We start from the raw sequence: 57,671 nt of genomic DNA on the forward strand, positions 1-57,671 counted from the left end.
ACTGCCGGCAGACCGTTAGGCAGGAAGTAATGCATGGCAGTGACCCCCTTGTGACCGATAGAATGCCCGGACGTAAGACAAGGCTGCCTTAGAATCGTCAACCGCGATTCCCACCTACCGCCCGACTCTATTGGAATGACATGCATCAGCGAGGCTAACGGCTCCTGCCAATAGACGTAGACGCAGCCGACACTCAATAGCGCACACACCCCGAATAAGAGGCTCCTCTTCTTCAAGTAGGCGGTACCATGCGACGTCATTGGACTTGGAGCCGCTTGGTCTTCTGCGCCTGAAATTCTGCGTCACTGATGACCCCAGCGTCCTTAAGTGCCTTCAACTTTATTAGATCTGTGTAAAGATCGGGAGCTTGCTGTCGTGAGACCGCAGCGCGTGGAGACTCAGTAATTTCGACACGCTGACTCGTCAACTTCGTACTATCGAAGTCGCCCTTCTTGCCGAAACTGACAACTCGTCCATTCCTAACCGCGACGAAATAGTCCTCGGGAAAATTTCCGTCTGCCGCAATGACCGTTTTGACCCACCGATACTGAAGATATTCAAGATCTGCCATAGAGGAAATTGATTTGGGCTCCCCCAATGTTTGAATAACTTCCTGCCGCGTCATACCGACAGAGATTTTGTTCATTTGATCTGCGGTACCGAAGACCATTGCCATGCAGCCGGTGAGCGACAACGCAGCAACACATAATAGCAGTTTTACATATGCTTTTCTCATAGCAACCCACTCTTTGTTTCTGATTAGATGGCGGCAGCAGACACCGTGTGTTTCATGCTGGATTCAAAAGAGGCTTTATGCCGAATATCAATCCAGATCGCACTTTCATCTCGAATTCATACGCTTCTCTGCTAGAACTAACAACGGCAAATTGATAATCGAAATTGCGGCGGATGTATGCTTTGGTCAATCGGTCTAGAGTGTTCTCCCCCGACGCAAACTTCCGCAACTCATCCAGCCCCAAGCTGGGCAAGACCAGCCGATTGGCGACATACACACAAAATTGGTCGCCGCTTAGTCGCCCGGACGCGTGGCTTTCCAGTCGAGTTACGAGTCCATATCGCGCTCTTCCCGCAACCTTCGCTTTTTCGATTTCCCTGCCGGACATTCCCGCGTAAATGAAGGCATCGTTATGCCAAATTACGTACACACCTGCACCCACTGCCGGAATACTGGTATTGGGCCAGTCTGAAAAACGGTACCTAGGAGAAAAGGCTCCAGTGTCGAGGCTCTCAATCATCGCGTGTTGCGTAGGTTGGCAATTGGAAAGCTTCACGCTGGAGAAGCCCCCGAGCAAAGCAGGTTTCTCCCTTCTGTGTCTTTAGCAGGTTTTAACTCGGCAAACACCTGAACTGGACCTCTGCCGATGCGTAAGTACCGATACCAGAATCTTTGCCGGTGCTTCCGACCGGTGACATAACGCGACCCTGATTAGCACAAAACGTCGAAGCGTCTCGGAACATGCGAGCTTTCACGCCGCTTCCAGAGAAATCGGTGAAGTTTCCCAATCCACCAATCATATAGAGATCGGGACCAATCTGCTGAACGCCGTCGGTACCCATCGTGGAGGCACACCCGGCCAAAGCAGTCACGAAGGCGCATGCAACAAGTCTTTTCATTGAATCAGTCCGAATGGTGTAAGAAAGGCACATAACAAGCGGGAAGGGTCGCCAGTGCGTTTACGGACAAATAGTCTGGGACTTTAATAAGCCACTGCGCGATTCCCTTAAGTTTCTTCTCATCGTGTCGTTAACCGATGAAGCGCATTGCCGAAAACGTCTATTGAGGACCAAAATGAAAGCTCTTTTAGCCAGTCTTATCGCTGCCGTTGCCCTCGCAGGGTGTGCGGCACCTGACGTCGATTGGACTCATGCCGAGCAGTCTTGCTCTACCCGGTGCACCGATGGATACAACCAGTGCATTTCGAAGTTCACCATGACACCCTTCCTGACCCAGCATGGTTGTAATGAGTCCCTGAAGGTCTGCGCTTCCTCCTGCGGAGCCAAAGTAGCAGTCCAGTAATCTAAGACCATGAAGCCCTTGTTGAAGCTGTGCAAGGATCCAAGCCCTACCCATATGCCCTCTTTCGGCAAACATAGCCCCCGTTTCTGCTGTTCCCTGCCAGCCTGACACCCCGCCACTTTGGCCAAAGCCGATCAAATTTCAGGAAAGGTCCTCACTCGTCAGCGATTCAACAACAACAACTCGGCTCTAGAGGCGACTTTTTTGAAGTCATTCCTTGGAGCGATAGGGGGTACTTCCGCCAGCCAGCTTCGAATGAAAACCACGGTTTCCGCCCGTGGCGGTGGAGCACGCCGCCAGCCGCCTACAATTAGGGCTGCACCACCACAACCGAGATCAAACCCAATGAAAAAAACCCTGTCCTGTTTCGCGCTGTCGCTCCTTTCCTTTGCTACACATGCTGCTCCCCTTCAGTGGAATCCCGTACCAGTGCCAAGCGGTAACAACTACGGCAACTACTATGGCCAAGGCCAAAGCACGTCTACGACGCAGATGATCGGCGATATGGCGTACACCCAGCAGAACTACACCGACGATCAGGGATATCAAAGGACGCGTAACTGCTATTCACAGCAGGTCGGCAATCAAATCCTGACACGCTGCGATTGAGACTCGCGGAGCGCTAAGGCGTACACAAAAGGCCATCGGGAAGCGGCTTGGCCCTGATGCTGCTGACACCTGAGGCTACTACTCTCAAAAGGTGTGCCTTCGATCAAAAACAAAATAACCTTAAAACCACCGCACGGACCGCAATGCATGACCTCGTCGTCTTGGCCATCCTCTTATACATCTGCTACTGCGTTATCCAAGAAAAGAAAGTTGACCGCGCAGCCGAGCGCCATCGTGCGGACCCTCGTGCCGATTATCGCGGTCACCGCAATTACCACCGCCCTAGTCACAACCACCGTAATGAACCCCGCTAGGGCGGCTTTTAGGGGCCCGGTTCGCAAGGTGTTAGGCGCTCCCGCCCCCGGTCCCCGTGTTCGCCAGGTCGGTGGAATTTCCCAGCCGCGTCTTGCACTCGCAAGCTCGAACTACAACCAACAACACGGCCCAATAACCGGCTTTTTCGAAAGCATTCCTGTGAGCGATAGGGGGGTCTATTCCTAGCCAGATTTCGAAGGAAAAGCCAGAGCTTCAGCCCTTGGCGCGTGGCAACACGCCGCCATTCGTCTACCGGTTACAGACGCAGGTAATCCGTGATGGTGGTTGTGCCGTCCACGGTATGGGATGGAAATCTCTCATTAGCCCGCTTTGCACCAGCGGCCTTTTCTTTGGCCCCAGAGCTTCAGCCCTTGGGCATCACCGCGCCGCCAGTCCTCTGCTTCCTCCGTCTGGCAACAAGGTTGTTAGATGGGCGCGGTGGGTGTCCAAGGTATTCGCTCTTTCTGCGCTAGCCATTGACGTTGCTTCGGATGTGCTAAAACGGTCACCCGCGAATAGCGTAGCCGAAGCTTAGGACGCGCGGACTACGGCCGGACGTGGAGTCACGCTAACCCACCCGTTCGAAGATGCGGATATTTCGCAGTTGAACGCTGCTCGGAGCGGATCGCACTTCCTCATCGTCTATGCGAATTTGAACATCTTGAGTAGGGTCGGATATTAAGTAAGCGTCAATCTGCACCCACGCGTCCGAATTGACGGTTTTCTTGGTGTCGGAGAATCGACGCCCCGTCTCGGGATTTCTGGTAACAAATCGCAATGTATGTTGACCGTGAGGTACCTTCGCTTCACATTGCACGTGTATTTTGCGTCTGCCCGCCATTGCGACATTCTTTGGGATGAAGGAACTTGTTGACCCCGGGACCGAATACTGTACGAACAGAAGCTCGAAACGCCCTTCCGTATTTGTACGCTCGATGCTCAACACCCCTCCCGGCTCGAAGCGAAGCTCGCCTCTTCCTAACGCACTGACTGGTCGCGCCTCTGGCCCATATCCCTCCCAAAAGCGGCCTTCTTGCCCCCTTACTGCGAAGCCGTCCATATCGGCGCTCCCGTCGAACAGAACGCGTTCGGACATTTCAGCAAGGCCGTTTACCGTGGTCGCAAGCTCGGTCACCTCGCGCTTTGTACTCTCAGCGTCTACTTTCAGCGCATCTGTTTCCGCGACGAGCTTCTCGGTCTCAGCCTTCAATTTGGCCGTCTCCGCGTTTAGCTTGTCGGATTCCCCCGATAACTTAGCGGTCTCGGCTGTGAGCTTGTCCACTTCGACTTTCAGCCTTTTTCGGCTCACAAAGTACGTAAATACGGCAGCACTAAAACTGCCTCCCAAGAACGCAAGAACCGCAGTGACAAACGCATTGCTGTGGTCGACATCAAGCGGCATAGGGCCTCCGCATCGAGTATGTGGAAGGGCAGGGCAATATGGGTTTGGGGCGACATTAGCGCAGATTACCCCAATCGTCCCAGTAACGGCCGCTACTCTCGGAAGGTGTCGGTTTTGGGAGTAGATCCAAAGGCCCCTGTAGATACTATCAAAACTCCACTTGCAGACATTCTGATGGTACCGTTAGAATTCACCCATCTTATGAGAGGATCTAACGGGGGGCAGCGATGGCAGCAGGCAAGTTTGCGTATTACCGGGTGAGCAGCAAGGAACAGAGCATTGAATCCCAGCGAGCAGCGATGCAGCCTGATGCCGGTGAAGCCTTCGAAGGAGAATGGAGCGATGAGGGTGTTAGCGGTACAGTGCCAGCCCTTCAGCGGCCCGGATTCGCGGCCTGTGCTGCCCATCTGCGCAAGGGCGATACGCTCTACGTGTTTGCGATTGATCGTCTTGGCCGGGATGCCATTGATGTGCAGTCCACGGTACGTGATCTTCAGGCCAAGGGCGTCAAGATTCACGTCCATAACCTTGGGCTGATCGAAGGCGAAACCGGTAAGCTGATCGTTGCTTTGTTCGCTCAGTTTGCGGAGATGGAGAAGGCCCGCATTGCAGCACGTACCGAAGCTGGCCGGGCGATAGCGCGTGAGTCCCTGAAGGCCACCGGGAGAACCCATCGGGGGAAGGCAAGCCTTGGCCGTCCCGCTACCCATGATCTTCAGGCAATCGCCCGCTGGAGCCGTGAGCCGGGGAATTCGATCATGAAGGCTGTGGCCCATTTCGGGGTGTCGGAAGCCACGGTCAATCGAGCTCGGAAGCAGCACGCCTAAGTCATTGATTTGGCTGTGTAAAATATATAAAGCTGGTCCGGTGATAGCTCTTTTCGATAGGCGAAGGGACTTTCCCCGGCCCTCAGAAGCAGATTTGGCCCGATAGCCAATACGACCGCCCCAAGCAACAAGAGACACTTTCCGAGCGCGCTGGCTTCCCCGCACCTCAAGGCTAACCCCCAGAAGAACAAGGCAGGGAGGACAGTTGTGAGCGTGCAGCATCGGCAAGTTCTTATTGTTTGGTAGAACGATCAACCTACCAGTCCCCTGAGGCGGTTTCGGTGGTCTTCGAAACCTCGCGGTCAATTCCATGGACGGAAAGACCGTAACCTCGTCGTGGTTAGTTAACAACGTTGCAAAAAAACAACCATCTTCAAAGAGGCCCCACAGCCCCTACCGGCAAGGCTTCCAGAATAACTATTCTCGCTTACCTGACGAGGATTCTAGGCTCATCCTAGAAGACTCCGCCACGCGGCTGCTCGCAATTGGCTCCGCAAAGTTAGGCCTGCTAGACTGCGCTGCATCGCTGATCCGAAAAGAATGCCTTGACGAGGCGGAGATCGCATGATGTGCGGTAGCTGGGCCCGAGCAGGCTGAGCCACCTTGATAACCGCGGAGCCGATCGAAAGGGCTCGAAACGTACCTCGAACGTACCGGGAAGTGGAAATGAACCGCCAAATATCGATAGTGAATATTAGTACTCCTTACTCGCTGCGAGCAACCGAACCGGCTATATGGTCCGCGCTGGAGACCGGCAGATGAAGCCGGAACTGAGCAAGAACGAGAAGGCCAGAAGAGCCCGCACGAGGGGCGCTAAGAGGTTTCGCGCCTACTGTGAGAGATGCGGTACCAACCGGGAGCACCACGCCAGCAGTGCCCGATGCGCGACCTGTCAGAGCCAGAATCGCAAAAAGCGCCGGAAAGATGCTGAGACCGGAAGGAAACTCATTGCGAGTTCACGAGGTTGGCATGAAGCGAACCCCGGAGCGGGCAGAGAGGCAGCAGCGGCTTCGGACTGGCGAAAGGCTACGACAGCGAAGCGGATGCACGCTTGGTATGGAAGTGAGCAGAAGGCCTTGCAAGCGATTTATGCGGGTCTGTTTGGCAGTGAGAAGTTCAAGCAGGATGGTGATCACTTGATAGCGAAGATAGCCAAGGATGCGAGCGATAAGCACATTGCGTCTGGTCTCCATACCTTCGCTAACCTAGGACCCTTACCCCAGACATTGAACCGGGAGAAGGGCAGCTACTTCAATCCAGATCATGAGCGAAGCCACAGACCCGCTAATCGTCACCCCGGCGGAGCTTGGGACCCTGAGCCAACGCCTTATGAGATGGCGTATATGGAGCTGATGGAGAGGGATTACGGGCAGACCATCGAAGAGAGCCTGAGAAACCTTATACGCTACCTGGACCGTCAAGCACGAGCCTATGAGAAACACGCTAGAGATACGCATGATGTAGAGATATTGGTTGATCGTACTTGGTTTGAATGTCGTGTACCGCCTGAGTGGAAAGCTCGGAAAGGCCCTAGATACAAGGGTGACGAAGGCGAACCCGACGAGAAGAACGTACAAATCTTTATGACCATGCTGCAGAAGCAATCCGGGGAATAGACCGACCAAAGACATTGCTTACGGCTTATTCTACGTTCCCGCCCGCGTGCGACCTAATCACACTCTTAACGCTGACCAAGATAACACTTTCACCCCGACCATATTAACCTGATACAGCTTCCTATCAGCCGTAGCCTATCGTTGGTATATCCGTCAATGGTCTTCACCTTATAGACACCGCTCAACGGGAATGCTGTATTTCATAATGCAACAATGCCCTCACCTAATAGATTCACCTATAGATCCATCGTTTTCATTAACCGGTAATAGTTTTCCTATAGTAGCGCTCTTACTGAGCCCATGAAAACCGTGGATACCTAGTGTCTCCAAATACGTGGAATCCACGGGAAAATTGGGGCGAACGCATTTGGGCATCCGCGATGCCACCAAAGTACCTTCAACGTCATGTCAAACAACAAATTCAAAGCGGCCCAGTCAGTCACCAATAGAGCGATAGAGGCAGTTGAACACCTCACGGAAGCAGCAGCAAAGGACGGCATCGATCTAGTTGCAAAGGTGTCCGTCGTCCCTGCGAGCAACTTTCCAGACTGGCCGACAAAGCTAGCCGAAGCACTATGCGAAAATCCGAAGCTGGCATCACAGCCGAATCGCGCATTGACGTCTGCAATTGAGAACCGTAGCGGCAAGACCGGGTTCAACGCAAAGCTTATATCGAAGGACCTGACCAACGGGCAACTCGCCTTTGTATCGGAAGTTTTTCGTCGGTACGGTTATTCCACGGCGACCCTCAAGAAAGGAACCGATATTAAGCGGATAGTGAGGGAGCAAATCCGCGACATTATTCCAGCAGCGAACGAAGCTACAGTCTTCTTCCCCGATGGAGTCGCAATCGATGGTAAGACGTATAAGTACCGTAAGCGGAACACGGAGCCTAGAGGTCTGCCATGGTATGACCTCTGCATCCGAATCGCAGGGATCGAGGTTCCGCTTGAAATCGTGTTGAAGCTGCGCGGTGTCGGCATCGGCGAGTTCCAATTGAAGGATGAAGCTGCGCAGAAGTTCGCACGGTCAGAACAGACGGTACGCAGGCGGGAACTAGATAGGGAGCCGCAGGTGGCCCGCAGTGTGTCCGAACTTGCCAAGGCCGTAAGAGAGAATCATCGAAAAGCTGTTGTGCCAGGCGAATATACCGGTAGCCAGCTTGGCGAGCTCATTCGCGCATGGTTCTACAACGTCACGGTAGAGCAAGGCCGGTACGTCTGTCTCGGGGACCTGTTGAAATCCATGGAGGACAACGCTGCGATCGTGGAAGCTTTAGAGGCGCTCGTCAGCCAGCCTTATGGCGATGCCGCCAACGATGAAGAGGTCGAAGCAGCCTGACTGCCCACTAGGCGGCAGAAGTTTGCGCGGCACGTCTTTTGTTGAACCGATGCCGGAAGTGCGTGCCCCATCATCCCCAGTTGTCGAGTAAGCGGTTTGTCGGTCCTGATGAGCCTTCAAAGCAGCTTCGAAGGTCAGCAATACTTGCTTCGATAGCTCAAGGTCAATGCCACCAAAAAGGGGATAGGTGCAGATACGGTTCCGCTGCCTCTCAACCCGAAGCTCCCACTTCGCTATCTCGGCTTCTACCTCGGCCAGCTCTCCGCTGGCCATCTCCTGAGGAATCGTTACGCTTCCTCCCCTACCGCTCCCTCAGCAACGACCGACCACCAGATGCAGCCCAGCCTAACGCTGGTCTCCCTTCAAGAACCCTTGTTTGAAGAGGTCGATAGCTTCTTGTATCCGGTCTCTGTGGCCCTGCATGGCTTTCTGAGCTTCACGGATAACGGCCAGTAGGTTGTGAGCTTTGGAAGTGTCGTGACCGTCCCTTTCCAGTTCCTCTATGAGCTTTTCTTGGGTCCTGTATTCGGCGTTCGCCTTGCGCCAGATCATCGTCAGCCTTTCGGAGCGCCTTCTCTTTATCTTCAAGGTTCATGGTCCCCCCCTCCTTCCTCGCTCGCGCAGCCGTCCCTGAGGTCCACGCTCGAAGGTGAAGCGTAGGGCTGTGAACTAGCAACCTGCCGCGATTGAATCCGGGCTTGATCGATACAGTGTAAGCTGAATTGTCGTAAGCGAATCCGCTACGTCTTGGGGACCCAGTTGCACATAGTGCCTATGCAGAGTGTCTCCACGCCTTGGAGCGTGCCCGAGGATTCGCCGGAGAACGGCGTCTCCAGTATTCAGCCGTGCCCCCGCGCTTGCAACCAGCTTTCGCAAGTCATGGAGCATAAACTTCGGCGCACCCGCCCGCTGCGCCATTTCAGTTACGTGGTCCGCAGAAAGGCCAGCGAACAGCCGGACGGAGCCGTCGGTGGTACAACATCGACGCTGCAAAAGCGGTCGCATCTGTTCTGTGATTGGGAGCGAGTGCGGGCTTTTACCCTTGGTCTCGGGGATTAGCAGCACGCCTGCGTCTAGATCAACGTCTTCTCGACGAACCGCACTGCACTCGTTCTTACGCATCCCGGTCAGAAGCAACAGATGCAGGTAGTCTCGCTGCAGTTCGGGCAAACCCGCGACTGCCGTGAACCAATCGGGCATAGCTTCCTCGGATAGGTTTCTGGCTCTCGGCTGTGGACGTTGAGGCATAAGCCCAGCGGCACCCAGCTTGACGAAAGGGCTGGGTATTTCGATGCTGTGGACGGCTCCAAGAAACTTCAGTATCGAACCGACGATTCCCCGCCCTAAGTCCACCAACGCGGCCCCCTTGGTTTGCGCAAACCGGTGGCAATGGTCCCCAAATGCGTGATCGCGTAGAGCGGAGACCGGCCTATCGAACCACTCAGCGAAGTGAGTCTTCAACAACGACTCGTATCTAGCGAGGCTGGATGCCTTCACCTTCTTTGCCTTCGCATATTCCGCCAAGGCTTCGCGCAGGGTCGGCAATCGAAGCTTGGGTTTCGTAGCGAGGTATTCACCCGCCCGGCATCTCCGAAGTATCGGTAACGCCATCTCCCTCGCTTCATCAACCGTGATGAGAGGCCAGCGGCCCAGCGTCACTCTAACCTGCTTCCCAGCGGAGCTGGTAGCAACCACGAAGGTCTGAGTCCGGGCCCCGATTCTGAGGCAAAGACCGCACAGCTTTCTGTCACGCAAGACCGTTCCGCGCTTGTCCGCGCCCTTTCTAATCAGGGCATCCGAAAGGGTTACAATTGCCATTTTCCGAGACAAAACTCGCACAAAATCGTTGAGCCAACGCCCCGATTTGCTGTCTTGTCTTGTCCCGTTGCGGTCTTCCCCTGAGCCCCGAGGAGCGGCTATCGCACCCTAGGCAAACGGCAGGGCAACCCACGCAACCTATTGAATTCCCGAAGGATTCCATGAGCCTCCAATGCGGCATCGTCGGCTTGCCTAACGTCGGCAAGTCCACGCTTTTCAATGCACTGACCAAGGCGGGAATTGCCGCCGAGAATTATCCGTTCTGCACGATCGAGCCGAATGTCGGCGTCGTCGAAGTGCCGGACGCGCGCCTCACCGCGCTGGCTGAAATTGTGAAGCCCGAGCGCATCCTGCCGGCCGTCGTCGAGTTCGTCGACATCGCGGGCCTCGTGGCGGGCGCGAGCAAGGGCGAAGGCCTCGGCAACCAGTTTCTCGCGAACATCCGCGAAACGGACGCCATCACGCACGTCGTGCGCTGCTTCGAAGACGAAAACGTGATTCACGTCGCGGGCAAGGTCGATCCGCTCGCGGACATCGAAGTCATCGACACCGAACTCGCGCTCGCCGACCTCGCCACGGTCGAAAAGGCGCTCACGCGCTATTCGAAAGCGGCGAAGTCGGGCAACGACAAGGAAGCGGCGAAGCTCGTCGCCGTGCTGGACAAGGTCCGCGCCCAGCTGGATCAGGCGAAGCCCGTGCGCGCGCTTTCGCTGACCGATGACGAGCAGGCGCTCATCAAGCCGTTCTGCCTCATCACGTCGAAGCCGACGATGTACGTCGCGAACGTCAAGGAAGACGGCTTCGAGAACAACCCGTACCTCGACGCCGTGCGCAAGCACGCGGAAGCGGAGGGCGCGCCGGTGGTCGCGGTGTGCGCGGCGATCGAAGCCGAAATCGCCGACCTCGACGACGCCGACAAGCAGGATTTTCTCGCCGACATGGGCATGGACGAGCCGGGGCTGAACCGTGTCATTCGCGCCGGTTTCAAGCTGCTCGGCTTGCAGACGTACTTCACGGCGGGCGTGAAGGAAGTGCGCGCGTGGACGATTCATATCGGCGACACCGCGCCGCAGGCGGCCGGCGCGATCCACACCGATTTCGAGCGCGGCTTCATCCGTGCGCAGACCATTTCGTTCGATGACTACGTCGCGTTCAAGGGCGAGCAAGGCGCGAAGGAAGCCGGGAAGATGCGCGCGGAAGGCAAGGAATATGTGGTGCACGACGGGGACGTGATGAACTTCTTGTTCAACGTCTAAAGCGTCAAAAGTCGTCACGGCGACTTGATTCGAGAAGCGGAGTGCCTGAAAAATGGCACTCCGCTTTTTTCATGCGCGGATGGTGGCGAAGACCGTCGAAAACAACAGCGAGAGACCAAAAGAAGATGAAGAGACAGTTACGGATCGGCGCGTTCGTCGCGAGCTGCGCGATCGCGATTGCTTGCACACCCGCCCACGCTTACTACAACTCGCAGCAACCAAACGAAGCCGACCTCGACTCCCACCGCCACTACCGCAACCACGACGGCAACGTCATCCATTCCCCCGCCCGCTCCCGCTCGGGCGCCGTTCCCGAAGGCGCGAGCGCCCAATGCCGCGACGGAACCTACAGCTTCAGCCAGCATCACAGCGGAACGTGCTCGCGGCATGGGGGCGTCGCGCGTTGGGAATAAGCAGAGACATACCATGCGTGAGCCACCCCTAACCGATGTCTGCCGCGGTCGATTTTCGCTGCACGGCACTCGCCCTTCGCGAACCAAGCGTTGCTATCCCGCCGATAACCGCCATCGCGAAGAAAGCGCCCAACGGAACGATTGCGCCGCGCTCCCAACTTAGCGCGTATAAAAGCGCGAAAATTGCGAGCATGGGAAATCCATACGCATTGCACGATGCCACGATCTGGCCTACCCGGTGCGCGGGGTGGATTGCGATCAGTTGCTCGCGCAGACTCACACGCAACAGACCAAACCCGATGCCACAGAGAAAGAACGCGAGCGCCAACACTGGAAGCCAATATGGGAATGCTAGAAGCACGACGAATGGCAAAGGGACGCAGCATACAGCCGCCGTCATAAGGCCTCGTCGCATCCTTGTAGGCCACTGCGCCACCCATTCATAAGCCACACCGATACACGCCATACCGAGCCCGATTGCAGCGTCGAGCACCGCCGCATGCTCCACCGTTCCATGCCCTTTGGAGTTCGCGACCAGTGGCACCACCATGTTGACGAGCGTAAGGCATGGCCACACGAGCGCGAGCGTCGCAATTACGGTCCACGCTGTCCGCGACGTCGAAGCGGCCGCGTCCATCTTCGCCGCAACCTTTGCCCCGGTTCCACGGCGCCGCGTCTCGCCCCAAACGACACGCTGTAGCGCAGGCGAAGCGAAGAGCGACAGCGCCACCACGTAAAGCATCGCTGCTGCAAAGAACGGCGTTGTACCGCCGCCAAGACGAACAAGCAAACCGAGCGGCAGTCCTCCGAGCATCAAGCCTGCTTGCGTGGCTGCGCTTTGTCGCGCGTTCAGCCTGTCGCTCTCGCTTGGTGTCAAACCGCTCGCGATCGTGGCGAGAAGTGCATCCCACGCACCTTCCAGTATGAAGAAGACGGACAGCACCATGAAATTAATCGCCAGCAACATACCCGGATGATGCAGGAACGGCGTGAACGCCAAAGCGCATGCGCACAAACCGACCATGCCCCAAAGCGTCAATCCGCCCGTATCCACGCGTTCGAGCAGACGGCGCGCAAACGGCGCGGCGATGACTGCGGGCAAGAAGCCGCCGATCGCAGAAATCGCAAGCGGCATCGCGCCGCCGTTGGCCGACCGAACGAGATTCCATGCCACTGCGAGAAACAGTAGGCCGTTGGCAAACCGATAGATGAACGTCGCCAGCAGGAACAGATTCATCGGACCTCCGCGGACGCACGCTGCAGCGGCAGCGTGCGCTGCGAAACGGACGCAAACAGACGTTCGATCCAGGCGCGCGTGCAGTCCGCGCTGCCTGTCGCGACGACGCCCGCCAGCGGTGTCTCGTGCGCCTGATAAGTGATATGACGAGGCAACGGTGCACCGACGGCCAATTCGTGCCAGTGAACGACGCAGGGACTTCTGCGAACCGCATCCGCGCCAACTACGCCGCAGTTAGCCGAATGGTTCAAGTGATGTCCCGGATAGACGAACCACCCATGCCACCTCGCGCGCGGTTGCTCGCACGAGCGAAGGCCACTGTGCTCGCCGAGAAGTATGCGTAATTCCTGCGACGGCAGGTGAATGCCTGTTGCCAATTCAAACGTTCTGACGACGTCCGCGCCGCCGACGCGATTGGCGACCTCGAGAAAAACCAATTGGCCGTGGCATCGAATCGCCTCAAGATGAAAACTGCCATCGCGAATTCCAGTCGCGTTGAGTGCGGTCGAGACCCAGGCACGGACGTCATCGTCGAATGGTACGTGAAACGAACCGAGCGGTTCTCCATTGGCAAATCGCAGGCAATCTCCGACATACTCGCTGGCAGTCATCGTGAGCATATGTCCATTCTGCATGAGCCCATCGAAATGCAAGACCGGGCCCTTGACGAACTCTTCAATTTCGTACTGCGCCGGGTCACGCTGCCCGGTATCAAGACCTGGCACGCGCGAACGGTTCGCGGTGATGGCCGCGTACGCCTCCGCGACGCTCGGGAACACAACGACCTCTTCACTTGATGCGCCACTGTGCGGCTTCAGCACGGTGGCGCCCTGCCACGTTGCGCTTCGTGGTGACGAAAGAAAGTCGAGGAGCGAAAGAAAGCGCGGCGCGCTGAGTCCCGCGCGCAAGACCACGGTTTTCATCAGCGTCTTGTCGCGTGCAAGCCGCACCTGTTCGACCGCCGGGCCGGGCACGCGGAGCCACTCGCGCAGACGCGCCGCGTCGAGCAGTTCGTACTCCGATAGCGAAATGATCCGATCAAACCGTTTAGGCTCGCGAGTCAGCCACGAGCGCGCTTCTTCGAACGCGCTCGCAGCACCGGGCCGTTCGGAAGTGGCGCAGCGCAACGACGCTGGAAGAGTATCGAGCGCCTCGCGCTTGCCAAAGTACGTCACTTCGTGCAGGTCATGATCAACTGCGCGGTGATACTCAATCTTCTGATACGGGATGCGGTGCAGGATAAGGATTCTCATGGGCGTCGCATCGTCAGGCTCAGGCTTCTAGCTGCACGCCGACTTCCACCAGCGACGCGAGTTTGCCGTCGGCCGACGAGACGCGCTTCAGCGCATCGGCCCAGCATTCGCGCACGGTCGCCACCACTTCGCGGATATCGGTGGCATCGGTGTGCAGTGAAATACAGACGCACGCGACGAAATCGCCGTTGTCGCGGGGCACTGCCGGCACGAACCTTCTATCTTGCCCAAGCCAGTTAAAATCAATGACACGGAGCGCATCTACGGAGAGGCCGTGACGCTGGCGAGTCCCCGCGATCGCTTGATTCAGCGGGTCGACGCCCGGGCTTATCTCCGTGAGCCCAAACCAGGTATCTGCGCCCACGCCGAGCATCACGCTCGCTGCTGTACACGTCGGCGCCAGCACCGATGCTTCGAAGCCATCGCCGAGCACTGTATCGATCCACAGCTGATAGAAATCGACGTGAAACACTGTCTCTGCGAGCTTCCAGATCTTCATGCCTGCGGGACGGCGGTTGGGCTCAACCACGGCGGCGGACCGACCGTCGTCGCTCAGCTTGACCTCATTGTGGAACGGCCCGTCGCGCTGGCCCACGAGCCAATTCGCCGCCTCTCCGGCGCGACGCAACGTTTCGTGCTCGTGCTGAGTGAGCCGCGCCGGCACGACCTGCGCGACTTCGACTGGATAACGTCCCGACGCGCTCGCTTTTTCAGTGACGAACGACAGCCTTCCCACGCCGTCGTATGAGAATTCTCGATGGTACGGGATTAGTTCTTCGCAAATGACGCCGCTCTCGAGGTAGGGCATCACCTCGTTGAGTGCGCACGACAGATCGTCGCCCGACCGAAGCATAACGACGCCACGATTGTTACCCTCGCAAGCTGGTTTGATGACGAAGCCCTCTGGATGAGCGGCGGCGAACTGCTCCAGATCCTCAAGCGTCGCGACTGCCTGGCAGCCCGGCGGCATGATGCGCTGCGCTGCCAACACGTCGCGAAAGCGCGCCTCTGTGCGTCGGTATTGCAGTTTGCTGAATGCGCCTAGGGCGAGATCGGCGGAGTCGGTGGCCAATCCGAGACGCTCAAGCAGTGCCGCGCCGCCGAATACCGCGTTGTCCGAGAACACGATTCCACCTCGTAGAGTGTGGCGCCACGGCGCAAGCGCGTCGAAAGCCGCGTCGACAAAATCGGCAGAACGTGGATCGAGCGCGATCACGTGGTCGCAGAGGCGCTTGTCGGGCTCGCCCGGATTCGCGCGAATCAGAAGCGTGTCGACCATGTAGCGGCGTCGCGCATAGTCGGACATGTGCGCGACTTCTGCGACACGAGACAGGTTGTAGTCGATAATTAGGAATGTTGATCGATGTGCAGTCATAAACGTCTCTCGATAGCTTAATCTACTTAGCCGGCGCACACGGCGTCGGACACGGCGTAGCGGACTTCGACGGCCTGTTCAGATATGTCCATCAGTGCTGGCAACGACGACTCAAGCTGATGACGGGGGACTCGCCACAACACCTGTCCGAGAAACACTTCTCGTGACGCCTGCGTGATCTCGGTTCCCGCAGTAATGAACAATTGGCTCAAGATCGGCGCCGGTTCGACGGCGCGCACGCCGACGTAATCGAGCTTGCCCACGCGCGCGAAGTAGGCGCGGAAAAACGTCGCGTGCTCGTATGGGGGAGTACCGTCCCCATTGAACGAGAGCATGGCGAGGCTGCCTTCGAACGCGTCAAGCGCACTTTCGCTTCCGGCGCTCGACGCGACCAACAGGTCAAGCCACAACTCAAGTACGCCCGCTTTGCCGTTCAACGCTTTGACGCTGGGTGAGATGAGACAGCCACCGACGCGCGGATTGATTTCAATCAGATCCCAGCGCGCGCCATCGTGCCGCGCCTCGACGTGAAAGCATCCCCACTCCAGACCGAGTTGCCGGAGAGCACTGTTAATCCATTCGATTCCCGCAGCGCAAGCAGCCGCGTCGACCGATATAGGCGGGCTGGCGCACGCGTCTTCGAGCACAGTGCCCGCCGTCTCGGTGACTGCACATTTCTCGTGAATGGCCAACACATAAGCGCGCCCACTGATGACGAGCAGTTCGAAGCTAAACTCGCGCCCGGGCACGTAGTCTTCGGCCATGAACGCTAGACCGGCGCCGAACGCCGATCGATAGATCTCGTCGCTCTGCGCTTCCTTGGCGATGCGTTGAATCGCACTCCACGTCGTGTCCGGACGGAGCGCGAAGGCGCCATATGAGGCGATCCCACACACGGGCTTGATAAAGTAAGCCCGTTCTCCGGACTTGAGCGACTCAAAATTGTCCCGTGTCAACGCCATGGCGCGTGCATGACTCAGGCCCGCTGCGGCGAGGTGGTTCCGTACTGCGAGCTTGTTTCTCAGAAACGTTACTTGTGCCACGCTGCAATCGGCGACGCCGAGTTTCGCGTTGGCGAACGCCATCAGGCCGCGATAGCCCTCCCAAACGGTAACGCAGGCCAGAACCCGTTCACCGCCCTCTCGCAATTCGGTCAATGCTGATTCGACGTCATCCGCCGTCAGCACATCTGAATTGCTACAGATGAGCGAGTGCGCCATGGCCGACAGTTCGCGGAGCCGCTTCGTCCGAACAAGCGCCAACGGCGACGACGACAACACGAAGCTGCGCAAGCCGCGCGCTTCGAGCGCGGCGATCAGATCCTCCATGAAAGAGAATCCACAGTGGCTGAGAAGCAACACGCCAGGTCTCGTCATCGCCGTGGGCCTCCTCAAGCGGCGTTCAGCCGTTCGTTCAAAATCTTGTCGTCATGAAGCTCCTTGAAATACATCGCAAGGACGGCCTGATGCTCAGCCAGATAACGCTTGAGGTTGTGCACATCGGCCTCAGATCGGACCAGATGGCGAATGGTCTGCCACACTTCGCCCGGATGATCGTCGTTGATGTCGGTATGCGAATGAGAAACCTGCCCAGCGATATTGACCTCGCCGACCGATTGTTTGAGCGCCTCGATCTTGTTTGGCTCGAGTTTCACGTTGACATACTCGACTAGGTACGAGTAGGCCACGACGCCAAGCGGCCCTTCGTGGTCCAGCAAATAAGAGAAGAAGCCCGACAGCAGTTTGGTGGACAGATACGGCTCAGTGGCGAGGAACTGCTCGCGCGGTACGCCTGCACGAGCCAGATCCTGTATAAACAGTTCGTCGTGAAGCATTTCCTCGCGCTCATAGTTCGCCCAGACCTGCGCCGCCTCCGGGCTGCGCTTCGCGATCTCGGCAAGGGCTTTCGATTCTGCAACGCGAAGGAGCCGGATTCGCCACGCCGTCTCTATGAGATGGCGCCTGTAATATTCTGAATCGACCGTTTTGCCTTCCAAGTGTGCGGCATACGGGACGGTCTCGTACCACTGCTCGATCTGACGATCAATGATCGTATCGATCTCGCCACGCAGCTTTTCTGACGCCGCCGCGCTCAGGAACGGCGTTCTATGCTCGAGTCCAACGTTTTTTACGCGATTCACTACCTTTGCCTCTCGGAAGGTTTGACGAGATGCCGATCGGACGTCGGGCTTGTCTCGTCTGGGTGGGAACAGGGCGATTCTTTATTGATCGACCTCGACGCTTTCTGCATAGGGACGCGCCGCCGTGCTGATGGTGACGTCACCGACTAGCCGGCACTGGCAAGCCAGCCGGAATTGCTCGCCTTTGTAGCCGAGGTAGTCGAGGAACTCCGCCTCGGAGGCGTGTTTCTCGCCAAGTGCGGCAGGACCATTCAATACCTCTACGACACAGGCGCCACACGCGCCCGAGCGACAGCCGAACGAAATGCCATCCTGACCGTGCAACTCGAACTCGAGTTCTGTCAGCGAGCTATTCGGGGGTAGCAGAACTTCGACATCCTGCGGCACCAACGTCAATTTAAACACTTGGAACTTCTCCCGATGGATCAGACGACCGCAATCGCCCGACGGGCTCAACACCGATCGCCTTGGCTCTGGAGCATGCCACGTTCGAGATCACACCAGAAGCGAGCAGTTATCCTATCTAACATTGACGCCGCCGACCAATCGAACGTTTTCAGTTTACCTATCGAATTCACTCATCCGTCGCGACGTTGCTCACCTGCCTTCGCGGCGTGCCTTATCCAGTCTACGAATCGCTCTGCCGTGGCATTGGTTAAACCTTCGGCTGTGACCAACCAATACCCGATGCTTCCTTCGTAGACCGAACCGGCAACCGCTTCCACGAGCGTGCCCGCCGCGAGCCGCTTTTCGATCAAGCGGTGCCGTCCCATCGCAATTCCATGCCCCGAAGCAGCGGCCTCGAGCACAATGTTGTAATCGTGCAGCATAATGCTTCGAATTCCTGACAGTTCGCATCCGAAACGGACGCCCCATGCCTCCCATTCGAAGTGACGTTGAGCGTACGACATGAGCAACGGTCCTTTCCGAAGTGCCGATGCATCCGGGAACGGCCCGTGCGCCGCCAGGAAAGCCGGACTGCAAACCGGGGACAATCGCTCGGCCATGAGCAGCGAAGCGGTGACGTTCTTCCAGTCGCCTTCGCCGTAGCGAATCGCAACATCGGCACCGCCCGCGCCAACGTTCGCCAGTTCGATCGACGGAAGTAGCTGAAGATGGATCTCCGGATACGCGGCGCTGAAGTCGGCGAGCCTCGGAGCCAGCCAGTGGGTCGCAAACGACGACAGCAGACTGACCCGCAGACGCGCACGCGACTTTTGGTTGCCGCGTAGCTCGCGCGTTCCCTCGGCGATCCATTCGAGCGCCTGACGCACCTTCGCGTAGTACATCGTGCCATCGGGCGTCAACTCGATACGACGAGTCCGGCGCACGAACAGCGATGCGCCCAGGTGTTCCTCAAGCTTGTGAATTTGGTGGCTGACCGCGCTTTGCGTAACGGCAAGCTCGCTGGCGGCGAGAACGAAGCTCAAATGACGGGCTACAGACTCGAAAACGCGCAGAGTGAGAAGCGGCGGAAGATCATGGGACAAGGGTTCGGTGGAAAGTTGCATATCAAGTAGAACGATAAGAGCGTGCGTCGAAGGGCCGAGTCGCGCCCACCGATATCATCGTGCATTGCGTCAGTCGTGAGAACCGCCACCGATCCATGGGCGCCCGGCGACGGGCCGCTCAACGAACGCCCGCGAAGTACAATGACAGATCGTTCCCGCCGGCATCGTCACCTGGCGGCAAGGAAGCACGTCGCGCACGCGCCGTTTGCCCTTGCGCGCCGAATGATCCTCAATCAACGCACACATCGCATTCATCACCATGGCCCAATACGTCTTCACCATGAACCGCGTCGGCAAGATCGTGCCGCCGAAGCGTCAGATTCTGAAAGACATCTCCCTCTCGTTTTTTCCCGGCGCGAAGATCGGTCTGCTCGGGCTGAACGGTTCGGGCAAGTCCACGCTCATCCGGATCATGGCGGGCGTCGATAAGGACATCGAAGGCGAAGCGCAGCCGATGCCGAATCTCAACATCGGCTATCTGCCGCAGGAGCCGCAGCTCGATCCGCAGCAGACCGTGCGGCAGGCCGTCGAGGAAGGTCTCGGCGATGTCTTCCAGGCGCAGAAGAAGCTCGACGAAATCTACGCCGCGTACGCGGAGCCCGACGCCGACTTCGACAAGCTCGCCGCCGAGCAGGCCAAGTACGAAGCCATTCTCGCGACGAGCGACGGCGGCAGCCCCGAGCAGCAGCTCGAAGTCGCCGCCGACGCGCTGCGCCTGCCCGCGTGGGACGCGAAAATCGAACATCTGTCGGGCGGCGAAAAGCGCCGCGTCGCGCTGTGCAAGCTGTTGCTGCAAAAGCCCGACATGCTGCTGCTCGACGAGCCGACCAACCACCTCGACGCCGAATCCGTCGAATGGCTCGAACAGTTCCTGACGCGCTATCCGGGAACCGTCGTCGCGGTGACGCACGATCGTTACTTCCTCGACAACGCCGCCGAATGGATTCTCGAACTCGACCGCGGCCACGGCATTCCGTGGAAGGGCAACTATTCGAGCTGGCTCGACCAGAAGGAAGACCGCCTGAAGCAGGAAGAAGCGAGCGAATCCGCGCGCCAGAAAGCCATCAAGAAAGAACTCGAATGGGTGCGCCAGAACCCGAAGGGACGTCAGGCCAAATCGAAGGCGCGTATCGCGCGGTTCGAGGAACTGAATAGCCAGGAATATCAGAAGCGCAACGAAACGCAGGAAATCTTCATTCCGGTCGGCGACCGGCTGGGCAACGAAGTCATCGAGTTCAAGAACGTCAGCAAGGCGTACGGCGACCGTCTGCTCATCGACAACCTGAGCATGAAGATTCCGGCGGGCGCGATCGTCGGCATCATCGGGCCGAACGGCGCGGGTAAATCGACGCTGTTCCGCATGCTGACAGGCCGCGAGCAGCCGGATTCGGGCGAGATCGTGATGGGGCCAACCGTCAAGCTGGCCTATGTCGATCAAAGCCGCGACGCGCTGGCCGCCGACAAGACCGTCTTCGAGGAAATCTCCGGCGGCGCGGACGTGCTGACGGTCGGCAAGTACGAAACGCCGTCGCGTGCGTATATCGGCCGGTTCAACTTCAAGGGCAGCGATCAGCAGAAGATGGTCGGCAATCTGTCGGGCGGCGAGCGCGGGCGGCTGCATCTGGCAAAGACGCTGATCGCGGGCGGCAACGTGCTGCTGCTCGACGAACCGTCGAACGATCTCGACGTCGAAACGCTGCGCGCGCTCGAAGACGCGCTGCTCGAATTCGCCGGCTCGGTGATGGTCATCTCGCACGACCGCTGGTTCCTCGACCGCATCGCGACGCACATCCTCGCGTTTGAAGGCGAGTCGCACGTCGAATTCTTCGACGGCAACTATCAGGAATACGAGGCCGACAAGCGCAAGCGTCTGGGCGAAGAGGCCGCGAAGCCGAAACGTCTGCGCTACAAGCCGATCACGCGCTGACCGGCAAAACGCGCCCAATGCGGGCGCGCGCACCGACATTGTTTCTGAAAATGGCGACTGTCTAGCGACCGTCGCCATGTTCTTTTTGGCGGCAAAACATTGCCCAAAAAGGAGACGCACCAGATGGCGGGACGGCGCGCGCAGCGGGGAGCGCGATGGGCAGTGGGAATCGTCGTGGCGCTCGTCGTCGTGGTGATCGGCGGCTGGTTGTTCGTCGCGCATCAGATGAAGGAGCGCATCCGCGAGACGCTCGGGCCGAACGGCTCGGTGGACGAAATCGATGTCGGCTTCGGCCAGATCACGCTCTCACGCGTGCGGCTGCGCGGCCCGCAGGACTGGCCCACGACCGACGCGTTGCGCGCCGAGCGCGTCGTGCTGGATGTCGACATGCGCGCGGTGCTGTCGAACCGCGTGCACCTGCGCGACGTGAGCGTCGACAACTATTACCTCTCGATTGCCCGTTCTGCCGACGGCCGCGTGCGCGTGCTGCCCGGCCTGAAGGACACGGCGCGCGAAGCCGACGCAAAGCCGGGCGACAAGGCCGCCGAACACGCGAAGGAAGAAAAGCTGATCGACCGCGTGACGTTCGAGCGCGGCGCGATGGAATTCTTCGACGCTTCCGTGCGGCAGCCGCCGTATCGCGTGCTCATCAGCGATGCGCGCGCGACCATCGATCATCTGCACTTACCGGCGCTGACCGACCGCACCGCGCTGTCGATGAACGGCTCGATCAAAGGACCGTCACATACGGGCGCCATATCGTGGGGCGGCTGGATGGTCATCGCGAACAAGGATTCACAGACGCGGGCGACGCTGCGCGGCGTCGATGTCTCCACGGTCGATCCGTATCTGCTGAAGAAAGCAGGCGCGAAGACGGCCGTGACGGGCGGCACCATCGACATGACTATCGACGCGAACGTCCGCAATTACCGCATTCATGCGCCGGGAACGCTCACGCTCAACCACTTGCAGATCAGCGACGGCGACGGTCCGCTCGACACCTTTCTCTCCATTCCGACGAAAGCCGCCATTGCCGCGCTCAAGGACCGCAAGGAGGAGATTAAGCTCGACTTCGTGCTCGACGGCGATCTGCGCGATCCGAAGTTTTCGCTCTCCGAGAGTCTTTCGAAGAAGCTCGCAGCCGGTTTCGCGAAGGCGCTCGGCGTGAGCGCGGAGGGCGTCGCGAAGGGCGCGGGCGAAACAGTGAAGGGAATTGGCAACGCGCTGAAGAATCTGCTGGGTCAGTAGCGCGTCGCCGTGCGCTTGGCGCGAAGTGGCTAGATGGGCACGTTCAGCGCGCGCAGCTTCGCTTCGGTGTCGAGCGCGCCGGTGTAATGCACGCCGTGCCAGCCGAGATCCGTCGCGGCCTGCGCATTCGCTGCGTTATCGTCGATGAAAACGAGTTCGTGCGGCTCGATGCCCGGCAGATGCTTCTCGATTTCCGCGCGCATCAACGCGAAGATTTGCGGATTCGGTTTGATTAGCCCGACGCGCCCCGAGACCACGATTTCCTTGAAGCGCCGCAGCACGTCGAAGCGTTCCCACGCGTAGGGAAAGGTCTCCGCCGACCAGTTCGTCAGTCCGAAAAGCGGCACGCCCGCGGCGTCGAGCCGATCGACGAGCGCAACGCCCTCTTCCAGAACGCCCGCCACCATTTCATGCCAGCGCGCATAGAACGCGCGAATCAGCGGCTCGTGCTCCGGGTACAACGCGACGAGTTCGGCGGTGCCGTCCTCGACGCTTTGTCCGCCGTCCTGCTGCACGACCCATTCCATCTTGCAGACGTTGTCCAGAAACCAGCGGCGCTCGGCTTCGTCGGGAATCAGCTGCTTGTAGAGATACTCGCGGTTCCAGTCGATCAACACGCCGCCGAAATCGAACACGACTGCCTTGATGGTCATGCGAACTCCTTCTGTGGTGTCAAACCGGCTGCGTCCGCTTGTCGAGCCACGCCTTCGCCGCGCCCTCGACATGCGGCGAGACGCGCCGCCGCACCGTCTCGTGATACGCGTTGAGCCACGCGCGCTCGTCTGCGCGCAAGAGCGACAAGTCGATGCAGCGCGTGTCGATCGGGCACAGCGTCAGCGTTTCAAATTCGAGGAAATCGCCAAATTCCGTCTTGCCCGCGCTCTGATTCAGCACGAGATTTTCGATGCGGATGCCCCACTTGCCCGGCCGATAGATGCCCGGCTCGATCGACGTGATCATGCCCTCTTCCATGGCCGTCCACGGCTCGGCGGGCGCGTAGTGCGAAATCACCTGCGGGCCTTCGTGCACGTTCAGAAAGTAGCCGACGCCGTGCCCGGTGCCGTGGCCATAGTCCGCGCCCGCTTCCCAGATCGGCGCGCGAGCGATCGAATCCAGCATCGGCGAGCGGATGCCGCGCGGAAAACGCGCGCGCGAAAGCGCGATCGTGCCTTTGAGCACCGTCGTGAAATCGCGCTTGTGCTCCGCCGTGATGTCGCCCACGGGCACGACGCGCGTGATGTCGGTCGTGCCGCTCATATATTGACCGCCGGAATCGATCAGCAGCAGTCCATTGCCTTCGATCACCGAATGCGACGCCTCGGTCGCGCGGTAGTGCGGCATCGCGCCGTTCGCGTTGAAGCCCGCAATCGTGCCGAAGCTCAGCGTGACGAAGCCCGGTCGACGCGCGCGCGCCGCCGTGAGCTTTTCGTCGATGGTGAGCTCCGTGATGCGCTCGCGGCCCAGCGCATCTTCGAACCACGCGAAGAATTCGGCGAGCGCGGCGCCGTCCTGCTCCATCGTCGCGCGAATATGCTCGGCTTCCGCCGCCGTCTTGCGCGACTTCGCGAACGTGGACGGATTCACCGCCTCGACGATGTTCACCGCCGACGGCACCTTCTCCAGCAAGCCGTGCGTGATGCGGCGCGGATCGATCAGCAGCGTCGAGCCGGCGGGCAGCGACGCGAGCGCGGGCATCGCGTTCGCGTACGGGGCGACGCGCACGTTGTCGCGGGCGAGCGCCGCCTTCAGCGCGTCCGGCACTTTGCCATCGGCGACGAAGAGCGTCGCGTCGTCCAGACCGACGAGCGCATGCGCGACGAACACCGGGTTGTAGCTCACATCGGCGCCGCGCAGGTTGAAGAGCCACGCGAGATCGTCGAGCGTCGAGACGAAATGCCACTGCGCGCCCTTCCCGCGCATGGCCTCGCGAATGTGCGCGAGTTTCTCGGCGCGGCTGACGCTCGCGTGCGGCGCGGCGTGTTCGTAGACAGGCGCATCAGGCAGGCCGGGACGCGCGGGCCAGACGGCATCGAGCACGTCCACGTCGGTACGCAGCGTGATGCCGCGCGCCGTCAGCGCATCGGCCAGCGCGCGCGCCGCCGCCACGCCGAGCACCGCGCCATCCACCGCGACCACGCCGCCGGACGGCACGTTCTCCGCGAGCCATTCGACGTGCGGCGCGGTCTGCTGGCCGCCCATCATCTTCATCAGCGCGATGCCGGTGCCGGCCAGTTGCGCTTCCGCTTGCGTCCAATAGCGGCTATCGACCCAGACGCCCGCGAAGTCTTTCGTCACGACGAGCGTGCCGACGGAGCCGGTGAAGCCCGACAGCCATTGGCGCCCCTGCCAGCGCGCCGGCAGATATTCGGAAAGATGCGGATCGGCAGACGGGACGAGCACGGCGTCGATGCGGTCCGCGGCCAGCCGGCTGCGCAGCGATTCCACGCGCGCGGCGAATGTCGAGGGATCGGGAACAGCGGAATCTGCAATGCGGTCGTTCATGAATCACCTGCCCAAAGTGGCGGATAAGGGATGCAGAAAGTTCAGCGACGGGCCGCGAGCCCGACAGTCGCCGTCACGGCGACGAGCGCGAAGAGCGTGCAGGCGAACCATTCGAGCGTCTCGCCATCGTGATAAACATCGATGACATTGCCGAACATGCGCGCGACCACGGTGGCGATCACGCCCGCGACGATCGCGGCCCACACGCGCCCGGCTGCACCGTGACCGACGCGGCCCGCTCGCCGTAGCGGATGCAGCCACCAGCCTGCCGCGCCGATGACCGCGCCAAGAAATATCAAGCCGATCCAGTTCACCGAGACGCCGCTCCATTGGCTCAGAACAAGAAAAACGGCGCGCGGCGCCGGACGTAAGCGAACGAGTTTAGGGGGCCGGGTTGGGGAAGGCAAGCGCCCGGAAACGAGGCATTTCATGCGAATTACCGGTTTTGTTTCTGCGAATATGCCTAAAAACGAAACAACGCGCGAGTGGTAAAATCCGAATTACCGTCTAACGCCCGCCTGTGCATCCATTTCCATTGGGTTGAAAGCCGGGCATTTATTTCGGCCAATTCTCGCTGCGTCAAAAGCAAAGCCGGTTGGCCGTCAACCGTATGCAAGCATCATGAGCGAAAACAAGCTGATTTCTCTCGGTGGTCTCGAATTAATCATCACCTACCGCGGTGCGACGCAAGAGCGGCGCGAGAATCTGCGCGGCGTACTGCGCCATCTGCACCGGACTTACTGCGACTACGTGCTGTATCTGATCGAAGCCGACTCCACGCCCACCTTCCACTGGTCCGGTCTCGGCGACGAGAAAATCCGCCATATCTTCATCCACGACGACGGGCCTTTTCCGAAAGCGAAACTGTGCAATCTCGGTGCGCGTTTATGCACGGGAGACATTGTTTGTTTCCACGATGCGGATATGATCGCGAATCCGGAATACATGGTGCTCAGTTTGAATTCACTGCGAAGCGGAACAGCGAGCGATGCGTTATGCCCGTTTCTCCGCGTGATTAATATCACAGGCGATTATCGAAGCGAATTTATCGCGAGCGGTAATTACGATGCCCTCGAGAAGCATCTCGAATCTGATTTACCGGACGGAATGGAAGTGCTGTACGAAAATACGCCCGGCGCAATCGTGCTGATGAAGCGTTCCGAATACATGCGCGTGGGCGGCTACGATCCGCGCTTCACCGGCTGGGGCGGCGAGGACGACGACCTGCTCACGCGCGCGTCGCGCCTTGGCGTTCGCTGGCATTCGCTTCAGGAAGCGCGAGCGGCGCTCTTTCATTTGCATCACGACGCCACCTCGCGGCACGACGCGATCGCCGCCGCGCAGCGCAATCGCGAAGCCGCCGCCGAAACCCACGCAATGCCGCTTGCCGATCTCGAAACGCGCGCCGCCGAACTCGCCAGATATTTCGATTAAGCGTCCAGTGCGGTCGATTGTCGCGCCGATTGGCGCGGGATTTTCGGCGAGCCCCGCGCCGCCGCGCGCAGTCTGTCCCCGAATGCCGCCTATAAATGAACGAATCCGTAAAACGCTATAATATTGGGCTATCTGAAAGGCCAGCGGCTTAGCGCCAACGCATAACTACATGCAGCTCCTCACGATCGGAATCAACCACCACACTGCGCCTGTCGCCTTGCGCGAACGCGTGGCGTTTCCGCTCGAACAGCTCAAGCCGGCGCTTTCCGCGCTGAAGGACGTATGGCTCGGTCCGCTGGCGAAGGCCGCGCCCGAAGCGGCCATTCTGTCCACCTGCAACCGCACCGAACTGTATTGCGCGACGGACGACACCGCCGCCCGCGACGCCACCATTCAGTGGCTTTCGAAGTACCACAATCTCCCTGTTTCGGAACTCGCGCCGCACGTCTATGCGCTGCCGCAGTCCGAAGCCGTGCGCCACGCGTTTCGCGTCGCGTCCGGGCTGGATTCGATGGTGCTCGGCGAAACGCAGATTGTCGGTCAGATGAAGGACGCCGTTCGCACCGCGTCGGAAGCGGGCGCGCTCGGCACGTATCTGAACCAGCTTTTCCAGCGCACGTTCGCGGTCGCGAAGGAAGTCCGCTCGACGACCGAAATCGGCGCGCAGTCCGTGTCGATGGCCGCCGCCGCCGTGCGTCTCGCGGAGCGCATCTTCGAGGACATTTCGAGCCAGCGCGTGCTGTTCATCGGCGCGGGCGAGATGATCGAATTGTGCGCCACGCATTTCGCCGCGCAGAATCCGCGCGAACTCGTCGTCGCGAACCGCACGGCCGAACGCGGCGAAAGGCTCGCGGAACGTTTCAATGGCCGTGCCATTCCGCTCTCCGAACTGCCCGCGCGCATGCACGAGTTCGACATCATCGTGTCGTGCACGGCATCGACGCTGCCGATCATCGGTCTCGGCGCCGTGGAGCGCGCGGTGCGCGCGCGGCGGCATCGGCCGATCTTCATGGTCGATCTCGCCGTGCCGCGCGATATCGAGCCGGAAGTCGGCAACTTGCAGGACGTGTTTCTCTATACCGTCGATGACCTCGGCGCCATCGTTCGCGAAGGCAATGCGTCGCGGCAAGCGGCGGTCGCGCAGGCCGAAGCGATCATCGAGACGCGCGTCGCGAACTTCATGCAGTGGCTCGATGCGCGCAGCATCGTGCCGGTCATCCGTCACATGCACACGCAGGCCGACACACTGCGCCGCGCCGAAGTCGAACGCGCCCGCAAGATGCTCGCGCGCGGCGACGATCCCGCCGCCGTGCTCGAAGCCCTCTCGCAATCGCTCACGAACAAGCTCATTCACGGCCCCACGCACGCGCTCAACCGCGCAAGCCGCGAAGAACGCGACCAGCTCATCGGCCTGATGAGCGGCTTCTACCGCCACGGCGGCCCCGGCAACGATTCGTCGGACCGTTAGCAACCGTCTCTTTGCTATTCTCAAAAGCTCCGCGTCTTCGGCGCGGCGGCTTCCCCGATTGCAGTTATTCCTGACGCCCGAACGCGTCATCTCCGCCCGATGAAATCCAGCATGCAAAGCAAGCTCGACCAGCTTGCAAAACGGCAGGTCGATCTCAACGAACTGTTGAGCCGCGAAGACGTGACGTCCGATATGGACCAGTACCGCAAGCTCACGCGCGAACATGCGGAAATCAGCCCGATCGTCGAGCAATACGCGCTCTGGCGTCAGGCGCTCAACGACGAAGCCACCGCGCAGGAACTGCTCTCCGACGCTTCGATGCGCGATTTCGCTGAAGAGGAAATCGGCGAGGCGCGCGAGCGCATGGTCAAGATCGAAAGCGATCTGCAGACGATGCTGCTGCCGAAGGATCCGAACGACGAGCGCAACATCTTTATCGAAATTCGCGCGGGCACGGGCGGCGATGAATCGGCGCTCTTCGCGGGCGACCTGCTGCGCATGTATCTGCGCTACGCGGAACGCAACCGCTGGACTGCCGAGACGATGTCCGAAAGCGTCTCCGACCTCGGCGGCTACAAGGAAGTGATCGTGCGGATCGCGGGGCAAGGCGCGTATTCGCGGCTCAAGTTCGAGTCGGGCGGACATCGCGTGCAGCGCGTGCCGGCGACCGAAACGCAGGGGCGAATCCATACGTCCGCCTGCACGGTCGCGGTCATGCCGGAAGCCGATGAAATCAGCGAAGTCGTGATCAATCCCGCGGATTTGCGCATCGACACGTTTCGCGCGTCGGGCGCGGGCGGGCAGCACATCAACAAGACGGATTCCGCCGTGCGCGTCACGCATTTGCCGACGGGCATCGTCGTCGAATGCCAGGACGACCGCTCGCAGCACAAGAACAAGGATCGCGCGCTGAAGGTGCTCGCCGCGCGCATCAAGGACAAGCAGTATCACGAGCAGCACGCGAAGGAAGCCGCGACGCGCAAGAGCCTGATCGGTTCGGGCGATCGTTCGGAGCGCATCCGCACGTACAACTTCCCGCAAGGGCGCATGACGGATCACCGTATCAACCTGACGCTGTACAAGCTCGAATACATCATGGACGGCGATCTGGACGAGCTGATCGGCGCGCTGGTGTCCGAGCATCAGGCCGAACTGCTCGCGGCGCTCGGGGACGCGGAGTGACGACGGCGGCGGATTTACTGCGTGCCTCGCCGCTGCCGATGCTGGAGACGCGCGTGCTGCTCACCCACGTGCTCGGCTGGCGGCGCACGGAGCTGATTACGCGCGATGCCGAAACGCTCGATCCCGCCGCCGTCGCGCAGTTCGAGGCGCTCGCGGCGCGGCGCGGCGCGGGCGAGCCGATCGCGCAATTGACCGGCAAGCGCGAGTTTTTCGGCCTCGATTTCGATGTAACGCCCGACGTGCTGATTCCGCGTCCGGAAACCGAATTGCTCGTCGAAACGGCACTCGAGGCCATCGCCGGGACGCCGAATGCCCGCGTGCTGGATCTCGGCACCGGAACGGGCGCGATCGCCATCGCGATCGCCCATGCGCGGCCCGATGCGCGTGTCTTCGCCGTGGATCGCTCGTCCGCCGCGCTCGATGTCGCGCGGCGCAACGCACAGCGGCTGCTCGATTCGGCGCGCGCGGGCGGCGCGCTCGCGTTCATCGAAAGCGACTGGACCGCGAACGTCGATGCATCGCTGCGCTTCGATGCGATCGTCAGCAATCCGCCGTATATCGCGTGCGACGATCCTCATCTCGCGCAAGGCGACCTGCGCTTCGAGCCGCGCGGCGCGCTCACCGACGAGGCCGACGGGCTTTCGGCGATTCGCGTCATCGTCGAGACGGCGCCGCGACTGCTCGCGCACACCGGCGCGCTTTGGATCGAGCACGGCTACGATCAGGCCGACGCCGTGCGCCGGTTGCTGGCGGCGCGCGGCCTTACCGCCGTGCGTTCGATGCGCGATCTCGCGGGCATCGAACGGATCAGCGGCGGCTTCGCTGCGGCCTCGCAAGCGGCCTGACTGACAGCCCGTGCGGGCGAAATCCGCTATCATTTCTACACTCCGCTTCTTCCGAAACATCCGACATTCACGCGCAGGAACGCCATGGAAACGCAAGAACGCATCAAGCAGATCGTCGATCAGAACCCGGTCGTCCTTTTCATGAAAGGCACCGCGCAATTCCCGATGTGCGGCTTCTCAGGCCGCGCCATTCAGGTGCTGAAGGCGTGCGGCGCCGACCAGATCATGACGGTGAACGTCCTCGAAGACGACGAGATCCGCCAGGGCATCAAGGAATTCTCCAACTGGCCGACCATTCCCCAGCTTTACGTGAAGGGGGAATTCATCGGTGGTTCGGACATCATGATGGAGATGTATCAGTCCGGCGAATTGCAGCAGCTTTTCGCCGCCGCCTGACGCCGCATCGCAAGTGAGTGCGCCTGCGGCCGTTCAGCGACGGCTGATCGTCGCGATCACCGGGGCAACGGGCGCCATCTACGGCGTGCGTCTGCTCGAGACGCTGCGCCGGCTGGGCGGCGTCGAGACGCATCTGCTGGTGTCGAGCGCGGGCTGGCTCAACATCCAGCACGAACTCGATCTCGACAAAGCCGCCGTCAACGCGCTCGCGGACGTCGTGCATAACGTGCGCGATGTCGGCGCGAGCATCGCCTCCGGTTCCTTCGCGACGGACGGCATGATCGTCGCGCCGTGTTCGATGCGTACGCTCGCGAGCATTGCACACGGCCTCTCCGACAACCTCGTCACCCGCGCCGCCGATGTCGTGCTCAAGGAGCGCCGCCGGCTCGTGCTGCTCGTGCGCGAAACGCCGTTCAATCTCGCGCATCTGCGCAACATGACGGCCGTCACCGAGATGGGCGGCGTCGTCTTTCCGCCGCTGCCGGCGTTCTATCACAAGCCCGCGACCATCGACGAGATGGTCGATCACACCGTCGCGCGCGTCATCGACATGTTCGACGTGACGCGCCCGATCGCCGCCGCGTGGCCGGGCATGGGCGGCGCGAGCGACTGATTGCCAACGGCGCGGACATAATCCGTTGCCTCGGCCGCCGTTTATCTTCGGTTGGGCGCGTTATACATTCCTGGCATCCCGTTTGAGCCCGTTGGAGCCTGCTGCCATGAACCGACTGCCGACCGTCTTCATTTCCCACGGCGCGCCGACGCTGCCCATCGACCCGGCGATGCCGTCCGCCGAATTCGCCGCGCTCGCCGCGACGCTGCCGCGTCCTCGCGCGATCCTCGTGCTGTCCGCGCACTGGGGCACCGCGCAGCCCGTGGCGAGCATCGCCGCGCGGCCCGATACCATTCACGATTTCTACGGCTTTCCGCCCGCGCTCTACGAAGTGCGCTATCCCGCGCCCGGCGCGCCGGACGTCGCCGAGCGCGCCGCCGCCTTGCTCGGCGCTCACGGCATGGCGAGCGCAACGGCGGTCCACGGACTCGACCACGGCGCATGGGTGCCGCTGCTGCTGATGTTTCCGGACGCCGACGTGCCGGTCGCGCAACTCTCGATTCAGCCGCGCCTCGACGCCGCGCACCATTTTCGCGTCGGCCGGGCGCTGCGCGATCTGCGCGATGACGGCGTGATGATCGTCGGTTCGGGGCAAATCACGCACAATCTGCGCATGGCCGATTTCGCCGCGCGGCCCGAGGACGCCGATGCGCGCGTGGCCGACTTCACCGACTGGTTCGAGTCGCGGCTGGCGGCGCGTGACATCGACGCCCTCCTCGACTACCGCGCCCGCGCGCCGCACGCCGCGCTGATGCATCCGACCGACGAGCATCTATTGCCCGTGTTCAGCGCGCTCGGCGCGGCGGCGGACGACTACGACCTGCGCATCCAGGCGCTCGGCACGTTCCAGCGCGCGCTGGCGATGACCAACTACGTCTTCGAGGACGCCTGAGCCGCTTCAGAACGACGAAGCCCGCCTGAACTCAATGTTCGGCGGGCTTCGTTTGACAGCTCTTAGCGCGCTTTATGCGCCGATTTCGTGCAGGATGTCGTCGCGGCTTTCGCGTTCGTCCAGATAGTCGGAGCGATAACCCGTGTGCACGCCCCAGTAGTAGTACAGCAGCGACACGACGGCTACCACGGCCATGTCCCAGCCATACGGCAACAGGCCGCTGCCGCCGAACTGCTTGCTGCCGATGAGCGACAACACCGCCATCGACGGCAGATAGCCGATCAGCCACCACGCCGCCTTGAGGTCACGACCCCAGCCGGCGAAACCCGTCTTGCTCTGGAAGTAGAAGTAGACGGGCAACGCAACCACCATCAGCAGAATGATGTGACCCGTCAGCGGCCACTTCGCCCAGTACAGCACGAGCGACGCGCACACGAAGGCGAACGGCGCGATCACGCCCATCATCGGCAACTTGAGCGGACGGTCGAGATCCGGCGCGGACCGGCGCAGCGCCATCAAGCTGATCGGGCCGGTCAGATACGAAATGACCGTCGCCACCGAAATGACCGCCGCGAGCGTGCCCCAGCCGCGGAAAAAGAACATGAAGATGAACGCGACGATCAGGTTGAACCACATTGCCTGACGCGGCACGCCGTAAAACGGATGCACATTGCCGAACATCTTCGGCATCGTGTTGTTGCGCTCCATCGCGTAGATCATGCGCGTGGTCGTCGCCATGTACGTCGTGCCGGTGCCGCTCGGGCTCACGAACGCGTCGATGTAAAGCAGCACGGCGAGCCAGTTCAGGTTCAGCGCGATCGCCAGTTCCGCGAACGGCGACGCGAAGTGGAAGTGCTTCCAGCCCTGCATCACGTCGCTCGGATTCACCGCGCCGATGTACGCAATCTGAAGCAGCACATAGATCACGAGCGCGATCAGGATGGACCCGACCACCGCGAACGGCACGCTGCGCGCGGGATTGCGCGCTTCCCCGGCCAGATTCACCGGGCTCTGGAAACCGTTGAAGCTGAACACGATGCCGCTCGTCGCGACCGCCGTCAGCACGGCAGGCCAGCCATACGGCGCGAAGCTCGACGCCGTGCCGAAGTTCTCGGCGTGAAAGCCCGTGAAGATGAGTCCGGCAATGGTCGCGCCCGGAATCAGGAACTTGAAGATGGTGATGGCCGTGTTTGCCCGCGCAAACACCTTCACGCCCCAGTAATTCAGCATGAAGTAGATGATGACGAGCAGCGCGGACAGCGCGAGTCCGCTCGTGGTGAGCGTCTCGTTGACGAAAAGCGCGTGCGCCCAGCCATAGGGCCACGTGCTCATGTACTGAATGGAGGCTTCCGCCTCGATCGGGATCACCGAGACAATGGCGATCCAATTGGCCCACGCCGCGATGAAGCCGACGAGCGCGCCGTGCGAGTAGCGCGCGTAGCGCACCATGCCGCCGGATTCGGGGAACATGGCGCCGAGCTCCGCGTACGTCAACGCGATGGCCAGAATGACGACCGCGCCGATCACCCATGCGCAGATGGCGGCCGGCCCGGCAATCTGCGACGCTTTCCACGCGCCGAACAGCCATCCCGAACCGATGATGGATCCCAGGCCGGTCAGCATCAGCGCCAACGGCCCGATATTTCTTTGTATCGAACTCTTCACGATCTTCTCCAATGTCTCGCGTCGCACGCGAGTCGAACACGGCTAGCGGCCGCATTCGCCGGGGTACCGGTAGAAACTGCCGGCGACACGGCGACGCTGGTGCAACCCCTCTAAACGAGGCGCGTAGTTTAACGGTTGCACCTTTCGAATGCAGCCCGTCGCGCGAATTTACGCATTTTTTGGCCGGGCGTCGCGACGTGGAGGCAGTGGAGAAACGAACAAGACAAAGGTACCGGAGCGCGTCTCAAAAAATCCCTTCAGACTGGTCGGATATTATTTGACCGCGAAATGGTTTCGCCGTATAAACCTTCTTGCAGGATTTCAAGTGGCGAGTGAAGTGGTTCTTTCGTAGTTCGCCATTACGGTACTCCGGTTGGTCCCATTGCCCCTTCCTTGATTTTCATGCACCCCTGGCTTCGGCCTTAATCATCAAATTTTTTGGAATAAGTAATATGGAAACCGGTACCGTCAAGTGGTTCAATGACGCAAAGGGCTTTGGCTTCATCACCCCGGATGGCGGCGGCGAAGACCTGTTCGCGCACTTCTCGGAAATCCGCATCGAAGGCTTCAAGACGCTTCAGGAAAACCAGAAGGTCAGCTACGAAGTCAAGACGGGCCCGAAGGGCAAGCAAGCTGCAAACATCAAGCCGGTCTAAGACCCGCCTGATCGAAAAAAACCCCGCATTCGCGGGGTTTTTGCTTTGGGCGCTCGAAAACGTCAGGGGATACGTCAGCCGAACACGCGCTGCGCGTAGATGCCCAGACCGGTCGCCACGCTCGCCAGGCGGTCGCCGAACACGGCTTGCGCGCCCGGGAACGCGGCGGCGAGCGCGTCCGAGAGAAAACGCAGGCCGGTCGTGCCGCCGGTGAAATAGACCGCGCCGACATCCGCCGCGCTCACGCCCGCGCGCTTCACCGTCTCCAGCGCGGCGTCCACGATGCGCCGCGTTTCGTCCTTTCCGGCGTCGATCAACTCCTGCTCGCCGAACGGCACGCGCAGCGCCTCCTCGATTTCCTCCATGTCGATCTCGGTCGCGCCGCCCGCCGACACGTCGATCTTCGCTTCTTCCGCGTGCGCGGTGAGCGCGTGGCCGAGCCGGCGATCCACCACGCGCATCAGCCGGTCGTGATGACGCGGATCGACATACAGATGACGCATCAGCTGCAACTCGCCCACGCGCTTCGGCGTGTAGACGGTGTTGATGAGGTGCCACGTCGCGAGGTCGAAGTAGACGCGGTTCGGCACTTCGCGGCCCTGCGGATCGAGCGCCTGATAGCCGAGTTGCCGGAGGATGGTCGCGAGCTCGACGCGCCGGTCGAAGTCCGTGCCGGCCACGTGTACGCCGTGATGCGCGAGCACATCGCTTTTGCGGTCCAGATGACGCGCCCGGTCCGGTCCCACGCGCACGAGCGAGAAGTCGGAGGTGCCGCCGCCGATATCCGCCACGAGCACCAGTCCCTCTTGCGTGAGGCGCGCTTCGTAGTCGAACGCCGCGGCGATCGGCTCGAACTGGAAATGAATCTCCCGGAAACCGACCGCGTGCGCGCACGCTTCGAGCTGCTGCTGCGCCATGCGGTCGGCGCGCGGATCGTCGTCGACGAAGAAAACGGGGCGGCCCAGCACGGCGCGCGTCAGCGGCTCGGATGCCACCGCCTGCGCCTTCTGCTTCAGATGTTGCAGGAAGAGCGTGATGACGTCCGTGTATTTGATCGCGGAGCCGTCGCCGAGATCGGTGACGTTGTCCGCGAGCGGCGAACCGAGAATGCTTTTCATCGAGCGCATCAGACGCCCGTCGAAGCCGTCGATGTACGCTTCGAGCGCCGCGCGGCCGTATGACTGCTGGTTCTCGTCGGTGTTGAAGAAGACGGCGGTCGGCAGTGTGGTCGCGTCGCCCTCGACGGGCGCGAGCCGCATGCGCAGGCCATCGGGCAGGGCGACGGCGGAGTTCGACGTGCCGAAATCGATCGCGCAGTAGGTCATGGGATTCGCGGCGGCGTTACGAAGCAACGCCGCGTATCAAAAAAACGTGGACGGCGTTTGTACCACGGAGACGCGCGGATCATCAATCGTTTGCACGCTAAATCTCGCCTACCGAGTTGATAAGGAAAAAGCGGAATGCAGCTTGCTCCCGGCTCTGCGTCGCTTCAACCGCCGACGGCCGGACCTCATGGACCCCACCACCGCACCCGAAGACACCCGCTCGGCAGCCACTTCGGGCGAGCGATCCGGCATCATCGAGACCGATCTTCCGGGGCGCCTCGATCGTCTGCCGTGGGGCCGCTTTCATACGCTGATCGTCTTCGCGCTCGGCATTACGTGGCTGCTCGACGGTCTGGAAGTCACGCTGGCGGGCGCGGTCGCGAGCGCGCTCAAATCCAGCCCGGTGTTGCGCTTCTCGAACGCCGACGTCGGCTTCGGCGGCAGCGCGTATATCGCGGGCGCGGTGCTCGGCGCGCTCGGCTTCGGCTGGCTCACTGACCGTCTCGGACGGCGCAAGCTCTTCTTCATCACGCTGTTTCTCTACGTCGCCGCGACCGCCGCGACGGCGTTTTCGTGGAATCTCGCCTCGTTCGTGCTGTTTCGCTTCCTCACGGGCGCGGGCATCGGCGGCGAATACACGGCCATCAATTCGACGATTCAGGAGTTCACGCCCGCCCGGTTGCGCGGCTGGACCGACCTCGCGATCAACGGCACGTTCTGGGTCGGCGCGGGCATCGGCGCGGCGGGGTCGCTGGTGCTCCTCGATCCCGGCATGCTGCCGCCGGACTGGGGATGGCGCGGCTGCTTTCTGATCGGCGCGGCGCTCGGCCTCACGATTCTCTTCATGCGGATGTGGGTGCCGGAAAGCCCGCGCTGGCTCATCACGCACAACCGCGAGGACGAAGCGCGGCGGGTGGTCGAAGAGATCGAAGCGCATTTCCGCGAGCACGGCGTGACCGTGCCGAATACGCCGGTCAAGCCGCTGCGCTTGCACGCCCGCGAACACACGCCGCTGCGCGAAGTCGCCGATACGCTCTTCAAGGTGCATCGGCGGCGCTCGCTCGTCGGGCTGACGCTGATGACCGCCCAGGCGTTCTTCTACAACGCGATCTTTTTCACGTACGCGCTCGTCTTGACGGACTTCTATCACGTGCCGGGCGATCGCATCGGCTGGTACGTGCTGCCGTTCGCCGCCGGCAATTTTCTCGGTCCCGTGCTGCTCGGCAAGCTGTTCGACGTGCTCGGCCGCCGCCGGATGATCGCGTTCACGTACGCGATGTCCGGTGTGCTGCTCACCATCAGCGGCTGGATGTTCACTCAAGGCATGCTCACCGTGACGACGCAGACCATCGCGTGGATGATCATTTTCTTTTTCGCGTCGGCTGCGGCGAGTTCGGCGTATCTGACGGTCAGCGAGACCTTTCCGCTTGAAATTCGGGCGCTGGCGATCGCCGTGTTCTACGCGTTCGGCACGGCGCTGGGCGGAATCATCGGGCCCGCGCTTTTCGGGCACTTGATCGATACGCACGAGCGCGGCGCGGTGTTCATCGGCTATCTGATCGGCTCGGCGCTGATGATCGCAGCGGCGGTGGTCGCGGGCATCTGGGGAGTCGCGGCAGAGCGCAAGTCGCTGGAGGACGTGGCCCGGCCGCTTTCCGCCGCCGACCCTCATTGACTCCGCGCGCTCAGCCGAACGCCTTGCCCGCGCGCCTTCGAACGCCGTTTCGCCGAGCGGCGCGCGGCGCGGTTTCCCGTTCGCGCGGCGTTTAGTTGAAGAAACTGGCGTCGCCAGGATGCCCCACGCTCACAGACGCCGCTACTTCGCCGAACGCCTTGCCGGGCGCGCCTTCGAACGCCGTCTCGCCCAGCGGCCGGCGCGTGGGCGGCGCGGTTTCGCGTTCGCGCAGGGTCTCGTCGAACAGACTGGCGTCGCCGTGATGCCCGACCGAAATCATCGCGCGCTCAGCCGAACGCCTTGCCCCACGCGCCTTCGAACGCCGTCTCGCCCAGTGGCCGGCGCGTGCGCGGCGCGGTTTCGCGTTCGCGCAGCGTTTCGTCGAGCAGACTGGCGTCGCCGTGATGCCCGACTGAGATCATCGCGATGATCTGTACGTCTTCCGGGACCGAAAACGCCGTCCGGAAGGCGTCGCGGTCGAAGCCGCCCATCTGATGCGCCGCCAGGTCGAGCGCGTGCGCCTGAAGCACGAGCGCCATCGCCGCCGCGCCGGTGTCGTAGACGGCCGCCTGATTCGGCTCGCCCTTTGGCGTCAACGTCGACGCGGTCACGCAGATCAGCAACGGAACGTTCGCGTTCCACTTCTGATTGAACGGCACGAGCGTGTCGAACGCGCGCTGAAACGCCGCTTCATCGCGATGACGGTCGAACACGACGAATCGCCACGGCTGCAGATTGCTCGACGACGGCGCCCAGCGGGCCGCTTCCAGCAACCGATGCAACTGCGCGCGGTCGACCGGCTGATCCGCATACGCACGCGGGCTCCAGCGGCCGGCGAGCAGATCGTGAATGTCGACATCGGTCGGTGCGGGTTTTGCACTCATGGCGTGAGTCCTTGTTTCGTTGAGATGGAAACGGCGCGCGCCGTTTATCCAAGCATAAACAAGGACGCCGCGTCATGCAGATGCAGGCCACCCGGCTCGCGTGAGGTGGCGGCCACGCCCGCCGACCGCGGCGCCCGGTCGATACGCAGCACCGCGAGCGCGGCATCATGCAGATTGACGCAAACGCAGCCCGAGTCACGTCGCGGCAACGCCCGCGGTCCGCCGCGCCCGATTGATCCGCAGCACTGCGAGCGCGGCGACGAGGCACAGGCCGCCGGAAATCATCGTGGCGACGGTGTAGCTGCCGAGGCTCGAACGCAGCATGCCGCCGCCGAGCGCCGCGAACGCCGCGCCGAGTTGATGCCCCGCGACGATCCAGCCGAAGACGATAGGCGCGGATTCCTTTCCGTAGACGTCCGTCGCGAGGCGGACGGTCGGCGGAACAGTGGCGATCCAGTCGAGTCCGTAAAATACCGCGAAGACCGGCAAACCAAAGAAGTCGATGCCGAACGCATACGGCAAATAAATCAGCGACAGCCCGCGCAGCCCGTAGTACCAGAAGAGCAGCACGCGCGCGTTGAAGCGGTCGGAGAGCCAGCCGGACAGCGTCGTGCCGAATAGATCGAAGATGCCCATGGCGGCGAGCAGTGTCGCGCCCTGCACTTGCGTCATGCCGTAATCGGCGCACATGGCGATCAGATGCGTGCCGACATAGCCGTTCGTGCTCGCGCCGCAGACGAAGAAGCTGAAAAAAAGCAGCCAGAAATCGCGCGTCTTGCTCGCCGACGACAACGCGCCAAACGCCACCTTGATCGGATTCTTCGGCGCGGCAGCGGCGGCGGGCGGTGTACCGGCGGACTCGCCGACGGGGCGCAGCGCGACATCCGCCGGACGCTCGGGAAGGAGCCACGCGACGAGCGGCAGCACGATCGCCGCCGCCGCCGCGACCACGATCACGACCGGCCGCCAGCCGTGATGCTCGGAAAGGGACGCGAGAAACGGCAGGAACACGAGCTGGCCGGTGGCCGAACTCGCCGTGAGAATGCCCATCGCGAGGCCGCGATGCGTGGTGAACCAGCGATTCACGACAGTCGCCGAAAGCGTCAGCGCCGCGACGCCCGTCGCGCCGCCCACCACCACGCCCCAAACGAGCACCATCTGCCACGGCGCGGTCATCATCGAAGAAAGGCCGACGCCCGCTGCGAGCGTCGCCAGCGCGGTGAGCAAGGTCGGACGCACACCGAAACGCTGCATCGCGGCGGCGGCGAACGGTCCGGTCAGGCCGTACAGCGCCAGGTTCACCGAAATGGCGAGGGAAATCGTGCCGCGCGACCAGCCGAACTGCTGTTCGAGCGGCAACATCATGACGCTCGGCGTGGCGCGCGTGCCGGCCGCCGCCAGCAGCACGAGAAACACGACGCCTACCGTCACCCATCCGTAGTGCATGCGGCCGTCAAGCCGTTTCGCTACCCAGTTCATCGCCGCTCCGCTTTCGTTGATGTTCTTCGTTACTGATCTGTCACATCGGAGTTGCGAGCTTAGTGACTGATCGGTAACATGTCAAGGCCAATGCAGATTTCGAGGAACCGACTTTGACACGATCATCCGCCGTTCAGCCCAAAGCCCCTGTCCGGCGTCAGGTCCGCACCGATGGCGCGACGGCGCAGGAACAGCTGCTCGACGCGGCGCAGGCGCTCTTTTATCGCGAAGGCGTGCGCGCGGTCGGCGTCGATGCCGTCGTGGAACGCGCCGGCGTCAACAAGATGAGCCTGTATCGGCGGTTCGCGTCGAAGGATGAACTCGTCGTCGCTTATCTGGAGCGCATGGACGACCGCTTCCGGCAGCGCCTGGAAGCGAGCTTCGACAAACAACCGGGCGAGCCGGCGAAACAACTCGTTCAGGCTTTCGATGATCTCGTCGAGCGCGCGTCCGCGCCGGATTATCGCGGTTGCCCGTTCGTGAATGTCTCCTGCGAGTTCGGCGATCCGGCGCACCCGGCGCGGCAGTTGGTCGAGCGAAACAAGCAGTATGTGATGACGCGCTTTATCGAAAAATGTCAGGCGGCCGGCGCGGAAGACGCGGTGGAACTGGCAGAATCGCTGGCGCTGCTTCTCGACGGCGTGTACGCGACGAGCCAGACTTATGGCCCCGGCTCCGGTCCGCTGCGCGCGGCATCGCGTTTGGCCCGCACGTTGATCGAAGCGGCGTCCATGCGCAGCACGGCTTGCCAAGGAAATCAGGAAAACTCATGAAGCACCGAAGCACCCGCGACGACGTGATCGCGGCCACCGAGCACTGGCTCACGCGGGCGGTCATCGGCCTGAATCTGTGTCCGTTCGCCAAGAGCGTGCACGTCAAGGGACAGATTCGTTACGTGGTGAGCGAAGCGCGGAGCGTGGAAGACGTGGTCGTTGAACTCGCCGACGAGTTGCGGCTCTTGCACGAGAGCGATCCGCAAGCCATCGACACGACGCTTTTCATCACGCCCGACGCCTTCGCGCTTTTCACCGATTACAACGATGCGCTCGTTTTTGCCGAGCGTCTTCTCGGCGAACTTCGGCTCGCGGGCGAGTTGCAGATTGCGAGCTTTCATCCGCATTATCAGTTCGAAGGCACCGAACCGGACGATATCGACAACTACACGAATCGCGCCCCGTTTCCCATCTTCCATTTGTTGCGCGAAGCGAGCATCGACCGCGCGGTCGCCGCGTTCCCCGACGCGGTGGACATCTACGAGCGCAATATCGAAACGCTGCGCCGCCTCGGGCACGACGGCTTCAAGGCATGGATGGACAAGCAGTAACTACTGCGTGAAGAAACGCTCGCGAAGCTCGTCGAGCCCGAGCGTTTCGAGAACATCCGACAGCCGCTGCGCCGGCCGGCCGCGCGGCAAGTCCTTGAACTGGGCAATAATGAGTTCGTTCTTCATCGAATGCTCCCAGCCCACGAGTTCCGTCACGCTGACCTGATAGCCATGCGACTCCAGTTGCAGGCACCGCAGCACGTTGGTGATCTGGCTCCCGAATTCGCGCGTGTGCAGCGGATGCCGCCACATTTCGGTCAGCACATTTTTCGACAGCGCGTGTCCCTTGTTCTTGCGCAGCACTGACGCGACCTCCGCCTGACAGCACGGCACCACGACGATGTACTTCGCCTTCTTCTGTAGAGCGAAATGGATGGCGTCATCCGTTGCGGTATTACATGCGTGCAGCGCGGTGACGACATCGACCGATTCTGGCAACTGCTGCGAATGAATCGATTCGGCCACCGACAGATTCAGGAACGACATGCGATCGAAGCCCAGCCGCCGCGCCAATTCCTCCGACTTTTCTACCAGTTCCTCGCGCGTCTCTATGCCATAGATGTGTGACCGATCGCGCAGATTCTTGAAGAAGAGATCGTAGAGAATGAAGCCGAGGTAAGACTTCCCTGCTCCGTGATCGACAAGCGACACGGACCCTTGCCGTTGATGCACGTCGGCCAGAAGCGGTTCGATGAACTGAAACAAGTGATAGACCTGTTTCAGTTTGCGACGGCTGTCCTGATTCATCTTGCCGTCACGCGTGAGGATGTGCAGTTCCTTCAGCAGTTCGATCGACTGGCCTGGGCGGATTTCGTGCTTGCTTTGCGAATCGGACGCGCCGGGAGACGCGGCAGTGGACTTCTTGGCCATCGTAATCAGTGACTGGAGTGTGAAAAGCGGAGCATGTTTGCGCCGAATGTGCGCTAACCGCTGGTTCTGCCGTCTCAAAAGAGGAAGTTTACCCAAAAGCGCAGAAACGCTCCGGTTCCGCCTGACGGTCGAGTGGCAAAACGTGACCTGATGAAGCGCGTGGAACAGATTGTGCATCGTCCGGCAATGAGGCCATTGATACAGACAGCACACGAGGCGGCCTAGAAGATCGCACGACGATGCAGCACAGGTTGAAGCAACAAGCTGGGTAGCAAAGCCGCGTCTCGCAACGCTCAAGTTGTCACCGCGTACGGCTCTGTTACGTAACACCTAACGCACAGCGCGGCGATGCGACTCGCCGGCGCCATGATCAAGAGAGGACGGCGATGGATGCGATCCCGGACAAGAAAGCAGAAAAGCAGTTTCAGGAGATGCTTGCGGCACTGACCGCGATGCCGGCGTGGAGCGAGAAGCAGCAACTCGAACTAGAGATGGCACGAGAGATTTCCGTGGAAATGTTGCGCATAGCCGAATCGATGCGCGACGGCTCCACCGACATCGAAACGTGCCTGACGATGCTCAAGTACGCCAAGGTGATGGACTTCGTTCTGACGACGCTCGCGTCGCGGCGGGACATTGCCCCGCAGACGCTGCGCGTGATCTTCAAGCTAGCCGGCCTGAAGGTCGACGAAGCCTATCCGGGCTGACGCCGCCGTTTCCGCCCGAAGCCGGCCCGCCTTTCACGACGCGCCGGCTTCATGCCTTGCGTTTCGTCATGAGCCGTGCCGCCGAATTGCGCATGTGCCGCTGCATCGCGGCCTGAGCCTGAACCGCGTCGCGCGCTTCGAGCGCCTCAAGAATGTCGCGATGCTCCGTCAGCGCGGCGGCCCACGTTTCTTCCCCTTCGAAATGTCCCCGAAGCGTCGATGACAGCGGGCTATGCCGCTCGTCGTAGAGTGCGCCGACCGTTCGCACGAGCACGTCGTTGCCGGACATCTGCGCAATCGCGACGTGAAACGCGCGGTCCGCGCTCATCGGCACGAGGCCGTTTTCCACTTCCCGCGCCATCGTTTCGTACACCGTACGCAGCGCCTTGAGCGCCTTCGGCCGGGCGAACGGCGCGACGCTCGCGGCGATCGCGCCTTCGATCACACTGCGCGCGTTCATGATCTCGATCGGGCTTTCGCCCAGCTCGGCCTCGGTGCGCGGCGGCTTGAGCGCGGGCGTCGCGCAGATATAGACGCCCGAGCCCATGCGAATCTCGACGCGCCCTTCGAGTTCGAGCGCGACCAGCGCCTCGCGCACGGACGGCCGCGACACGCCGAGCGTCTGCGCCAGTTCGCGCTCCGAAGGCAGCCGGCCGTTCGGCGCGAAATCCTTCTGCTCGATCAAGCCGCGCAGTTTGTCGGCGATCTGCAAATAAAGACGGCGCGTCTCCGGGGCTTTTACGCTCACGTGCTGGCTCCTGAAAGCTCGGGGAAAACGTGGATTGTAATCAGGCGAGGCGCTCAAGCACCGTATGCAGGCGGTTCAGCGAACATTCGATGCTTACAAGTGGCTTGACCAATCGAGAATCTAGCCACTAGTATGCGATGTGGTCAGGCCAAACGGCCACCTTTTTTTGGTTCGCGCTGGAACCGTTTCCAAGCAAGCGCACCGAGTCCCGCACGCGCACCAACGCGGGCATGGCGAATGCACCGCACGACGTGAGCGACGCAATCATGAACAATCCGATTCTCCAGTTCGGCACGAGCCGCTTCCTGCAAGCGCACGTGGACTTTTTTGTCGCCGAAGCGGCGCGGCGCGACCCGTCCAAAGCGCTCGGCAAAATCACGGTCGTGCAGACGACATCGAATGCCGAGAGCCGCGCGCGCACGGATGCCCTGCGGGCAACCGGGCGCTATCCGGTGCGTATTCGCGGACGTCGCGGCGACGAGACTGTCGACGTCACGATCGAATGCGATTCGATCAGCGAGGCGCTGCACGCCAGCGAAGCCTGGCCGCTGCTTCTGCAACGCACCGAGCGCGACGTGAAGGTGATCGTCTCGAACACGGCAGATGCCGGTTACGCACTCTTCGACGAAGACACCGCCGACCTGCTCGAAGGCCGCCGCACGCCGCGCGGCTTCGCGGCGAAGCTCGCCGTGCTGCTGCATGCGCGCTTTCGCGCCGGTGCAGCGCCGATCACCTTGCTGCCCTGCGAACTCATCTCCCACAACGGCGATACGCTGCGCGATCTCGTATGCGGCATCGCGCGTGGCTGGAATACGGATGACGCGTTCATCCGCTATCTGACCGACGATTGCGTCTGGGTCAATTCGCTAGTCGACCGTATCGTGTCGGAGCCGATCGTGCCGGTCGGTGCGATCGCCGAGCCGTACGCGTTGTGGGCCATCGAGCGGCAGCCGCGCATGGTGTTGCCGTGCGAGCACGAAGACATGGTCGTGACCGACGATCTTGCGCACTACGAACGACTCAAGCTGCTGCTGCTGAATCTCGGCCACACGATGCTCGCCGAACTCTGGCGCACGCGCGACGGCGCGCCGGATATGACCGTGCTCGATGCAATGCGCGACCCCGCTTATCGCGATCCGCTGGAGACAATCTGGCGCGACGAAGTGTTACCTGTCTTCACGGCGCTCGGCCAACACGACGTCGCGACGGCGTATCTCGCGAGCGTGCGCGACCGCTTCGAGAACCCGTTTCTCGTGCATCGGCTCGCGGACATCGCGCGTAATCACGAGGAAAAGAAGGTCCGGCGCTTTCAGCCGGTCATCGATCTGGCAGGCGAACTGAAGCTCGATATCGGGCAGAAGCGGCTGCGCGAGGCATTGCAGGCGACGACAACACCCTGAACCCGGCGCGCGAGTCCGCCTCAGAAGCGGACAGCGTCGCTGATTTTTAATGAACACGGCTCGCCGCACTGGCATTGCGGACGCGCCGGAACAAACGAAGTGACGCTCTCAGGAGGAGACAACAATGCGCAAAATGCGTTGGGTAGTGATATTTCTGGCCTTTCTGGCCATCGCGATCAATTACATTGACCGGGCAAACCTCGCGGTCGCCGCGCCTCAGATCGAAAAGGCGCTCGGCATCGGACCGGCGGAGATGGGCTTCATCCTGAGCGGATTTTTCTGGACTTACGCGCTCATGCAGATGCCGTTCGGCTGGTTTGTCGATCGCGTCGGCGCGCGCATTGCGTTGCCGCTGGCGGTCGGCTGGTGGTCGGTGTTCACGGCGCTGACCGCGGTCGCCACGAGCGTCTCGGGCATGTTCGGCTGCCGGCTGATGCTCGGTATTGGCGAGGCGGGCGCGTATCCTTCGTGCGCGAAACTCGTGTCGCAATGGTTCACGAAAGCGCAGCGCGCGTTCGCGACCAGCATTTTCGATAGCGGCTCGCGCGTCGGCTCGGCGCTGTCGATTCCCGTTGTCGCGCTGATTATCAGCTCGTTCGGCTGGGAAGCGTCGTTCGTCATCACTGGCGTGCTCGGCTTCGTGTGGATTCTCGGCTGGTTCCTGATTTATCGAAACAAGTCGAAGGGCGATCTCACCGGCGAAGTGGATCTGCCGCCGCAACCGGTCGCCCCGAAGAACAAGGTGTCGTGGGCCTCGCTTTTCAAGTACCGCACGCTGTGGGGCATGATGCTCGGCTTCTTCTGCCTCAACTTCGTGATTTACTTCTTCATCACGTGGTTTCCCAGCTATCTGGTGCAGGCGCATGGTTTCTCGCTGAAATCGCTCGGCACGCTGGGCACCATTCCCGCGCTGATGTCGATTCCGGGCGGCTGGCTCGGCGGCTTCGTCTCGGACTCGCTGTTCAAGCGCGGCTGGAGCCTCACCGCAGCGCGCAAGACCTGCATGGTCGGCGGCATGCTGGTCTCGTCGGTCATCACGCTGTCGGCGTTCGTGTCGAACATCTATCTGATGCTTGCGTTCTTCGGCATTGCTTACGCGAGCCTCGCGTTTGCGGCCGCCAGCATCTGGTCCCTTCCGAGCGACGTCGCGCCGACGCCCGATCACGTCGCGTCGATCGGCGGCATTCAGAACTTCGCGTCGAACCTGGCGGGCATCGTCATCACGACGTTCACCGGCGTGATGCTCGCGCTGACCAAGGGCTCGTTCGTCATTCCGCTGTGCGTCGCGGGCGGCTTCTGCTTCCTTGGCGCGTTCAGCTATCTTGTGATTGTCGGCAAGATCGAGCCGCTCGATGAAGCGGACAAGCGTGCCGTCGCCGGCGAGCAAACACCTTCTACCGTCTAAGAAAGATCATGTCCACCCTTTCCAACGACCATGCGGTCATCCGGCTGCATCCGAAAGACGACGTCGTGATCGCGACGCGTCAGCTGCTCTCCGGCGCGCGCATCGCGTCGGAGGATCTCGTCGTGACCGGGCTGATTCCGCCGGGCCACAAGATCGCCACGCGCGCGATCGCGGCCGGCGAGCCCGTGAAACGCTACAACCAGATCATCGGCGTGGCGAAAGAGGCGATTGCGCGCGGCCAGCACGTGCACACGCAAAATCTGTCCATGGCGGATTTCGCGCGTGAGCACGAGTTCGGCATCGACAAGCATCCGACGCCTTTCGTCGATACGCCGGCTACGTTCATGGGGATCCGCCGTGACGACGGGCGCGTCGCCACGCGCAACTTCGTGGGCGTGCTGACGAGCGTGAACTGCTCGGCGACGGTCGCCCGCGCGATCGCGGATCACTTCCGGCGCGACGTGCATCCGGAAGTGCTGGCGGATTATCCGAACGTCGATGGCGTGATCGCGCTCACGCATGGCCTGGGATGCGGCATCGACATGCAGGGCGAAGGGCTCGGCATTCTGCGCCGGACGCTGGCCGGGTACGCGGTGCATCCGAACTTTCATTCGGTGCTGTTCGTCGGGCTGGGTTGCGAGACCAATCAGATCGGCGGCGTGCTGGAATCGGCTGGACTGAAGGACGGCGAGCGGCTGCGCAGCTTCACGATTCAGGACAGCGGCGGCACGCGGAAGACGATCGAGCGCGGTATCGCGATGGTGAAGGAAATGCTCGCGGACGCAAACCGCGCGCAGCGCGAGCCGGTGCCAGCGTCGCATTTGATCGTGGGATTGCAGTGTGGCGGCTCCGACGGCTATTCCGGTATTTCCGCGAATCCGGCGCTCGGCGCGGCGGTCGACAAGCTCGTGGCGCACGGCGGCACGGCGATTCTTTCCGAAACGCCCGAAGTGTACGGCGCGGAGCATTTGCTGACGCGGCGTGCGATTAGCCGCGAAGTCGGCGAAAAGCTGCTGGCGCGCATCAAGTGGTGGGAAGGCTATTGCGAACGCAACGGCGCGGCGATGGACAACAACCCGTCGGCGGGCAACAAGGTCGGCGGGCTGACGACGATTCTCGAAAAATCGCTCGGCGCGGTCGCGAAAGGCGGCACGACGAATCTCGTCGAGGTGTATGAATATGCGCAGCGCGTCGACGCGAAAGGCTTCGTGTTCATGGATTCGCCCGGCTACGATCCGATGTCCGCGACCGGCCAGGTGGCGTCCGGCGCGAACCTGATCTGCTTCACGACCGGTCGCGGCTCGGCTTACGGCTGCGCGCCGTCGCCATCGCTCAAACTCGCGACGAACACGGCGCTATGGGAGCGGCAGGAAGACGACATGGATATCAACTGCGGCGGCGTGATCGACGGAACCGCGACGATCGATCAACTCGGCGACGAGATCTTCCAGATGATGCTCGACTGTGCTTCCGGCGTGCCGTCGAAGAGCGAGCAGCACGGGTACGGGCAGAGCGAATTCGTGCCTTGGCAGGTGGGCGTCGTGACCTGATTAGTCGTTGTAGCGTGGTGTGCGGTTGAACGGCGCACCATTCGCTGGAGAGCTTGCGCGACCGGTTGCGCGGCCACAGGCTCTCGTCTACATACCAATCGGTGACATTTGCTCGAAAACCAGGCGCCAGTTGCGCTCCAGCCATGGTTCGGCAGACGCCTGCGGATCATTCGAATGCACCGGTATCAGGAATGCGTTCGGTTCTTCTTGCGCGTCGTTGAGCGTTACCGGCGGATCCGAACCCGCATAGGGTCGGCACGATTGATCCAGTCGACAAACGGCGCGTTCGGCAACACGACGATGACCGCCCGATTAGCAACGATGCGTGTTTAGTTCGACATGTCGGCGTTGGTCGCGCTCGGGTTCTGATGAAGGCGCGACTGCGGTCGCCGCCTTAAACCGTCGCCGAGTGCTCGGCCATCATGTGCAGCGCGACGGCCTCGGCGACTTCGATGCCGTCGATCGCCGCCGAATAGATGCCGCCTGCGTAGCCCGCGCCCTCTCCCGCAGGATACAGGCCCTCGACATTCACACTCTGATAGTCTTCCTTCCGACGCACGCGCAGGGGCGATGACGTGCGCGTCTCGACGCCAGTCAGCACGGCGTCGTGCATGGCGAAGCCGGGGAGTTTCTTGTCGATTGCGGGCAACGCTTCGCGGATCGCTTCGATCACGTAATCGGGCAGCGCCGTGCTCAGATCGGTCGGCTTGACGCCCGGCTTATACGACGGAATCACGGAACCGAGCGACGTCGACGCACGGCCCGCGATGAAATCGCCAACGAGCTGTGCAGGCGCGCAGTAGTCGCCGCCGCCCAGTTCGAACGCCCGCTCTTCCCACCTGCGCTGAAACGCGATGCCCGCCAGCGGGCCGCCGGGAAAATCCTCCGGCGTGATTCCAACGACGATGCCCGCGTTCGCGTTTCGCTCCGCCCGCGAGTACTGGCTCATGCCGTTCGTGACGACGCGCCCCGGCTCCGATGTCGCCGCGACGACCGTTCCGCCCGGACACATGCAGAAGCTGTAGACGGCGCGTCCGTTGCTGCAGTGATGAACCACTTTGTAGTCCGCAGCGCCGAGGCGCTCGTGCCCGGCAAACTTGCCGAAGCGGCTCCTGTCGATCACGCCTTGCGGATGTTCGATGCGAAAACCAAGCGAGAACGGCTTGGCTTCCATGAAGACGCCGCGCTTGTGCAGCATCTCGAAGGTGTCGCGTGCGCTGTGGCCGACGGCCAGCACGACGTGGTCACAACGCAGGGCTTCACCGTTCGACAGGCGCACACCGCGCACTTTGCCGTTATCGATATCGATATCTTCGACGCGCTGCTGAAACCGCACTTCGCCGCCGAGCTGATGAATCGTCGCGCGCATCTTTTCGACCATGCTGACGAGTCGGAATGTGCCGATATGCGGGCGGCTCAGAAAGAGAATGTCCTCCGGCGCGCCCGCTTTGACGAATTCGTCCAGGACTTTTCGGCCGTAGTGCTTCGGATCCTTGATCTGGCTATACAGCTTGCCATCCGAGAACGTACCGGCACCGCCCTCTCCGAACTGGACGTTCGATTCCGGCTGCAGTTCCTTGCGCCGCCAGAGTCCCCACGTGTCTTTCGTCCGTTCGCGCACGGCCTTTCCGCGTTCGAGGATGATCGGCCGAAAACCCATCTGCGCGAGGATAAGACCCGCGAAGAGCCCGCACGGCCCCATGCCGATGACGACCGGTCGCAGCATCGTGGACCGCTCGGGCGCTCGGGTCACGAAGTGGTAAGCCATGTCCGGCGTGATGCCGCAATGCGGGTGCGGGCGCGCCTTGAGCCGCTCGAGCGCGGACGCTTCGTCTTTCACCGTGACATCGATGATGTATGTGAGCTTGATGTCGGCGCGCTTGCGAGCATCGTGCGCCCGACGAAAGACGTGGAAATCAACGAGTTCATCCGCCGCGACACCGATCTCAGCCAGACGCGCGATGACGGCGGGCTTGATAGCCGAATCGGGGTGATCCAGCGGGAGCTTGATTTCGCTTAAACGTAGCATGAGAACTCGATGGCAACGACGGTGCGGAGTAACGATGGGGAATTTTAGCGCGCCAGCTTCTGTCCGCTTCGCGAGTTGTCTGGTGCTCGGTTGACGGAACGGAAACGCAAAAACCCCACCTTTGAGGGGTGGGGTTTTTGTTTGTGGCATGAGGAGCCTGACGATTACCTACTTTCACACGGGCAATCCGCACTATCATCGGCGTGGAGTCGTTTCACGGTCCTGTTCGGGATGGGAAGGGGTGGGACCGACTCGCTATGGTCATCAGGCATGAGGGGCTGTTGTGTCGTCTGGGGACGGCACAACCAATCGGGGAAGAAGTAGTGTGTTGGGGTGGCGATTGTCGCACACGNGGCATGAGGAGCCTGACGATTACCTACTTTCACACGGGCAATCCGCACTATCATCGGCGTGGAGTCGTTTCACGGTCCTGTTCGGGATGGGAAGGGGTGGGACCGACTCGCTATGGTCATCAGGCATGAGGGGATGTTGTGTCGTCTGGGGACGGCACAACCAATCGGGGAAGAAGTAGTGTGTTGGGGTGGCGATTGTCGCACACGCTGTTACTCAACCGGTGTGGCCCCCTGCGGGGGTTGCATTGAGTAAGCGCTAAAGCGCCAACTCACTGCGAAACACACTGGTTATAGGATCAAGCCTTACGGGCAATTAGTATCAGTTAGCTCAATGCATTACTGCACTTACACACCTGACCTATCAACGTCCTGGTCTGGAACGACCCTTCAAGGGGCTCGAAGCCCCGGGGATATCTCATCTTAAGGCGAGTTTCCCGCTTAGATGCTTTCAGCGGTTATCTCTTCCGAACATAGCTACCCGGCGATGCCACTGGCGTGACAACCGGTACACCAGAGGTTCGTCCACTCCGGTCCTCTCGTACTAGGAGCAGCCCCCTTCAAATATCCAACGCCCACGGCAGATAGGGACCAAACTGTCTCACGACGTTTTAAACCCAGCTCACGTACCTCTTTAAATGGCGAACAGCCATACCCTTGGGACCGGCTACAGCCCCAGGATGAGATGAGCCGACATCGAGGTGCCAAACACCGCCGTCGATATGAACTCTTGGGCGGTATCAGCCTGTTATCCCCAGAGTACCTTTTATCCGTTGAGCGATGGCCCTTCCATACAGAACCACCGGATCACTATGACCTGCTTTCGCACCTGCTCGACTTGTCGGTCTCGCAGTTAAGCACGCTTATGCCATTGCACTATCAGCACGATTTCCGACCGTACCTAGCGTACCTTCGTACTCCTCCGTTACGCTTTGGGAGGAGACCGCCCCAGTCAAACTGCCTACCATGCACTGTCCCCGATCCGGATCACGGACCAAGGTTAGAACCTCAAACAAACCAGGGTGGTATTTCAAGGACGGCTCCACCGAAACTAGCGTTCCGGTTTCATAGCCTCCCACCTATCCTACACAGATCGGTTCAAAGTCCAATGCAAAGCTACAGTAAAGGTTCATGGGGTCTTTCCGTCTAGCCGCGGGGAGATTGCATCATCACAAACACTTCAACTTCGCTGAGTCTCGGGAGGAGACAGTGTGGCCATCGTTACGCCATTCGTGCAGGTCGGAACTTACCCGACAAGGAATTTCGCTACCTTAGGACCGTTATAGTTACGGCCGCCGTTTACCGGGACTTCAATCAAGAGCTTGCACCCCATCATTTAATCTTCCGGCACCGGGCAGGCGTCACACCCTATACGTCCACTTTCGTGTTTGCAGAGTGCTGTGTTTTTATTAAACAGTCGCAGCCACCAGTTTATTGCAACCTCGTCACCCTCCTGGCGCAGGCCAGTCAAGCTACAGAGGCGTACCTTATCCCGAAGTTACGGTACCAATTTGCCGAGTTCCTTCTCCCGAGTTCTCTCAAGCGCCTTAGAATACTCATCTCGCCCACCTGTGTCGGTTTGCGGTACGGTCATCGTTAGACTGAAGCTTAGAGGCTTTTCTTGGAACCACTTCCAATTGCTTCGCGACCGAAGTCGCTCGCGCCACACCCTTGAATTACGTGCCCGGATTTGCCTAAGCACCTTCTCCAATGCAGCGACCGGGACGTCCAACACCCGGACAACCTTCCGCGATCCGTCCCCCCATCGCATCTAACAATGGTGCAGGAATATTGACCTGCTTCCCATCAGCTACGCATTTCTGCCTCGCCTTAGGGGCCGACTCACCCTACGCCGATGAACGTTGCGTAGGAAACCTTGGGCTTACGGCGAGGGGGCTTTTCACCCCCTTTATCGCTACTCATGTCAGCATTCGCACTTCCGATACCTCCAGCACGCTTTTCAACGCACCTTCGCAGGCTTACGGAACGCTCTCCTACCATGCGTGTCAAACACGCATCCGCAGCTTCGGTGACTGGCTTGAGCCCCGTTACATCTTCCGCGCAGGACGACTCGATCAGTGAGCTATTACGCTTTCTTTAAAGGGTGGCTGCTTCTAAGCCAACCTCCTGACTGTTTTAGCCTTCCCACTTCGTTTCCCACTTAGCCAATCTTTGGGACCTTAGCTGGCGGTCTGGGTTGTTTCCCTCTTGACACCGGACGTTAGCACCCGATGTCTGTCTCCCGTGATTGCACTCTTCGGTATTCGGAGTTTGCTATGGCGTAGTAATCCGCAATGGACCCCACAACCATGACAGTGCTCTACCCCCGAAGGTGATACACGAGGCACTACCTAAATAGTTTTCGGAGAGAACCAGCTATTTCCAAGTTTGTTTAGCCTTTCACCCCTATCCACAGCTCATCCCCTAACTTTTCAACGTTAGTGGGTTCGGTCCTCCAGTACGTGTTACCGCACCTTCAACCTGGCCATGGATAGATCACTTGGTTTCGGGTCTACGCCCAGCAACTGATCGCCCTGTTCGGACTCGCTTTCGCTACGCCTGCCTTAATCAGTTAAGCTCGCTACTGAACGTAAGTCGCTGACCCATTATACAAAAGGTACGCCGTCACCCGTTTCCAGGCTCCGACTGTTTGTATGCATGCGGTTTCAGGATCTATTTCACTCCCCTCCCGGGGTTCTTTTCGCCTTTCCCTCACGGTACTGGTTCACTATCGGTCGATCACGAGTATTTAGCCTTGGAGGATGGTCCCCCCATCTTCAGACAGGATTTCACGTGTCCCGCCCTACTTGTCGTACCCCTAGTTCTTTCATACTGTTTTCGCTTACAGGGCTATCACCTGCTATGGCCGCACTTTCCAGAGCGTTCAGCTAACAATACAAATAAAGAGTACAGGCTCTTCCCATTTCGCTCGCCACTACTTTGGGAATCTCGGTTGATTTCTTTTCCTGCGGTTACTTAGATGTTTCAGTTCACCGCGTTCGCTTCGCTAGACCTATGGATTCAGTCTAGGATGACCCATACGGGCCGGGTTTCCCCATTCGGACATCTTCGGATCAATGCTCGTTTGCCAGCTCCCCGAAGCTTTTCGCAGGCTACCGCGTCCTTCATCGCCTGTGATCGCCAAGGCATCCACCACATGCACTTGTTCGCTTGACCCTATAACGAGTGTGTCTCGCGACACCTCTGTCATAGGCTGAGTATTCGCGTTGTGCCGTATTCCAAGTCATCGTTAAGATCACTTTTCATACTTGATACAATCACTACCCTGACTACCCTACTCACACCCATCTCTAAGTGCTTTCAGATAATCTCTTTACTACTTCTTCCTGATTGTTAAAGAACGTTTAGCCGATTGGGTGACTTCAATACCCAACAGCATCAACTGGCTATAGTCGCCAATGCACAGCACTCATTGGAGCGCTGTGCATTGAGGACTTGGTGGAGGATGACGGGATCGAACCGACGACCCCCTGCTTGCAAAGCAGGTGCTCTCCCAGCTGAGCTAATCCCCCGCGTCCATTTGACCCGGCCCTCTTCGAGGGTGGGGCCTTCGTAAGCGCTAAAGCGCTAACGACCGCCGACATGGTGGGTCTGGTTGGATTCGAACCAACGACCCCCGCCTTATCAAGACGGTGCTCTAACCGACTGAGCTACAGACCCTTAGCCTGTCTTAAACCACAGCCGATAAGCGTGAGCACTTGACAGTGTTCGTGCGAAGCTCGAGAAAGGAGGTGATCCAGCCGCACCTTCCGATACGGCTACCTTGTTACGACTTCACCCCAGTCATGAATCCCACCGTGGTAAGCGCCCTCCTTACGGTTAGGCTACCTACTTCTGGTGAAACCCACTCCCATGGTGTGACGGGCGGTGTGTACAAGACCCGGGAACGTATTCACCGCGGCATGCTGATCCGCGATTACTAGCGATTCCAGCTTCACGCAGTCGAGTTGCAGACTGCGATCCGGACTACGATCGGTTTTCTGGGATTGGCTCCACCTCGCGGCTTGGCAACCCTCTGTTCCGACCATTGTATGACGTGTGAAGCCCTACCCATAAGGGCCATGAGGACTTGACGTCATCCCCACCTTCCTCCGGTTTGTCACCGGCAGTCTCCTTAGAGTGCTCTTGCGTAGCAACTAAGGACAAGGGTTGCGCTCGTTGCGGGACTTAACCCAACATCTCACGACACGAGCTGACGACAGCCATGCAGCACCTGTGCGCCGGTTCTCTTTCGAGCACGTCCACCTCTCAGCAGACTTCCGACCATGTCAAGGGTAGGTAAGGTTTTTCGCGTTGCATCGAATTAATCCACATCATCCACCGCTTGTGCGGGTCCCCGTCAATTCCTTTGAGTTTTAATCTTGCGACCGTACTCCCCAGGCGGTCAACTTCACGCGTTAGCTACGTTACTAAGGAAATGAATCCCCAACAACTAGTTGACATCGTTTAGGGCGTGGACTACCAGGGTATCTAATCCTGTTTGCTCCCCACGCTTTCGTGCATGAGCGTCAGTGTTGGCCCAGGAGGCTGCCTTCGCCATCGGTATTCCTCCACATCTCTACGCATTTCACTGCTACACGTGGAATTCTACCTCCCTCTGCCACACTCAAAGCCTGCCAGTCACCAATGCAGTTCCCAGGTTAAGCCCGGGGATTTCACATCGGTCTTAACAGACCGCCTGCGCACGCTTTACGCCCAGTAATTCCGATTAACGCTCGCACCCTACGTATTACCGCGGCTGCTGGCACGTAGTTAGCCGGTGCTTATTCTTCCGGTACCGTCATCCCACCACCATATTAGGGCGGCGGTTTTCTTTCCGGACAAAAGTGCTTTACAACCCGAAGGCCTTCTTCACACACGCGGCATTGCTGGATCAGGGTTGCCCCCATTGTCCAAAATTCCCCACTGCTGCCTCCCGTAGGAGTCTGGGCCGTGTCTCAGTCCCAGTGTGGCTGGTCGTCCTCTCAGACCAGCTACAGATCGTCGCCTTGGTAGGCCTTTACCCCACCAACTAGCTAATCTGCCATCGGCCGCCCCTGCAGCGCGAGGTCCGAAGATCCCCCGCTTTCCTCCGTAGATCGTATGCGGTATTAATCCGGCTTTCGCCGGGCTATCCCCCACTACAGGACACGTTCCGATGTATTACTCACCCGTTCGCCACTCGCCACCAGGGTTGCCCCCGTGCTGCCGTTCGACTTGCATGTGTAAGGCATGCCGCCAGCGTTCAATCTGAGCCAGGATCAAACTCTTCAGTTCAATGCCTGTTACTGTTTTCGGTTCCGTTAGAAACCGGTCGCTCACTCAACGTACTGACGATGATTAATCCATCCTAAGACAGATAAACCTTCCTCTGATACTTCGTGTGAGACTCTTGATTACTTTTGCTTTTGCCGCAGCGCCTAAGCACCGCAACCGCACTCGCCATCAAGCGCCCACACTTATCGGCTGTTAGTTTTTAAAGAGCAATCCGCCAAGACTTCCTGCTTCGCCGCACCGAGCATCTCGCTCAGCACCGCTTCGTCTTGCGTCGCTGCATCAGCAGCAGAGAAACGAGATTATGCACGTCGTTTCGGTCAGTGTCAACAAGTTTTTGAAACTACTTTCTCACTTACCTTTCGGCCCGACCGGCGAACCAATCGGCTCACTTAAAGCAAACGGGTCATGCGGACATCGCATGACCCGTCGACGCTAACTTGGTGCCGGCTGCAGGACTCGAACCCGCCACCTGATGATTACAAATCAACTGCTCTACCAGATGAGCTAAGCCGGCGAAGGACGAGATTCTACTTCATTTAACGACTTTCAGGTGCGACCGACCTGCCGCTTTCGAAGCGTCATCATCCGACAAGCCCGACGGCGTTTCATCGCGCGATGAAGCTGCCGCGGCGCCAGTCTGATCTTCCGCCTGCGACTCGATATGACGCGCTTCCCGTTCGACGGACCGGGGCGCAGCGGACGCACTCGGCGGCTCGCTCGCAGAATGCGACGACGGCTCCACGGGGAACGCCATGCCCTGCCCGTTCTCTCGTGCGTAGATAGCGAGCACGTTGGCGACCTGAACCTCGATCTTGTGCGACTTTCCGGAGAACCGCGCGCTGAACTCGATCCATTCGTTACCCATCTGCAACTGGCTTGTCGCCTCGAAGCTGATGTTCAGCACGATCTCGTCATTGCGCACGAACTGGCGCGGCACGCGCGTCGCGCCGTCGACCCGCACGGCGATGTGCGGCGTGAAACCGTTATCCGTGCACCACTCGTACAGCGCGCGCAGCAGATAGGGCTTGGTGGAAATTTCTTGCATCAACTTTCCTCTGCCGGAGCACGGTCGCGCGAACTCGCAGCCGCCGCGCCCCGTTCTCGCAAACTATCGACGCATCACCTTTTCGGAAGGCGTGAGCGCTTCAATATAAGCCGGGCGGCTGAAAATGCGCTCGGCATACTTCATCAGCGGCGCGGCGTTCTTCGACAGCTCGATGCCATAGTGATCCAGACGCCACAAGAGCGGCGCGATGGCGACGTCGAGCATCGAAAACTCCTCGCCCAGCATGTACTTGTTCTTCAGGAAAATCGGCGCGAGCTGCGTGAGGCGGTCGCGGATCGCGCTGCGCGCCTTCTCGTGGTTCTTCTCGGCCGCCTTGCCCTTCTCGTTCTCGAGCGTGCCGACGTGCACGAAGAGTTCCTTCTCGAAGTTCAACAGGAACAGACGCGCACGCGCGCGCTGAACCGGATCAGCCGGCATCAGCTGCGGATGCGGGAAACGCTCGTCGATGTACTCGTTGATGATGTTCGATTCATACAGGATGAGGTCGCGCTCGACGAGGATCGGCACCTGGCCGTACGGGTTCATCACCGCGATGTCTTCCGGCTTGTTGAACAGATCGACGTCGCGGATCTCGAAATCCATGCCCTTTTCGAACAACACCAGCCGGCAGCGCTGGGAGAACGGGCAAGTAGTGCCGGAATACAGAACCATCATGTTTTTTAAGTCCCTTCAGTAAACTCGAAGGGCCGGCCGCGGCGAATCCCTCCCGGGAGCGCCGCGCCGACCCACGCCGTCGATGGCGTGCTATTTGATATCTCGCCAGTATGCCGCGTTCAGGCGCCATGCGAGGAAGCTCAGGAGCGCCAGGAACAGCAAGACCCAGACGCCGAGGCGCTTGCGAGTCTGCTGGGCGGGTTCGGACATCCACGAAAGGTACGAAACCAGATCGGCCACAGCTGAATCATAATCCACGTTCGACATGGTGCCAGGCGTCACCTGAGTGTAACCCACGAATCTTTTTGCCTTTTCGCCGGTTTTCTCGTCGGTTTCCGTCTCGAACCGTGCGTCGCGGATGCCTTGCAGCGTCCACAACACATGCGGCATTCCCACGTTCTCGAACACGCGATTGTTCCAGCCCGTCGGCCGGGTGGGATCGCGATAGAAACTGCGCAAGTACGTATAGAGCCAGTCTTTGCCGCGCGCCCGCGCCTCCACCGACAAATCCGGCGGCGACGCGCCGAACCACGCTTTGGCGTCGTCGGGGCGCATCGCGATGCTCATGGTGTTGCCGATCTTGTCCGTCGAGAACAGCAGGTTGTCCTGAATCTGCTTCTGAGTGAGGCCGAGATCCGTCAGACGGTTGTAGCGCATCAGGGTCGCACTATGGCAGTTCAGGCAGTAGTTTACAAAGATTTGGGCGCCATGCTGCAAAGACGCGAAATTGTCCGCGTTATCGGGCGCACGGTCCAGCACCGCTTCTTCTTGGGCGTGTGCCGGCGCCGCGCCGAACGCAAACATCGCCGCGCCGATTATCGCGAGAGTCGAGAGCCATTTTTTCATCGTGTCGTCTCCGGACGGGCGCTCAGTGGAGTTTGTAGTTCACTCGCTCGGGCGGCGTCTTGAATCTGCCGCGCGGCGTCCAGAAAGGCATTCCGAGGAAAAA

The 57,671-nt window shown here is 60.5% G+C and carries 50 protein-coding genes, 3 tRNA genes and 4 rRNA genes (1 of these 57 only partly in view); 23 read left to right on the plus strand and 34 right to left on the minus strand.

Annotated elements, in window-relative coordinates; genetic code table 11:
• Positions 1–256: 256 nt before the first annotated feature.
• Positions 257–736, minus strand: coding sequence for an SHOCT domain-containing protein (locus GV035_RS22070; protein ID WP_159838157.1), 480 nt, complete (start codon positions 734–736; stop codon positions 257–259).
• Between the two features lie 52 nt (positions 737–788).
• Positions 789–1,256: a hypothetical protein gene (locus GV035_RS22075; RefSeq protein ID WP_159837066.1), complete on the minus strand. Its 468-nt coding sequence runs from the start codon at positions 1,254–1,256 to the stop codon at positions 789–791.
• Between the two features lie 1,127 nt (positions 1,257–2,383).
• On the opposite strand from GV035_RS22075, the gene GV035_RS22080 reads away from it, so the two are divergent.
• The gene (locus GV035_RS22080; RefSeq protein ID WP_159837067.1) at positions 2,384–2,647 is read left to right on the plus strand and encodes a hypothetical protein; all 264 of its coding nucleotides are present in this window, start codon (positions 2,384–2,386) and stop codon (positions 2,645–2,647) included.
• Between the two features lie 883 nt (positions 2,648–3,530).
• Here GV035_RS22080 and GV035_RS22085 read toward each other — a convergent pair.
• Positions 3,531–4,364, minus strand: coding sequence for a hypothetical protein (locus tag GV035_RS22085; protein ID WP_159837068.1), 834 nt, complete (start codon positions 4,362–4,364; stop codon positions 3,531–3,533).
• A 227-nt stretch (positions 4,365–4,591) separates the two neighbouring features.
• Between GV035_RS22085 and GV035_RS22090 the strand changes: the two genes are divergently transcribed.
• The 3 genes from GV035_RS22090 to GV035_RS22100 all read left to right on the plus strand — a co-directional run bounded on the left by GV035_RS22090 (position 4,592) and on the right by GV035_RS22100 (position 8,148).
• Positions 4,592–5,191 (plus strand): recombinase family protein, encoded by a 600-nt coding sequence (locus GV035_RS22090; protein WP_159837069.1) that lies wholly within the window; start codon positions 4,592–4,594, stop codon positions 5,189–5,191.
• Between the two features lie 1,076 nt (positions 5,192–6,267).
• The gene (locus tag GV035_RS22095) at positions 6,268–6,807 is read left to right on the plus strand and encodes a hypothetical protein (protein WP_159837070.1); all 540 of its coding nucleotides are present in this window, start codon (positions 6,268–6,270) and stop codon (positions 6,805–6,807) included.
• Positions 6,808–7,212: 405 nt separating this feature from the next.
• Positions 7,213–8,148 (plus strand): hypothetical protein, encoded by a 936-nt coding sequence (locus tag GV035_RS22100; protein WP_159837071.1) that lies wholly within the window; start codon positions 7,213–7,215, stop codon positions 8,146–8,148.
• A gap of 345 nt (positions 8,149–8,493) precedes the next feature.
• Here the strand turns inward: GV035_RS22100 and GV035_RS29555 are convergent, their stop codons facing one another.
• On the minus strand, positions 8,494–8,700 hold the full coding sequence (locus tag GV035_RS29555; RefSeq protein ID WP_236572685.1) for a hypothetical protein: 207 nt from the start codon (positions 8,698–8,700) through the stop codon (positions 8,494–8,496).
• Between the two features lie 117 nt (positions 8,701–8,817).
• Complete coding sequence (locus GV035_RS29970) at positions 8,818–9,966, minus strand: tyrosine-type recombinase/integrase (RefSeq protein ID WP_159837072.1); 1,149 nt, start codon at positions 9,964–9,966, stop codon at positions 8,818–8,820.
• 161 nt (positions 9,967–10,127) lie between these two features.
• Between GV035_RS29970 and ychF the strand changes: the two genes are divergently transcribed.
• A complete protein-coding gene (gene ychF, locus GV035_RS22110; protein WP_159837073.1) occupies positions 10,128–11,222 on the plus strand; it encodes a redox-regulated ATPase YchF in 1,095 nt (364 codons plus the stop codon).
• Positions 11,223–11,347: 125 nt separating this feature from the next.
• On the plus strand, positions 11,348–11,635 hold the full coding sequence (locus GV035_RS22115) for a DUF3761 domain-containing protein (protein WP_159837074.1): 288 nt from the start codon (positions 11,348–11,350) through the stop codon (positions 11,633–11,635).
• Between the two features lie 28 nt (positions 11,636–11,663).
• On the opposite strand, the gene GV035_RS22120 is transcribed toward GV035_RS22115, so the two are convergent.
• The 7 genes from GV035_RS22120 to GV035_RS22150 all read right to left on the minus strand — a co-directional run bounded on the left by GV035_RS22120 (position 11,664) and on the right by GV035_RS22150 (position 19,151).
• Positions 11,664–12,872, minus strand: a complete 1,209-nt coding sequence (locus GV035_RS22120; protein ID WP_159837075.1) for an MFS transporter — start codon at positions 12,870–12,872, stop codon at positions 11,664–11,666.
• Entirely contained in the window at positions 12,869–14,125 is a 1,257-nt protein-coding gene (locus tag GV035_RS22125) for an ATP-grasp domain-containing protein (protein ID WP_159837076.1), read from the minus strand. Before GV035_RS22125 ends, GV035_RS22120 begins: the two co-directional genes overlap by 4 nt.
• Before the next feature lie 19 nt (positions 14,126–14,144).
• Positions 14,145–15,500, minus strand: a complete 1,356-nt coding sequence (locus tag GV035_RS22130) for an ATP-grasp domain-containing protein (RefSeq protein WP_201304013.1) — start codon at positions 15,498–15,500, stop codon at positions 14,145–14,147.
• A 26-nt stretch (positions 15,501–15,526) separates the two neighbouring features.
• Positions 15,527–16,828 carry an ATP-grasp domain-containing protein gene (locus GV035_RS22135; protein WP_236572687.1) on the minus strand — a complete coding sequence of 434 codons (1,302 nt, stop codon included), beginning with the start codon at positions 16,826–16,828 and terminating at the stop codon, positions 15,527–15,529.
• Between the two features lie 62 nt (positions 16,829–16,890).
• Positions 16,891–17,640 (minus strand): hypothetical protein, encoded by a 750-nt coding sequence (locus GV035_RS22140; protein WP_159837078.1) that lies wholly within the window; start codon positions 17,638–17,640, stop codon positions 16,891–16,893.
• Positions 17,641–17,721: 81 nt separating this feature from the next.
• Entirely contained in the window at positions 17,722–18,096 is a 375-nt protein-coding gene (locus GV035_RS22145; protein WP_236572689.1) for a 2Fe-2S iron-sulfur cluster-binding protein, read from the minus strand.
• 122 nt (positions 18,097–18,218) lie between these two features.
• Positions 18,219–19,151, minus strand: a complete 933-nt coding sequence (locus GV035_RS22150) for a LysR substrate-binding domain-containing protein (protein ID WP_159837079.1) — start codon at positions 19,149–19,151, stop codon at positions 18,219–18,221.
• A gap of 259 nt (positions 19,152–19,410) precedes the next feature.
• On the opposite strand from GV035_RS22150, the gene ettA reads away from it, so the two are divergent.
• The gene (gene ettA / locus GV035_RS22155) at positions 19,411–21,078 is read left to right on the plus strand and encodes an energy-dependent translational throttle protein EttA (RefSeq protein ID WP_159837080.1); all 1,668 of its coding nucleotides are present in this window, start codon (positions 19,411–19,413) and stop codon (positions 21,076–21,078) included.
• Positions 21,079–21,201: 123 nt separating this feature from the next.
• Positions 21,202–22,326, plus strand: a complete 1,125-nt coding sequence (locus tag GV035_RS22160) for a DUF748 domain-containing protein (RefSeq protein ID WP_159837081.1) — start codon at positions 21,202–21,204, stop codon at positions 22,324–22,326.
• A 29-nt stretch (positions 22,327–22,355) separates the two neighbouring features.
• On the opposite strand, the gene GV035_RS22165 is transcribed toward GV035_RS22160, so the two are convergent.
• From GV035_RS22165 to GV035_RS22175, 3 genes are read right to left on the minus strand one after another with little or no spacing between them, the layout of a single operon-like run.
• Positions 22,356–22,979, minus strand: a complete 624-nt coding sequence (locus GV035_RS22165; protein ID WP_159837082.1) for an HAD family hydrolase — start codon at positions 22,977–22,979, stop codon at positions 22,356–22,358.
• A 19-nt stretch (positions 22,980–22,998) separates the two neighbouring features.
• Positions 22,999–24,828: an aminopeptidase P family protein gene (locus tag GV035_RS22170; protein WP_159837083.1), complete on the minus strand. Its 1,830-nt coding sequence runs from the start codon at positions 24,826–24,828 to the stop codon at positions 22,999–23,001.
• A gap of 41 nt (positions 24,829–24,869) precedes the next feature.
• Complete coding sequence (locus GV035_RS22175; protein ID WP_159837084.1) at positions 24,870–25,142, minus strand: hypothetical protein; 273 nt, start codon at positions 25,140–25,142, stop codon at positions 24,870–24,872.
• Positions 25,143–25,449: 307 nt separating this feature from the next.
• On the opposite strand from GV035_RS22175, the gene GV035_RS22180 reads away from it, so the two are divergent.
• The 7 genes from GV035_RS22180 (at position 25,450) to GV035_RS22210 (ending at position 31,658) form a co-directional block, all read left to right on the plus strand.
• Positions 25,450–26,262 (plus strand): glycosyltransferase family 2 protein, encoded by an 813-nt coding sequence (locus tag GV035_RS22180; protein WP_159837085.1) that lies wholly within the window; start codon positions 25,450–25,452, stop codon positions 26,260–26,262.
• Between the two features lie 169 nt (positions 26,263–26,431).
• A complete protein-coding gene (gene hemA / locus GV035_RS22185) occupies positions 26,432–27,730 on the plus strand; it encodes a glutamyl-tRNA reductase (RefSeq protein ID WP_159837086.1) in 1,299 nt (432 codons plus the stop codon).
• Between the two features lie 99 nt (positions 27,731–27,829).
• The gene (prfA, locus tag GV035_RS22190; RefSeq protein ID WP_159837087.1) at positions 27,830–28,912 is read left to right on the plus strand and encodes a peptide chain release factor 1; all 1,083 of its coding nucleotides are present in this window, start codon (positions 27,830–27,832) and stop codon (positions 28,910–28,912) included.
• On the plus strand, positions 28,909–29,757 hold the full coding sequence (prmC, locus tag GV035_RS22195; protein ID WP_159837088.1) for a peptide chain release factor N(5)-glutamine methyltransferase: 849 nt from the start codon (positions 28,909–28,911) through the stop codon (positions 29,755–29,757). The genes prfA and prmC overlap by 4 nt, the downstream gene beginning before the upstream one ends.
• A gap of 84 nt (positions 29,758–29,841) precedes the next feature.
• Entirely contained in the window at positions 29,842–30,153 is a 312-nt protein-coding gene (gene grxD, locus GV035_RS22200) for a Grx4 family monothiol glutaredoxin (protein WP_159837089.1), read from the plus strand.
• Positions 30,154–30,166: 13 nt separating this feature from the next.
• The gene (locus GV035_RS22205; protein ID WP_159837090.1) at positions 30,167–30,766 is read left to right on the plus strand and encodes a UbiX family flavin prenyltransferase; all 600 of its coding nucleotides are present in this window, start codon (positions 30,167–30,169) and stop codon (positions 30,764–30,766) included.
• A 106-nt stretch (positions 30,767–30,872) separates the two neighbouring features.
• Positions 30,873–31,658, plus strand: coding sequence for a DODA-type extradiol aromatic ring-opening family dioxygenase (locus GV035_RS22210; protein ID WP_159837091.1), 786 nt, complete (start codon positions 30,873–30,875; stop codon positions 31,656–31,658).
• A 72-nt stretch (positions 31,659–31,730) separates the two neighbouring features.
• On the opposite strand, the gene GV035_RS22215 is transcribed toward GV035_RS22210, so the two are convergent.
• Entirely contained in the window at positions 31,731–33,323 is a 1,593-nt protein-coding gene (locus tag GV035_RS22215; protein WP_159837092.1) for an APC family permease, read from the minus strand.
• 452 nt (positions 33,324–33,775) lie between these two features.
• Here GV035_RS22215 and GV035_RS22220 point away from each other — a divergent pair, with 452 nt between their 5' ends.
• Positions 33,776–33,979 (plus strand): cold-shock protein, encoded by a 204-nt coding sequence (locus tag GV035_RS22220; protein ID WP_007000074.1) that lies wholly within the window; start codon positions 33,776–33,778, stop codon positions 33,977–33,979.
• 74 nt (positions 33,980–34,053) lie between these two features.
• Here GV035_RS22220 and GV035_RS22225 read toward each other — a convergent pair whose 3' ends face one another.
• Entirely contained in the window at positions 34,054–35,304 is a 1,251-nt protein-coding gene (locus tag GV035_RS22225; protein ID WP_159837093.1) for an Hsp70 family protein, read from the minus strand.
• A gap of 187 nt (positions 35,305–35,491) precedes the next feature.
• Between GV035_RS22225 and GV035_RS22230 the strand changes: the two genes are divergently transcribed.
• A complete protein-coding gene (locus tag GV035_RS22230; protein WP_201304015.1) occupies positions 35,492–36,979 on the plus strand; it encodes an MFS transporter in 1,488 nt (495 codons plus the stop codon).
• Positions 36,980–37,070: 91 nt separating this feature from the next.
• Here the strand turns inward: GV035_RS22230 and GV035_RS29175 are convergent, their stop codons facing one another.
• The 3 genes from GV035_RS29175 to GV035_RS22245 form a co-directional block, all read right to left on the minus strand.
• Positions 37,071–37,259 carry a hypothetical protein gene (locus GV035_RS29175; RefSeq protein ID WP_201304016.1) on the minus strand — a complete coding sequence of 63 codons (189 nt, stop codon included), beginning with the start codon at positions 37,257–37,259 and terminating at the stop codon, positions 37,071–37,073.
• Between the two features lie 7 nt (positions 37,260–37,266).
• Positions 37,267–37,863 (minus strand): nitroreductase family protein, encoded by a 597-nt coding sequence (locus GV035_RS22240; RefSeq protein ID WP_159837094.1) that lies wholly within the window; start codon positions 37,861–37,863, stop codon positions 37,267–37,269.
• Positions 37,864–38,058: 195 nt separating this feature from the next.
• Positions 38,059–39,342 carry an MFS transporter gene (locus GV035_RS22245; RefSeq protein ID WP_159837095.1) on the minus strand — a complete coding sequence of 428 codons (1,284 nt, stop codon included), beginning with the start codon at positions 39,340–39,342 and terminating at the stop codon, positions 38,059–38,061.
• Positions 39,343–39,455: 113 nt separating this feature from the next.
• On the opposite strand from GV035_RS22245, the gene GV035_RS22250 reads away from it, so the two are divergent.
• Complete coding sequence (locus GV035_RS22250) at positions 39,456–40,115, plus strand: TetR/AcrR family transcriptional regulator (protein ID WP_159837096.1); 660 nt, start codon at positions 39,456–39,458, stop codon at positions 40,113–40,115.
• Complete coding sequence (locus GV035_RS22255) at positions 40,112–40,666, plus strand: DUF1415 domain-containing protein (RefSeq protein WP_159837097.1); 555 nt, start codon at positions 40,112–40,114, stop codon at positions 40,664–40,666. Before GV035_RS22250 ends, GV035_RS22255 begins: the two co-directional genes overlap by 4 nt.
• Here GV035_RS22255 and GV035_RS22260 read toward each other — a convergent pair whose 3' ends face one another.
• The gene (locus tag GV035_RS22260) at positions 40,667–41,536 is read right to left on the minus strand and encodes a class I SAM-dependent methyltransferase (protein ID WP_159837098.1); all 870 of its coding nucleotides are present in this window, start codon (positions 41,534–41,536) and stop codon (positions 40,667–40,669) included.
• Between the two features lie 386 nt (positions 41,537–41,922).
• Between GV035_RS22260 and GV035_RS22265 the strand changes: the two genes are divergently transcribed.
• The gene (locus GV035_RS22265; protein WP_159837099.1) at positions 41,923–42,243 is read left to right on the plus strand and encodes a DNA-binding protein; all 321 of its coding nucleotides are present in this window, start codon (positions 41,923–41,925) and stop codon (positions 42,241–42,243) included.
• 49 nt (positions 42,244–42,292) lie between these two features.
• On the opposite strand, the gene GV035_RS22270 is transcribed toward GV035_RS22265, so the two are convergent.
• Positions 42,293–42,991, minus strand: coding sequence for a FadR/GntR family transcriptional regulator (locus GV035_RS22270; protein ID WP_159837100.1), 699 nt, complete (start codon positions 42,989–42,991; stop codon positions 42,293–42,295).
• A gap of 266 nt (positions 42,992–43,257) precedes the next feature.
• Between GV035_RS22270 and GV035_RS22275 the strand changes: the two genes are divergently transcribed.
• From GV035_RS22275 to GV035_RS22285, 3 genes are all read left to right on the plus strand, one after another.
• A complete protein-coding gene (locus GV035_RS22275) occupies positions 43,258–44,391 on the plus strand; it encodes a mannitol dehydrogenase family protein (protein ID WP_159837101.1) in 1,134 nt (377 codons plus the stop codon).
• Between the two features lie 124 nt (positions 44,392–44,515).
• Positions 44,516–45,796 carry an MFS transporter gene (locus tag GV035_RS22280; RefSeq protein WP_159837102.1) on the plus strand — a complete coding sequence of 427 codons (1,281 nt, stop codon included), beginning with the start codon at positions 44,516–44,518 and terminating at the stop codon, positions 45,794–45,796.
• A gap of 8 nt (positions 45,797–45,804) precedes the next feature.
• Complete coding sequence (locus GV035_RS22285) at positions 45,805–47,346, plus strand: UxaA family hydrolase (protein ID WP_159837103.1); 1,542 nt, start codon at positions 45,805–45,807, stop codon at positions 47,344–47,346.
• A 394-nt stretch (positions 47,347–47,740) separates the two neighbouring features.
• On the opposite strand, the gene GV035_RS22290 is transcribed toward GV035_RS22285, so the two are convergent.
• The 12 genes from GV035_RS22290 to GV035_RS22345 form a co-directional block, all read right to left on the minus strand.
• On the minus strand, positions 47,741–49,375 hold the full coding sequence (locus GV035_RS22290; protein WP_159837104.1) for an NAD(P)/FAD-dependent oxidoreductase: 1,635 nt from the start codon (positions 49,373–49,375) through the stop codon (positions 47,741–47,743).
• 155 nt (positions 49,376–49,530) lie between these two features.
• Positions 49,531–49,644: ribosomal RNA gene (gene rrf, locus GV035_RS22295) — 5S ribosomal RNA — on the minus strand.
• Between the two features lie 94 nt (positions 49,645–49,738).
• Positions 49,739–49,852 (minus strand): 5S ribosomal RNA (gene rrf, locus GV035_RS22300).
• Positions 49,853–50,020: 168 nt separating this feature from the next.
• A 23S ribosomal RNA gene (locus tag GV035_RS22305) occupies positions 50,021–52,902 on the minus strand.
• 280 nt (positions 52,903–53,182) lie between these two features.
• Positions 53,183–53,258, minus strand: a tRNA-Ala gene (locus GV035_RS22310).
• A gap of 71 nt (positions 53,259–53,329) precedes the next feature.
• Positions 53,330–53,406: transfer RNA gene (locus tag GV035_RS22315), tRNA-Ile, on the minus strand.
• A gap of 64 nt (positions 53,407–53,470) precedes the next feature.
• Positions 53,471–55,002 (minus strand): 16S ribosomal RNA (locus tag GV035_RS22320).
• Together the 16S, 23S and 5S rRNA genes with 3 tRNA genes alongside form the textbook arrangement of a ribosomal RNA operon.
• Before the next feature lie 438 nt (positions 55,003–55,440).
• Positions 55,441–55,516: transfer RNA gene (locus GV035_RS22325), tRNA-Thr, on the minus strand.
• An 18-nt stretch (positions 55,517–55,534) separates the two neighbouring features.
• A complete protein-coding gene (locus tag GV035_RS22330) occupies positions 55,535–56,047 on the minus strand; it encodes a ClpXP protease specificity-enhancing factor (RefSeq protein WP_159837105.1) in 513 nt (170 codons plus the stop codon).
• Positions 56,048–56,110: 63 nt separating this feature from the next.
• A complete protein-coding gene (locus tag GV035_RS22335; RefSeq protein WP_008344155.1) occupies positions 56,111–56,722 on the minus strand; it encodes a glutathione S-transferase N-terminal domain-containing protein in 612 nt (203 codons plus the stop codon).
• Between the two features lie 90 nt (positions 56,723–56,812).
• Positions 56,813–57,568, minus strand: a complete 756-nt coding sequence (locus GV035_RS22340) for a cytochrome c1 (protein WP_159837106.1) — start codon at positions 57,566–57,568, stop codon at positions 56,813–56,815.
• A 22-nt stretch (positions 57,569–57,590) separates the two neighbouring features.
• On the minus strand, positions 57,591–57,671 hold the 3' portion of the coding sequence (locus tag GV035_RS22345) for a cytochrome b (RefSeq protein WP_159837107.1). It continues 1,302 nt past the right edge of the window; the window shows 81 of its 1,383 coding nt (coding positions 1,303–1,383); its start codon lies beyond the right edge, outside the window; its stop codon occupies positions 57,591–57,593.

Source organism: Burkholderia sp. 8Y, from assembly GCF_902506145.1.
Classification (GTDB): Bacteria; Pseudomonadota; Gammaproteobacteria; order Burkholderiales; family Burkholderiaceae; genus Caballeronia.

Excerpts from the sequence above, each read along its gene's own strand:
- GV035_RS22070 (WP_159838157.1), bottom strand. The coding sequence starts at position 736 with ATGAGAAAAGCATATGTAAAACTGCTATTATGTGTTGCTGCGTTGTCG.
- GV035_RS22075 (WP_159837066.1), bottom strand. The coding sequence starts at position 1,256 with ATGATTGAGAGCCTCGACACTGGAGCCTTTTCTCCTAGGTACCGTTTT.
- GV035_RS22080 (WP_159837067.1), top strand. The coding sequence starts at position 2,384 with ATGAAAAAAACCCTGTCCTGTTTCGCGCTGTCGCTCCTTTCCTTTGCT.
- GV035_RS22085 (WP_159837068.1), bottom strand. The coding sequence starts at position 4,364 with ATGCCGCTTGATGTCGACCACAGCAATGCGTTTGTCACTGCGGTTCTT.
- GV035_RS22090 (WP_159837069.1), top strand. The coding sequence starts at position 4,592 with ATGGCAGCAGGCAAGTTTGCGTATTACCGGGTGAGCAGCAAGGAACAG.
- GV035_RS22100 (WP_159837071.1), top strand. The coding sequence starts at position 7,213 with ATGTCAAACAACAAATTCAAAGCGGCCCAGTCAGTCACCAATAGAGCG.
- GV035_RS29555 (WP_236572685.1), bottom strand. The coding sequence starts at position 8,700 with ATGATCTGGCGCAAGGCGAACGCCGAATACAGGACCCAAGAAAAGCTC.
- GV035_RS29970 (WP_159837072.1), bottom strand. The coding sequence starts at position 9,966 with ATGGCAATTGTAACCCTTTCGGATGCCCTGATTAGAAAGGGCGCGGAC.
- ychF (WP_159837073.1), top strand. The coding sequence starts at position 10,128 with ATGAGCCTCCAATGCGGCATCGTCGGCTTGCCTAACGTCGGCAAGTCC.
- GV035_RS22115 (WP_159837074.1), top strand. The coding sequence starts at position 11,348 with ATGAAGAGACAGTTACGGATCGGCGCGTTCGTCGCGAGCTGCGCGATC.
- GV035_RS22120 (WP_159837075.1), bottom strand. The coding sequence starts at position 12,872 with ATGAATCTGTTCCTGCTGGCGACGTTCATCTATCGGTTTGCCAACGGC.
- GV035_RS22125 (WP_159837076.1), bottom strand. The coding sequence starts at position 14,125 with ATGAGAATCCTTATCCTGCACCGCATCCCGTATCAGAAGATTGAGTAT.
- GV035_RS22130 (WP_201304013.1), bottom strand. The coding sequence starts at position 15,500 with ATGACTGCACATCGATCAACATTCCTAATTATCGACTACAACCTGTCT.
- GV035_RS22135 (WP_236572687.1), bottom strand. The coding sequence starts at position 16,828 with ATGGAGGATCTGATCGCCGCGCTCGAAGCGCGCGGCTTGCGCAGCTTC.
- GV035_RS22150 (WP_159837079.1), bottom strand. The coding sequence starts at position 19,151 with ATGCAACTTTCCACCGAACCCTTGTCCCATGATCTTCCGCCGCTTCTC.
- ettA (WP_159837080.1), top strand. The coding sequence starts at position 19,411 with ATGGCCCAATACGTCTTCACCATGAACCGCGTCGGCAAGATCGTGCCG.
- GV035_RS22160 (WP_159837081.1), top strand. The coding sequence starts at position 21,202 with ATGGCGGGACGGCGCGCGCAGCGGGGAGCGCGATGGGCAGTGGGAATC.
- GV035_RS22165 (WP_159837082.1), bottom strand. The coding sequence starts at position 22,979 with ATGACCATCAAGGCAGTCGTGTTCGATTTCGGCGGCGTGTTGATCGAC.
- GV035_RS22170 (WP_159837083.1), bottom strand. The coding sequence starts at position 24,828 with ATGAACGACCGCATTGCAGATTCCGCTGTTCCCGATCCCTCGACATTC.
- GV035_RS22180 (WP_159837085.1), top strand. The coding sequence starts at position 25,450 with ATGAGCGAAAACAAGCTGATTTCTCTCGGTGGTCTCGAATTAATCATC.
- hemA (WP_159837086.1), top strand. The coding sequence starts at position 26,432 with ATGCAGCTCCTCACGATCGGAATCAACCACCACACTGCGCCTGTCGCC.
- prfA (WP_159837087.1), top strand. The coding sequence starts at position 27,830 with ATGAAATCCAGCATGCAAAGCAAGCTCGACCAGCTTGCAAAACGGCAG.
- grxD (WP_159837089.1), top strand. The coding sequence starts at position 29,842 with ATGGAAACGCAAGAACGCATCAAGCAGATCGTCGATCAGAACCCGGTC.
- GV035_RS22210 (WP_159837091.1), top strand. The coding sequence starts at position 30,873 with ATGAACCGACTGCCGACCGTCTTCATTTCCCACGGCGCGCCGACGCTG.
- GV035_RS22220 (WP_007000074.1), top strand. The coding sequence starts at position 33,776 with ATGGAAACCGGTACCGTCAAGTGGTTCAATGACGCAAAGGGCTTTGGC.
- GV035_RS22225 (WP_159837093.1), bottom strand. The coding sequence starts at position 35,304 with ATGACCTACTGCGCGATCGATTTCGGCACGTCGAACTCCGCCGTCGCC.
- GV035_RS22230 (WP_201304015.1), top strand. The coding sequence starts at position 35,492 with ATGGACCCCACCACCGCACCCGAAGACACCCGCTCGGCAGCCACTTCG.
- GV035_RS29175 (WP_201304016.1), bottom strand. The coding sequence starts at position 37,259 with ATGATTTCGGTCGGGCATCACGGCGACGCCAGTCTGTTCGACGAGACC.
- GV035_RS22240 (WP_159837094.1), bottom strand. The coding sequence starts at position 37,863 with ATGAGTGCAAAACCCGCACCGACCGATGTCGACATTCACGATCTGCTC.
- GV035_RS22245 (WP_159837095.1), bottom strand. The coding sequence starts at position 39,342 with ATGAACTGGGTAGCGAAACGGCTTGACGGCCGCATGCACTACGGATGG.
- GV035_RS22255 (WP_159837097.1), top strand. The coding sequence starts at position 40,112 with ATGAAGCACCGAAGCACCCGCGACGACGTGATCGCGGCCACCGAGCAC.
- GV035_RS22260 (WP_159837098.1), bottom strand. The coding sequence starts at position 41,536 with ATGGCCAAGAAGTCCACTGCCGCGTCTCCCGGCGCGTCCGATTCGCAA.
- GV035_RS22265 (WP_159837099.1), top strand. The coding sequence starts at position 41,923 with ATGGATGCGATCCCGGACAAGAAAGCAGAAAAGCAGTTTCAGGAGATG.
- GV035_RS22275 (WP_159837101.1), top strand. The coding sequence starts at position 43,258 with ATGAACAATCCGATTCTCCAGTTCGGCACGAGCCGCTTCCTGCAAGCG.
- GV035_RS22280 (WP_159837102.1), top strand. The coding sequence starts at position 44,516 with ATGCGCAAAATGCGTTGGGTAGTGATATTTCTGGCCTTTCTGGCCATC.
- GV035_RS22285 (WP_159837103.1), top strand. The coding sequence starts at position 45,805 with ATGTCCACCCTTTCCAACGACCATGCGGTCATCCGGCTGCATCCGAAA.
- GV035_RS22290 (WP_159837104.1), bottom strand. The coding sequence starts at position 49,375 with ATGCTACGTTTAAGCGAAATCAAGCTCCCGCTGGATCACCCCGATTCG.
- GV035_RS22330 (WP_159837105.1), bottom strand. The coding sequence starts at position 56,047 with ATGCAAGAAATTTCCACCAAGCCCTATCTGCTGCGCGCGCTGTACGAG.
- GV035_RS22335 (WP_008344155.1), bottom strand. The coding sequence starts at position 56,722 with ATGATGGTTCTGTATTCCGGCACTACTTGCCCGTTCTCCCAGCGCTGC.
- GV035_RS22340 (WP_159837106.1), bottom strand. The coding sequence starts at position 57,568 with ATGAAAAAATGGCTCTCGACTCTCGCGATAATCGGCGCGGCGATGTTT.